This window comes from Parasphingorhabdus flavimaris (genome assembly GCF_013371215.1).
GTDB classification, from domain to species: Bacteria; Pseudomonadota; Alphaproteobacteria; order Sphingomonadales; family Sphingomonadaceae; genus Parasphingorhabdus; species Parasphingorhabdus flavimaris.
The window spans coordinates 283,972-340,671 of record NZ_JABWMH010000004.1 but is presented as its reverse complement, the minus strand read 5'-3'; the positions used below and the strand labels follow the sequence as shown (position 1 = coordinate 340,671).

General features: G+C 58.6%; 57 protein-coding genes (2 of these 57 cut by a window edge). 30 read left to right on the top strand and 27 right to left on the bottom strand.

The window, feature by feature from the left end:
- Positions 1-1,496 carry the 5' portion of a YifB family Mg chelatase-like AAA ATPase gene (locus HUO14_RS14405; RefSeq protein ID WP_176280578.1) on the bottom strand. It extends 13 nt beyond the left edge of the window, so 1,496 of the gene's 1,509 nt are visible here — the first part of the coding sequence; its start codon is at positions 1,494-1,496; its stop codon lies beyond the left edge, outside the window.
- A 207-nt stretch (positions 1,497-1,703) separates the two neighbouring features.
- Here HUO14_RS14405 and HUO14_RS14400 point away from each other — a divergent pair, with 207 nt between their 5' ends.
- The 9 genes from HUO14_RS14400 (at position 1,704) to dapE (ending at position 8,311) form a co-directional block, all read left to right on the top strand.
- Entirely contained in the window at positions 1,704-2,408 is a 705-nt protein-coding gene (locus HUO14_RS14400) for a hypothetical protein (protein ID WP_176280517.1), read from the top strand.
- Between the two features lie 118 nt (positions 2,409-2,526).
- Positions 2,527-2,865: a PGPGW domain-containing protein gene (locus HUO14_RS14395; RefSeq protein ID WP_246255677.1), complete on the top strand. Its 339-nt coding sequence runs from the start codon at positions 2,527-2,529 to the stop codon at positions 2,863-2,865.
- Positions 2,866-2,973: 108 nt separating this feature from the next.
- Complete coding sequence (gene rpmH / locus HUO14_RS14390; RefSeq protein WP_176280516.1) at positions 2,974-3,108, top strand: 50S ribosomal protein L34; 135 nt, start codon at positions 2,974-2,976, stop codon at positions 3,106-3,108.
- A gap of 115 nt (positions 3,109-3,223) precedes the next feature.
- Positions 3,224-3,565: a ribonuclease P protein component gene (rnpA, locus tag HUO14_RS14385; protein WP_176280229.1), complete on the top strand. Its 342-nt coding sequence runs from the start codon at positions 3,224-3,226 to the stop codon at positions 3,563-3,565.
- 2 nt (positions 3,566-3,567) lie between these two features.
- On the top strand, positions 3,568-3,780 hold the full coding sequence (gene yidD, locus HUO14_RS14380; protein WP_176280515.1) for a membrane protein insertion efficiency factor YidD: 213 nt from the start codon (positions 3,568-3,570) through the stop codon (positions 3,778-3,780).
- 54 nt (positions 3,781-3,834) lie between these two features.
- On the top strand, positions 3,835-5,694 hold the full coding sequence (gene yidC / locus HUO14_RS14375; protein ID WP_176280514.1) for a membrane protein insertase YidC: 1,860 nt from the start codon (positions 3,835-3,837) through the stop codon (positions 5,692-5,694).
- Positions 5,695-5,804: 110 nt separating this feature from the next.
- Positions 5,805-6,428, top strand: coding sequence for a ribosome biogenesis GTP-binding protein YihA/YsxC (gene yihA, locus HUO14_RS14370; RefSeq protein WP_176280513.1), 624 nt, complete (start codon positions 5,805-5,807; stop codon positions 6,426-6,428).
- 58 nt (positions 6,429-6,486) lie between these two features.
- Entirely contained in the window at positions 6,487-7,158 is a 672-nt protein-coding gene (locus tag HUO14_RS14365) for a glutathione S-transferase family protein (protein WP_176280512.1), read from the top strand.
- Between the two features lie 10 nt (positions 7,159-7,168).
- Complete coding sequence (dapE, locus tag HUO14_RS14360) at positions 7,169-8,311, top strand: succinyl-diaminopimelate desuccinylase (RefSeq protein WP_176280511.1); 1,143 nt, start codon at positions 7,169-7,171, stop codon at positions 8,309-8,311.
- A 32-nt stretch (positions 8,312-8,343) separates the two neighbouring features.
- On the opposite strand, the gene HUO14_RS14355 is transcribed toward dapE, so the two are convergent.
- From HUO14_RS14355 to HUO14_RS14345, 3 genes are read right to left on the bottom strand one after another with little or no spacing between them, the layout of a single operon-like run.
- A complete protein-coding gene (locus tag HUO14_RS14355) occupies positions 8,344-8,904 on the bottom strand; it encodes a Smr/MutS family protein (RefSeq protein ID WP_176280510.1) in 561 nt (186 codons plus the stop codon).
- Between the two features lie 3 nt (positions 8,905-8,907).
- Positions 8,908-10,209 (bottom strand): murein transglycosylase A, encoded by a 1,302-nt coding sequence (mltA, locus tag HUO14_RS14350; RefSeq protein ID WP_246255672.1) that lies wholly within the window; start codon positions 10,207-10,209, stop codon positions 8,908-8,910.
- A gap of 25 nt (positions 10,210-10,234) precedes the next feature.
- Complete coding sequence (locus HUO14_RS14345) at positions 10,235-10,900, bottom strand: Tim44/TimA family putative adaptor protein (RefSeq protein ID WP_176280509.1); 666 nt, start codon at positions 10,898-10,900, stop codon at positions 10,235-10,237.
- A gap of 279 nt (positions 10,901-11,179) precedes the next feature.
- Here HUO14_RS14345 and secB point away from each other — a divergent pair, with 279 nt between their 5' ends.
- From secB to murA, 4 genes are all read left to right on the top strand, one after another.
- On the top strand, positions 11,180-11,722 hold the full coding sequence (gene secB / locus HUO14_RS14340; protein WP_176280508.1) for a protein-export chaperone SecB: 543 nt from the start codon (positions 11,180-11,182) through the stop codon (positions 11,720-11,722).
- Positions 11,723-11,746: 24 nt separating this feature from the next.
- On the top strand, positions 11,747-13,339 hold the full coding sequence (gene murJ / locus HUO14_RS14335; RefSeq protein WP_176280507.1) for a murein biosynthesis integral membrane protein MurJ: 1,593 nt from the start codon (positions 11,747-11,749) through the stop codon (positions 13,337-13,339).
- Position 13,340: 1 nt separating this feature from the next.
- The gene (gene trpS, locus HUO14_RS14330) at positions 13,341-14,336 is read left to right on the top strand and encodes a tryptophan--tRNA ligase (protein WP_176280506.1); all 996 of its coding nucleotides are present in this window, start codon (positions 13,341-13,343) and stop codon (positions 14,334-14,336) included.
- Positions 14,337-14,413: 77 nt separating this feature from the next.
- Positions 14,414-15,697, top strand: coding sequence for a UDP-N-acetylglucosamine 1-carboxyvinyltransferase (murA, locus tag HUO14_RS14325; RefSeq protein WP_176280505.1), 1,284 nt, complete (start codon positions 14,414-14,416; stop codon positions 15,695-15,697).
- 127 nt (positions 15,698-15,824) lie between these two features.
- Here the strand turns inward: murA and HUO14_RS14320 are convergent, their stop codons facing one another.
- The 3 genes from HUO14_RS14320 to HUO14_RS14310 form a co-directional block, all read right to left on the bottom strand.
- Positions 15,825-16,607: a hypothetical protein gene (locus HUO14_RS14320; protein ID WP_176280504.1), complete on the bottom strand. Its 783-nt coding sequence runs from the start codon at positions 16,605-16,607 to the stop codon at positions 15,825-15,827.
- 113 nt (positions 16,608-16,720) lie between these two features.
- Positions 16,721-17,158, bottom strand: coding sequence for a DUF1330 domain-containing protein (locus HUO14_RS14315; RefSeq protein WP_176280503.1), 438 nt, complete (start codon positions 17,156-17,158; stop codon positions 16,721-16,723).
- An 11-nt stretch (positions 17,159-17,169) separates the two neighbouring features.
- A complete protein-coding gene (locus tag HUO14_RS14310; protein WP_176280502.1) occupies positions 17,170-17,721 on the bottom strand; it encodes a GNAT family N-acetyltransferase in 552 nt (183 codons plus the stop codon).
- Between the two features lie 59 nt (positions 17,722-17,780).
- Between HUO14_RS14310 and HUO14_RS14305 the strand changes: the two genes are divergently transcribed.
- Both HUO14_RS14305 and rarD read left to right on the top strand, forming a co-directional pair.
- Positions 17,781-18,032 (top strand): hypothetical protein, encoded by a 252-nt coding sequence (locus HUO14_RS14305; RefSeq protein ID WP_246255671.1) that lies wholly within the window; start codon positions 17,781-17,783, stop codon positions 18,030-18,032.
- A gap of 73 nt (positions 18,033-18,105) precedes the next feature.
- Complete coding sequence (rarD, locus tag HUO14_RS14300; protein WP_176280501.1) at positions 18,106-19,032, top strand: EamA family transporter RarD; 927 nt, start codon at positions 18,106-18,108, stop codon at positions 19,030-19,032.
- On the opposite strand, the gene pyrC is transcribed toward rarD, so the two are convergent.
- Complete coding sequence (pyrC, locus tag HUO14_RS14295) at positions 19,023-20,063, bottom strand: dihydroorotase (protein ID WP_176280500.1); 1,041 nt, start codon at positions 20,061-20,063, stop codon at positions 19,023-19,025. The two genes, rarD and pyrC, sit on opposite strands and share 10 nt — an antisense overlap.
- Before the next feature lie 52 nt (positions 20,064-20,115).
- Here pyrC and ygfZ point away from each other — a divergent pair, with 52 nt between their 5' ends.
- On the top strand, positions 20,116-20,850 hold the full coding sequence (gene ygfZ, locus HUO14_RS14290) for a CAF17-like 4Fe-4S cluster assembly/insertion protein YgfZ (RefSeq protein ID WP_176280499.1): 735 nt from the start codon (positions 20,116-20,118) through the stop codon (positions 20,848-20,850).
- Between the two features lie 106 nt (positions 20,851-20,956).
- Here the strand turns inward: ygfZ and HUO14_RS14285 are convergent, their stop codons facing one another.
- The 4 genes from HUO14_RS14285 to hisS all read right to left on the bottom strand — a co-directional run bounded on the left by HUO14_RS14285 (position 20,957) and on the right by hisS (position 25,098).
- Positions 20,957-21,631 carry a DUF4167 domain-containing protein gene (locus tag HUO14_RS14285; RefSeq protein ID WP_425500491.1) on the bottom strand — a complete coding sequence of 225 codons (675 nt, stop codon included), beginning with the start codon at positions 21,629-21,631 and terminating at the stop codon, positions 20,957-20,959.
- A gap of 233 nt (positions 21,632-21,864) precedes the next feature.
- A complete protein-coding gene (prmC, locus tag HUO14_RS14280; protein WP_176280497.1) occupies positions 21,865-22,701 on the bottom strand; it encodes a peptide chain release factor N(5)-glutamine methyltransferase in 837 nt (278 codons plus the stop codon).
- The gene (gene prfA / locus HUO14_RS14275) at positions 22,694-23,770 is read right to left on the bottom strand and encodes a peptide chain release factor 1 (protein ID WP_176280496.1); all 1,077 of its coding nucleotides are present in this window, start codon (positions 23,768-23,770) and stop codon (positions 22,694-22,696) included. Before prfA ends, prmC begins: the two co-directional genes overlap by 8 nt.
- The gene (hisS, locus tag HUO14_RS14270; RefSeq protein ID WP_176280495.1) at positions 23,767-25,098 is read right to left on the bottom strand and encodes a histidine--tRNA ligase; all 1,332 of its coding nucleotides are present in this window, start codon (positions 25,096-25,098) and stop codon (positions 23,767-23,769) included. Before hisS ends, prfA begins: the two co-directional genes overlap by 4 nt.
- Positions 25,099-25,218: 120 nt before the next feature.
- Between hisS and HUO14_RS14265 the strand changes: the two genes are divergently transcribed.
- From HUO14_RS14265 to HUO14_RS14240, 6 genes are all read left to right on the top strand, one after another.
- Positions 25,219-27,171 (top strand): M61 family metallopeptidase, encoded by a 1,953-nt coding sequence (locus HUO14_RS14265; RefSeq protein WP_176280494.1) that lies wholly within the window; start codon positions 25,219-25,221, stop codon positions 27,169-27,171.
- Positions 27,172-27,185: 14 nt separating this feature from the next.
- Positions 27,186-27,719 (top strand): inorganic diphosphatase, encoded by a 534-nt coding sequence (gene ppa / locus HUO14_RS14260; RefSeq protein WP_176280493.1) that lies wholly within the window; start codon positions 27,186-27,188, stop codon positions 27,717-27,719.
- Entirely contained in the window at positions 27,716-28,030 is a 315-nt protein-coding gene (locus tag HUO14_RS14255; protein WP_176280492.1) for a hypothetical protein, read from the top strand. Before ppa ends, HUO14_RS14255 begins: the two co-directional genes overlap by 4 nt.
- 131 nt (positions 28,031-28,161) lie before the next feature.
- Positions 28,162-29,361 (top strand): ADP-forming succinate--CoA ligase subunit beta, encoded by a 1,200-nt coding sequence (gene sucC / locus HUO14_RS14250; RefSeq protein WP_176280491.1) that lies wholly within the window; start codon positions 28,162-28,164, stop codon positions 29,359-29,361.
- 198 nt (positions 29,362-29,559) lie between these two features.
- Positions 29,560-30,306, top strand: a complete 747-nt coding sequence (locus HUO14_RS14245; protein ID WP_176280490.1) for an electron transfer flavoprotein subunit beta/FixA family protein — start codon at positions 29,560-29,562, stop codon at positions 30,304-30,306.
- Positions 30,307-30,420: 114 nt separating this feature from the next.
- Entirely contained in the window at positions 30,421-31,350 is a 930-nt protein-coding gene (locus HUO14_RS14240; protein WP_176280489.1) for an electron transfer flavoprotein subunit alpha/FixB family protein, read from the top strand.
- An 85-nt stretch (positions 31,351-31,435) separates the two neighbouring features.
- Here the strand turns inward: HUO14_RS14240 and HUO14_RS14235 are convergent, their stop codons facing one another.
- From HUO14_RS14235 to HUO14_RS14195, 9 genes are all read right to left on the bottom strand, one after another.
- On the bottom strand, positions 31,436-31,798 hold the full coding sequence (locus HUO14_RS14235) for a HesB/IscA family protein (RefSeq protein WP_176280488.1): 363 nt from the start codon (positions 31,796-31,798) through the stop codon (positions 31,436-31,438).
- 116 nt (positions 31,799-31,914) lie between these two features.
- Positions 31,915-32,526 (bottom strand): SUF system Fe-S cluster assembly protein, encoded by a 612-nt coding sequence (locus tag HUO14_RS14230; protein WP_425500490.1) that lies wholly within the window; start codon positions 32,524-32,526, stop codon positions 31,915-31,917.
- A 9-nt stretch (positions 32,527-32,535) separates the two neighbouring features.
- Complete coding sequence (locus tag HUO14_RS14225; RefSeq protein WP_176280573.1) at positions 32,536-33,771, bottom strand: cysteine desulfurase; 1,236 nt, start codon at positions 33,769-33,771, stop codon at positions 32,536-32,538.
- 50 nt (positions 33,772-33,821) lie between these two features.
- The gene (locus HUO14_RS14220; protein WP_176280487.1) at positions 33,822-34,574 is read right to left on the bottom strand and encodes a SufD family Fe-S cluster assembly protein; all 753 of its coding nucleotides are present in this window, start codon (positions 34,572-34,574) and stop codon (positions 33,822-33,824) included.
- A gap of 148 nt (positions 34,575-34,722) precedes the next feature.
- Positions 34,723-35,472: a Fe-S cluster assembly ATPase SufC gene (sufC, locus tag HUO14_RS14215; RefSeq protein WP_176280486.1), complete on the bottom strand. Its 750-nt coding sequence runs from the start codon at positions 35,470-35,472 to the stop codon at positions 34,723-34,725.
- Between the two features lie 162 nt (positions 35,473-35,634).
- A complete protein-coding gene (sufB, locus tag HUO14_RS14210; protein WP_176280572.1) occupies positions 35,635-37,095 on the bottom strand; it encodes a Fe-S cluster assembly protein SufB in 1,461 nt (486 codons plus the stop codon).
- A 44-nt stretch (positions 37,096-37,139) separates the two neighbouring features.
- The gene (locus HUO14_RS14205) at positions 37,140-37,661 is read right to left on the bottom strand and encodes an SUF system Fe-S cluster assembly regulator (RefSeq protein WP_176280485.1); all 522 of its coding nucleotides are present in this window, start codon (positions 37,659-37,661) and stop codon (positions 37,140-37,142) included.
- 126 nt (positions 37,662-37,787) lie between these two features.
- Positions 37,788-38,630, bottom strand: coding sequence for a DUF6597 domain-containing transcriptional factor (locus HUO14_RS14200; RefSeq protein ID WP_176280484.1), 843 nt, complete (start codon positions 38,628-38,630; stop codon positions 37,788-37,790).
- Between the two features lie 274 nt (positions 38,631-38,904).
- Positions 38,905-40,722 (bottom strand): DUF885 domain-containing protein, encoded by a 1,818-nt coding sequence (locus HUO14_RS14195; RefSeq protein ID WP_176280483.1) that lies wholly within the window; start codon positions 40,720-40,722, stop codon positions 38,905-38,907.
- Positions 40,723-40,926: 204 nt separating this feature from the next.
- On the opposite strand from HUO14_RS14195, the gene HUO14_RS14190 reads away from it, so the two are divergent.
- The 3 genes from HUO14_RS14190 to HUO14_RS14180 all read left to right on the top strand — a co-directional run bounded on the left by HUO14_RS14190 (position 40,927) and on the right by HUO14_RS14180 (position 44,709).
- A complete protein-coding gene (locus tag HUO14_RS14190; protein WP_176280482.1) occupies positions 40,927-42,816 on the top strand; it encodes a DUF3604 domain-containing protein in 1,890 nt (629 codons plus the stop codon).
- 91 nt (positions 42,817-42,907) lie between these two features.
- Positions 42,908-43,723 carry a peptidyl-prolyl cis-trans isomerase gene (locus HUO14_RS14185; protein WP_176280481.1) on the top strand — a complete coding sequence of 272 codons (816 nt, stop codon included), beginning with the start codon at positions 42,908-42,910 and terminating at the stop codon, positions 43,721-43,723.
- Positions 43,720-44,709, top strand: coding sequence for a HupE/UreJ family protein (locus HUO14_RS14180; protein WP_176280480.1), 990 nt, complete (start codon positions 43,720-43,722; stop codon positions 44,707-44,709). The genes HUO14_RS14185 and HUO14_RS14180 overlap by 4 nt, the downstream gene beginning before the upstream one ends.
- Before the next feature lie 5 nt (positions 44,710-44,714).
- Here HUO14_RS14180 and HUO14_RS14175 read toward each other — a convergent pair whose 3' ends face one another.
- Positions 44,715-45,488: an SDR family oxidoreductase gene (locus HUO14_RS14175; RefSeq protein ID WP_176280479.1), complete on the bottom strand. Its 774-nt coding sequence runs from the start codon at positions 45,486-45,488 to the stop codon at positions 44,715-44,717.
- 203 nt (positions 45,489-45,691) lie between these two features.
- Here HUO14_RS14175 and HUO14_RS14170 point away from each other — a divergent pair, with 203 nt between their 5' ends.
- From HUO14_RS14170 to HUO14_RS14155, 4 genes are read left to right on the top strand one after another with little or no spacing between them, the layout of a single operon-like run.
- Positions 45,692-46,072, top strand: coding sequence for a VOC family protein (locus HUO14_RS14170; protein WP_176280478.1), 381 nt, complete (start codon positions 45,692-45,694; stop codon positions 46,070-46,072).
- Positions 46,073-46,077: 5 nt separating this feature from the next.
- A complete protein-coding gene (locus HUO14_RS14165) occupies positions 46,078-47,904 on the top strand; it encodes an acyclic terpene utilization AtuA family protein (protein ID WP_176280477.1) in 1,827 nt (608 codons plus the stop codon).
- On the top strand, positions 47,901-48,719 hold the full coding sequence (locus tag HUO14_RS14160; RefSeq protein WP_246255667.1) for a TIGR03084 family metal-binding protein: 819 nt from the start codon (positions 47,901-47,903) through the stop codon (positions 48,717-48,719). Before HUO14_RS14165 ends, HUO14_RS14160 begins: the two co-directional genes overlap by 4 nt.
- Before the next feature lie 13 nt (positions 48,720-48,732).
- Positions 48,733-49,386, top strand: coding sequence for a Crp/Fnr family transcriptional regulator (locus tag HUO14_RS14155; RefSeq protein ID WP_176280476.1), 654 nt, complete (start codon positions 48,733-48,735; stop codon positions 49,384-49,386).
- Between the two features lie 9 nt (positions 49,387-49,395).
- Here HUO14_RS14155 and HUO14_RS14150 read toward each other — a convergent pair whose 3' ends face one another.
- From HUO14_RS14150 to HUO14_RS14140, 3 genes are read right to left on the bottom strand one after another with little or no spacing between them, the layout of a single operon-like run.
- A complete protein-coding gene (locus HUO14_RS14150) occupies positions 49,396-50,883 on the bottom strand; it encodes a tetratricopeptide repeat-containing protein (RefSeq protein ID WP_176280475.1) in 1,488 nt (495 codons plus the stop codon).
- Between the two features lie 7 nt (positions 50,884-50,890).
- Positions 50,891-51,502 carry a hypothetical protein gene (locus tag HUO14_RS14145; RefSeq protein ID WP_176280474.1) on the bottom strand — a complete coding sequence of 204 codons (612 nt, stop codon included), beginning with the start codon at positions 51,500-51,502 and terminating at the stop codon, positions 50,891-50,893.
- A 10-nt stretch (positions 51,503-51,512) separates the two neighbouring features.
- Positions 51,513-53,051 carry a toll/interleukin-1 receptor domain-containing protein gene (locus HUO14_RS14140; RefSeq protein WP_176280473.1) on the bottom strand — a complete coding sequence of 513 codons (1,539 nt, stop codon included), beginning with the start codon at positions 53,049-53,051 and terminating at the stop codon, positions 51,513-51,515.
- A gap of 634 nt (positions 53,052-53,685) precedes the next feature.
- On the opposite strand from HUO14_RS14140, the gene HUO14_RS14135 reads away from it, so the two are divergent.
- Positions 53,686-53,886, top strand: coding sequence for an acyclic terpene utilization AtuA family protein (locus tag HUO14_RS14135; protein ID WP_246255665.1), 201 nt, complete (start codon positions 53,686-53,688; stop codon positions 53,884-53,886).
- Positions 53,887-54,297: 411 nt separating this feature from the next.
- Here HUO14_RS14135 and HUO14_RS14130 read toward each other — a convergent pair whose 3' ends face one another.
- Complete coding sequence (locus HUO14_RS14130; protein ID WP_176280471.1) at positions 54,298-56,115, bottom strand: heparinase II/III family protein; 1,818 nt, start codon at positions 56,113-56,115, stop codon at positions 54,298-54,300.
- Positions 56,112-56,700: the 3' end of a bi-domain-containing oxidoreductase gene (locus HUO14_RS14125; RefSeq protein ID WP_176280470.1), read on the bottom strand. The gene runs 1,556 nt beyond the window's last position; only the last 589 of its 2,145 coding nucleotides appear in the window; its start codon lies beyond the right edge, outside the window — the gene reads right to left on this strand; the stop codon is at positions 56,112-56,114. Before HUO14_RS14125 ends, HUO14_RS14130 begins: the two co-directional genes overlap by 4 nt.

Below are 56,700 nucleotides of genomic sequence, written 5' to 3'. Positions count from 1 at the left end.
GCCTGTCTCCTGTAGCTGAGCGCTTCCGCGACATGGATGCGGCCGATTTTCTCAACGCCTGCGAGATCCGCGATCGTGCGGGAAACCCTGAGCACCCGCGTATAGCCGCGCGCCGACAATCGAATCGCCTGCGCCGCCTGCGTCAACAGAGCCCGGCCCGGTTCGTCGGGCGTGGCATGTTTTTCTAGTTCATCACCGTCGATTTCACTATTGGTCCGCGCTTCCAGGCCGGCATAGCGCTGACGCTGTGTTGACCGGGCGGCGGCCACCCGCTCGGCCACCGCGCCGGAACCTTCAGCGGGCGGCGGCATGGTAAGATCGGCGGCGGACAAAGCCTCTACCTCTATATGAAGGTCGATGCGGTCGAGCAGCGGCCCCGAAACCTTTGCCTGATAATCCGCCGCACAGCGCGGCGCCCGCGAACAAGCCAGGGCGGCGTCACCCAGATGCCCGCAACGGCATGGATTCATCGCTGCGATCATCTGCACCCGTGCCGGGAAAGTGACGTGCGCATTGGCCCGGGCCACGCTGACCTCCCCGGTTTCCAGCGGCTGGCGCAGCGAATCGAGCACCGCTCGCTGGAACTCGGGCAATTCGTCGAGAAACAACACCCCGAGATGGGCCATGCTGACCTCGCCCGGGCGGACCTTAAGCCCGCCGCCGACCAGCGCGGCCATCGAGGCGCTGTGATGCGGTGCGCGAAATGGTCTCTGGCGCGACATCTGGCCGCCCTCGAGCGTGCCGGCGACCGAAGCGACCATCGACACTTCCAGCGCTTCGGATGGCGATAGCGGCGGCAATATTCCTGGCAAACAGGAAGCCAACAGCGATTTCCCCGATCCCGGAGGACCATTCATCAGCAGATTATGGCCGCCAGCCGCAGCGATCTCCAGGGCTCGTTTCGCGGTTTCCTGGCCCTTTACATCTTTCAGGTCCGGCCCGTAATCCGGTTCCGGTGCAGGTCCCGTATCCGGCGGCGTCAATATCGACTGTCCCTTGAAATGATTGAGCAGTGCCAGCAGGTTGGCCGGTGCCAATACCTCTACATCGCCCGCCCAGGCGGCCTCCGATCCCTGCAAGGCGGGACAGATCAGACCGAGATTTTCGGCCGATGCATGGAGCGCGGCCAGCAGAACGCCGGGTGTGACGGCCAGCCTGCCATCCAGCGACAGCTCTCCCACCACGATGTAACTCGCCAAGGTCTCCGCGTCGACGATGCCCATTGCGCCCAGCAACGCGAGCGCGATCGGCAAATCATAATGGGAGCCGGCCTTGGGCAGGTCGGCGGGCGAGAGATTTACCGTAATCCGCTTGGGCGGAAGCGAAAGCCCCATCGCGGCAATCGCGGCGCGCACTCTCTCGCGGCTCTCGGCGACGGCCTTGTCGGGCAGGCCGACAACATTGAACGCAGGCAATCCCGGCGCGACCTGGCATTGCACTTCGACGCCGCGTGCTTCCAGTCCGAGAAAGGCCACCGTCTGAACCAGGGCCACCATCATTGCCATCCCGATATCATGCAGCAAACACTGGCCGCGACCGGTAATGGAGTCGAGCATCAACAGCCACTTGGCCGCAACCGTCAAAACCGGCAGAAATCCGGCGAGGGAACGGGTTAATTTTCTTGCAACCACACGCCCTTACGCTTTGGCAAGCGCTTTGCCCGCAAATGCAGCCTTATGGCATCGGGCAATGATTCAGATATCGTGGACGACGGGAACGCTTCGGGTAGCATGAGCGGCGGCTTCTTTGTCGCCGCCTTCGTTCTGGCCACGCTTCTGTTCAGCCCCGTCCAGCCAGCCAACAGCGCCAGCAGCTATGTGGTTACCGAGACGGTCGAGACGCTGGAATATGACATATTCGAGCCAGCAGCGCCGACCGAATCGGTTCAAAGTTCCTTTGGCCAATATGGTCCGTTTCGAGTGATTACGCCGGACGTGGCCGTGATGACCGGCACAGTGGACAGCTATACACCCGCTATTTTTCGCCAGATGCTGGACCGGTATCCCGGCATTCGCCAGATTGAAATGCGCGACTGCGACGGTTCGGTCGACGAAGAAGCCAATCTCGCCCTAGCCCGGATGATTCGCCACGCGGGGATCAGCACACATGTGCCGGCCCGTGGTTCGGTTCGCTCCGGCGCTGTCGAGCTTTTTCTGGCCGGCGTGCGCCGGACCGCCCATCCCGATGCCGAATTTATCGTGCACAGTTGGATGGACGAAGACGGACGGGAAGCCAGTGACTATCCCGACAGCGATCCGGTCCATGCAGAATATCTCGATTATTACCAGGAGATGGGCGTGTCAGCGCCCACGGCAAAGGCGTTTTACGCCTTGACCAACAGCGTGCCTTTCTCCGGGCAATTGCGACTGTCGCGCAACGACATGGCCCGTTTCCAACTCGTCCACTAGTCACACTCCCGCGAGTCCCGTTCACGCCTCATCCATCTTCAGGAACCATAATCCGGTCTGTGCGCTATAACTGTAGCGGCCTTACTTGCGTGTTGGGCTTCGAAGCACCAATTGGAATATGATGAACGAGAAAAAGAACAGGAAGCGGTGGAAATATACCTCGGGATCGCGATTCGCGCTCGCGGTACTCGGTTTCACGCTGATTCTTATTTCACCGATCATCGGCGCAATCCCCGGCCCCGGCTTCATCATCGTGTTTCCGATCGGACTTGCTCTGGTTCTGCAAAACTCGCGCTGGGCCAAGAAACGCTATGTCGATTTCAAGCGGCGATTCCCCAATTATGGCAGATGGACCGACTGGGCGATGCGCAGGAGGCATCACAAGTCCCTTCCTGACGATTTTGAACTACCGCTTTTCGGCAAGGTAAAAACCGGCAATCGGGACAAGAAAGTATAGCGCAAACGCTTGACTTTCCGCGCCTGCCTGCCTAATCGCAGCCACAACGTACCGGCCGCAGCTTTTGGCGGCCCTTTTTTATCGAAATTTTGACGTAGGATAATCGCGATGAAGCGCACATTTCAACCAAGCCGACTGGTCCGCAAACGGCGCCATGGTTTCCGCGCCCGCAAAGCCACCGTTGGAGGCCGCAAAGTGCTGTCTGCCCGCCGTGCCCGTGGCCGCAAAAAGCTCTCTGCCTAATTCCAGCGCGACTGTCAGTGCTGCGCCCGCCGCTGCACCTTCATCGCTAGACAATCTGGATTCGGAGCATCCTGCTACCGATTCGGCCTCTGCCGATTCTAGTCGGACAGTCGAGGTGATTCGCAAACGCGCGGATTTTCTCGCTGCCAATCGCGGCAAGCGATTCGTCACCCCCAATTTTGTTCTGCTCGCGCACCGCCGCCGCAGCGACCACCCGATTCCGGCAGAGACGATCCGCCGGGGCATCACGGTCACCAAGAAAATCGGTAATGCCGTTGCCCGCAACCGGATGAAACGCCGCTTTCGGGCCTTGCTCGCAGCGACCCTTCCACGCGACGGCATAGCCGGCGTCGATCACGTCATGATTGGCCGCAAAGCCAATACCGAGGCGGATTTTGAGACGATGAAGGCAGAGCTCGAAAAGGGCCTGAAATATCTGGCGAAAAAGCTCGGCTAGAGATGTTCAGGGCGATCCTCATCTTCTTCGTGCGCTGCTGGCAATGGGGCCCGTCGCGGATATTGCCTCCGACTTGCCGCTACCAGCCGACCTGCAGCAGTTACGCGATTGAAGCGATCGAGAAACATGGTGCAATTAGGGGTGGCTGGTTAGGGGCTAAACGGCTATTGCGCTGCCATCCTTGGGGAAGCTCGGGTTACGACCCGGTGCCTTGATAGCCTCATACACCAGATCTATTTGCAACAAATGGCCGAAAGCAGGACGACATAGTGGACGATAAACGCAATATAATCATGGCGGTGCTGCTCACCGGAATCATCCTTTTTGGCTGGCCGATGCTGATGGAACAGTTTTTCCCGGACATGGCCAACAAGAACGAGATCGTGGAACAGGCTGACGTTCCGGCGACCGATCAGGTCCCGGGCGAGTCAATGACCCCTGTGGTCGGCTCTGACACTGGCAGCAGCGACATTAGCACCGGCGCTGTTTCGGACAAGATCCGGCCTCTGGCTACAATATTGCGGGAAAATCCGCGCGTCCTGATAGATACTCCGCGGCTCCAGGGCTCTATCAACCTCAAAGGCGGGCGGATCGATGATCTCACGCTGACCGATCACACGGTGGATATGAGCAAGGATAGCGCATCGGTCCGGCTCTTTTCGCCTTCCGGGACCCAGGACGCCTATTTCAGCCGCTTCGGCTGGGCGGGCGGCGGCGTTGCTGTCCCCGACGACAATACAATCTGGTCGACCGACCAGAGCAAATTGACTCCCGAAACGCCGGTAACCCTGAGCTGGTCCAACGAGACCGGTCAGACCTATGCGATCAAGCTTTCAATCGACACGGATTATCTGATCACCGCAGAACAGAACGTCACCAATCGCGGCGAAAATGCAATTGCGCTCAAGCCCTATGGCCTGATCAACCGCAAACGGGATCTCAATAATATTCCTGCCAACGAAGCCAGTACATGGACCATCCACTCCGGTCCGGTCGGCGTCTATGAAGGCGCGGCCAATTACGACGTGGACTATGAAAATCTCGCCGGTGAAGAGCCTGGCTTCTTCTCGCGGATGTTCGGTACATCTGCGGTTGCCGGAACCAATGCCTATGACACAGAGGTCAGCTGGCTGGGCTTTACCGACAAATATTGGCTGGGCGCCCTGATCCCCGACAATATTTCGCAAGTCGACGCAAAATTCCGCTCTGGCGGCGGTGACATTTTCCAGGCCGAGATTGCGAAGAAAAGCGCGCAGATCATCGAGCCTGGCAAACAGTTGAGCACCACCACCCGTCTGTTCGCCGGTGCCAAGGAAAACGCGATTCTCGAAAGATACGAATCAGAATATAATATCAAGAATCTCGACCGGGCGATTGACTGGGGCTGGTTCTACTGGTTCGAAAAGCCGCTTTTCTACCTGCTCAACTGGCTGTTCCAGCTGGTCGGCAACTTCGGCGTGGCGATCATCCTGATGACCTTTGTCGTCCGCGGGATCATGTTCCCGATCGCGCAGAAGCAATTCAAATCGATGGCCCAGATGCGCGCTGTCCAGCCGAAGATGAAGGCGCTCCAGGAAAAATTCAAGGACGACAAGCAACAGCAGCAGCAGGAAATCATGAAGCTGTACAAGGACGAGAAGGTCAATCCGCTCGCGGGCTGCCTTCCCATATTCCTGCAGATTCCGATCTTCTTCGCGCTCTACAAGGTGCTGATGCTGTCGATCGAAATGCGTCACCAGCCGTTCATCCTGTGGATCAAGGATCTGAGCGCGCCCGATCCGTTGACCCCGGTCAATCTGTTCGGTCTGTTGCCGTTCGATCCGCCGACCTTCCTGGCCGTCGGCATATTGCCGATCCTGATGGGCATCACCATGCACTTCCAGTTCAAGCTGAACCCGGCACCAATGGATCCTATGCAGAAACAGATATTCAGCATCATGCCGTGGATATTGGTATTCATCATGGCACCATTTGCCGCCGGTCTGCAGCTCTACTGGACCGTGTCCAATATTCTCACCATCGCCCAGCAAAGCTGGCTCTATTCCCGTCATCCCCAGATGAAGGAGATGATGGCGAAGGAAGCCGAAGAAAAAGCCAAAAAGGCCGCCGCCGACAAGGCCGGGGCATGAATCTGGCCGCGGCCCTTCCAGCGGAAGCGAGAAGCGCTCGCTGCAGTATTTCGCATGCTGTTGCGATGGCGGCTGCCGTGCAGCCTTCTGATCGTCAGGATGACAAATAAATGACTGCCCCACTCCACCCGAAGCTGTTCTCCGGCCCGATCAGCTTCCTGAAAAGCGCGCCGCAACTGCAATTTCTGCCGGACCCGAAGGTCCCGGAGATCGCATTTGCCGGCCGGTCCAATGTCGGCAAGTCGTCGCTGATCAATGCGATGACCAATCGCAACGGTCTCGCGCGCACGTCCAATACGCCGGGACGGACCCAGGAGCTGAATTTCTTCGATATCGGCGATCCGCTGATCTTTCGCATCTGCGACATGCCGGGCTATGGCTATGCCAAGGCACCGCCCAAGGTCGTCCAGAAATGGCGATTCCTGATCAACGACTATCTGCGCGGTCGCGCGGTGCTGAAACGCACATTCGTGCTCATCGATTCGCGGCACGGCATCAAGCCGGTCGACGAGGAAGTGATGGAGATGCTCGACAAGGCTGCGGTCAGCTATCGTGTGGTGCTGACCAAGGCCGACAAGGTAAAGCAGGAAGAACTGGATGTCACAGCGGCGAAAGTCGCGGAGATTTCCAAGAAACATCCTGCCGCGCATCCCGACCTGCTGCTGACCTCTTCGGAAAAGAAACAGGGTATCGACGAGCTGCGGCTTGCCGTGCTTGAGGCTGTGCAGAGCTAGACCCGCCCGACGACGCTTTTCTATACACAGCGCACCATATTTGGTTATGGGATAGAATATGAAACTGATAATCGGAAACAAAGCCTATTCCAGCTGGTCGATGCGCGGCTGGCTCGCCTGCAAACAGTCGGGCCTGTCCTTCGAAGAGCTCATCGTGCCATTATTCGGAGACGACTGGGACCATGTCCGCGAGAGCGAGAATTTCGCGCCGTCCGGTGGTAAGGTTCCGATATTGTGGGATGGCGAGACCGTCGTCTGGGACAGTCTGGCGATTATCGACTGGCTGGCAGACAAAACTCACCGCGACCGTTTCTGGCCCAAGGACGAGACCGCACGCGGCATGGCGCGCTCAATGGCCGCCGAGATGCATTCCAGTTTCATGGCGCTGCGCCGCCAATGTCCGATGAACACGCGCAAGATTTACGAAGGCCTGTCTTTCGGTGACGACGTCAAGGCAGACGCCGCCCGGATCATCGAACTCTGGGCGCAGGCCCGCGCGCGGTTCGGCAGCGGCGGACCGTTTCTTTTCGGCACTTATGGCGCGGCAGATATCATGTACGCTCCGATCGTTTCCCGATTCCAGACCTATGGGTTCCGCCTGCCGGGCTTTGCCACCAGCTATATGCAGACCATTCTCGACCATGAATGGACCGCCCAGTGGATGGAAGCAGCCGAGGACGAGCCATGGGTGATCGAACGCCTCGAACAACCGGAAACCGCAAAAAACTGATCGGCCGCCAATGACCCGTGCTACGATACTCGACTATGCCAAGAGACTGATCGCCCAGCCCAGTATCACTCCGGCTACCGGAAGCGTGTTTGACGAGATGGAAGCGATGCTCGCACCGCTCGGCTTCGAGATTTCGCGGTTCATTGCTGGCGATTCGCCCGAAGATGCCGAGCTTGGCGGACCGGTAGAGAATCTCTTTGCCATTCGCCACGGTGCCCCCGGTTCGCGACACTTTTCCTATGCCGGTCATCTCGACGTCGTCCCGCCCGGCCAGGGCTGGCAGACCGATCCGTTCGTTCCTGAACAGCGTGGTGACCTGCTCTACGGTCGCGGCGCCGTCGATATGAAGGGCAGCATCGCGGCCTTTGTCGGCGCGCTCCATCACCTGCCCGACGATCTCGGCACGATCAGCCTGATCATAACCGGTGATGAAGAGGGGCCCGCGCGTTTCGGCACGGTCGCGATCATGGATCTGATGGCCGAGCGCGGCATCACGCCCGATCTCTGCCTGGTCGGCGAGCCTACATCGGTCAACCGGCTGGGCGACATGATGAAAATCGGCCGACGCGGTTCGGTCAATATGTGGATCACGGTGAACGGCATGCAGGGTCATGTCGCCTATCCGCACAATGCCGACAATCCGATCACCAAGCTCGGCAAGATACTCAGCGAGATTGATTCGCTTCAGCTCGACGAGGGGACCGACTGGTTCCAGCCGAGCAATATCGAATTTACCGACCTGCATGTCGGCAATCCGGCGCATAATGTCATCCCGGCCAGGGCCGAGGGACGCCTTTCGATCCGGTTCAACGACCGCCACAGCGGCGAAAGCCTGAGCGCGATGGTCAAGGAAATCGTCGAGCGGCACGGTGGCGAACTGAAGCCGATCATCTCCGGCGAACCGTTCCTGACCCCGCCAGGCGAATTTTCCGACATCGTCGCCGGCGCGATTCGCGAAGTCACCGGCGTCGACCCCGAATTGTCCACGTCGGGCGGGACCTCCGACGCGCGTTTTCTCGCCAAGATCATGCCGGTGGTGGAATTTGGTCTGTGCAATGCGACCATGCACAAGCTCGACGAAGCGGTGGCGATTGATGATCTGGAAAAGCTGGGCGAGATCTTTGCGCTGATCGTCGAGCGAGCGCTACGCTGATCCGGCGCTGACCGACCCGGTCGCCGCGATCTTCAGCGCGGCCGTCGCAAAATTATATAAAGCGCGCCGGCGCCACCGTGGCGAGGATGGGCACGGCGGACGGCGGCTATGCGCGATGCATGGCGGGAGGCTGCAAGCCAGTCCGATATCGCTGCACGGATCGCTCCGCGGCCGCCTTCGCGATGCCGCTCATCCGCGCTCCGCGCCTTTCCGGTGATCAGCAATATCGCGCGATGACCTGCGGCAATACTGAGTTCCAGCGCGCTATCGAGCCGCCCGTGGGCCGATGACAGAGTATAGCCATGGAGATCGATCGTGACATCCGGCTGCACGACGCCCTTCGCCAGGCGCCGGTCCCATTGCCCGTCGAGCCCGTGCTTCTGGGGAACCGCTGTCTGCTCTCTCAGCGGGATCGCCTTGCCCGGAGGCCCGCCAAAACTCTGCGCGGTGATCGGACCGTTTCGCTCGGGCAGCCGCTTGGCGACAGGCAGTGCGTCCACCCGGCTGACCCGCTTGTGATCCAGCGGTTTGACCGTCTCGATAAATTTCTGCCAGAGCGCCTTTTCACCAGCAGTAAGCGGTCGATCGGACATTTTCTATTCGCTGGGGCTGGTCCGGCGCGCGCGCAATCTGCTGACGCTGCCTTTCGGGAGGAAGACCAACGCCTGCCCCCGTGAAGACATGCCGCCGGCTATCTGCGCCGCCTCTTCGCCCGCACCCCAGAATGTATCAAAGCGGTTGGGACCCTTGATGGCCCCGCCACTGTCCTGCGCTACCCACAGGCCATCGGCAATATTATGTTCCATGTCGAGAAAGACGGGGGCTCCCAGAGGCACGAACATCCGGTCTGCAGCCACCGATGTCCGCGCCACCACAGGATGGCCCATCGCGCCGAGCGGGCCGGGGCCAGTCAGTTCGGTGAAGAAGACATAGCTTTTATTCTCGCGCATGATCCGCATGCCTTCTGCAGGATTGGCGCGCAGCCATTCGACAATCCCCTGCATATTGGTCTTGCCGTCGGCCAGCAGTCCGCGTTCGCGCATCACCCGCCCGATACCGGTATAGTCATGACCATTTTGACCGGCATAGCCGATCCGCATCACCGATCCGTCCGGCAGGGCCAGTCGGCCGCTACCCTGAATCTGGAGAAAGAAGAATTCGATATAGTCCCGCGCCCAGGCGATCTCGAGCCCCTGTCCGGCAAGGGCACCGTCATCAATCGCCGCCCGGTCTTCAAACGGCACCAATTTGGTCCCGTCTATCTTGCCACGAACCCGTTTGTCTTTCAGTTCTTCCGAGAACAGGCCAAGGTCGACGTCGATCAGATTGGCGGGGCGCCGGTAGACCGGAACCTGATAGTCCCTGCCGCTGACTTTGGAGCCAAGAATTTGCGGTTCGAAATAGCCGGTGGCAAAGGCCGAACCGTCGGCGACCTGAACGGTCTCGAAATAGCTGGTGAAAAATCGCAAGGCGTCGTTCGCCGGCCAGTTTTTGGCGGCATCGCAGGACAATTTCCAGTCCGCGCCCTGGGTCAGTCCGCTATTATCCTCGCGGCGGACAAGGGAGGAACAGCTGGTCCGATAGGATTGCAGGGCGGCGACCGCTTTGGCCCCCGGGATGTTGAGCATGGCGATGTCGGGGCCTGCCGCAACACCGACGCCCAGCGCGCGCGTCGTGTCGGTGCCGACCTTGATCAACTGGGCAGGGTCGACCGGTTGTAGCGTACGGGCCGGATATTGCGAACCGGCGGGCTGCGCAACCGGGACATCAGCACTTCCGCCTGCTACCCACTCACCCTCCTGCTGGGTCGCATTGCCCCTGGCAGCGCCTTGCGGAATGATCGACATGGAACAGGCGCCGAGCAGCGCCACTGCGCCGAAAAGCGTCCCGGTTTTCATGATTTTTTTCCCAAACGGCCGGGGTTCAGGCCTCATCGGTTTCGTCGAGCAGCCAGTTGGGGTTGGCGCTGGAAAGATCCCGGCTAAAGGTCCAGACATCGTGGGTTTCCGCTGCGTCGGATAGCGATCCGCCGATCAGCTCTCCCTTTTTGTCCCTGACCACCGAGGCGATATCCGCGTCGAACTGCACGGTAATGCGTGCGACAGGCCGACGATATTCCGCTTCGGAGATACGCGCATTGTCGATCCGCACCAGCTGGTTCTCGAGCACTTCGCCACGCTTTTCGCGCGCGTCGATGACTTCGACGAAACTCTCGTACACATCATCGTCGCACAGAAGCTTCAATTCTTCCTTGTCGCCTTTCCAGAAGGCTTCGAGGATCATGCCATAGGCTGCTTGCGCGCCTTCGACGAACCGGCCGACATCGAAATTGCGGTCGGCGCTGAGAATTTCGCGCATTCCGGCTTCGGCGCTGCTGTCATACACCATCGCAGGCGTAGCGGCTTGCGCGGGCACGATGTCGGGAATATGCGGCTTGGCATCTTCCAGCGGCCGCCGTTCGTTCGCGCGCGGCTCGATGCTCCTTGGCGTATGTTCCTGCTCGTGACCGGTACGTTTACCGAGCACAGAGTAAAGGCGCAGGCCGAGAAAGGCTGCTACCATTGCCAATATTACGATTTCGATGGTCACTTTAAAATCCAATCTTTCCGAATGCCCTATACATAGGCAGAAAAAGGGCCGGTTTCAAACGGCATTAAAGAAAAAGCGGCGGTACCGCAATCGGCCAATGGGTTATACCGGCCATATTGTGAACCAACACTGACAAAAGTCATCGGGTAATCGAGCGCCGCAGCTCTGCATTACTCTTTATATTGCCCTCGGTTCCGTCCCCTGCTAGGCGCGCTGCGAACGGCGCGGCAATATGCGCCTATGGACATGTTTGACTGATTTTCCGAAAGGACAGGCCCGATGGCTGACGAGAATGACACGAGTGAATCCGAAGCAAATCCTGCCGGAAATGTGACGACGCCCGATCCGCTGGCCAATGGCGCGGATACCCAGCCACAAATCGGTGTTATCTCGCAATATATAAAGGACCTGTCGGTCGAGAATCCGAATGCGCCGGACGTCTACCAATGGAACGCCCAGCCACAGATCGACGTCCAGTTCAATATCGGCTCGTCACAAGTATCTGACGAAGTCCACGAAGTCGAATTGAAGATCGAAGTCACCGCAAAGGCCGACGAAGGCGTCGCCTTCGCCGTGGAACTGCTCTATTGCGGCCTCCTCGGGCTGCGCAATGTGTCCGAAGAACAGGCTCATCCGTTTCTCTTCGCGGAAGCGCCGCGGCTGCTGTTCCCCTTCGCCCGCGCCATCATTGCCGACGCCGTGCGCGATGCCGGATTCCAGCCGCTTTTGCTCGAGCCAATCGATTTCACCGCGCTCTATATCCAGCAGCGCGAGCAAATGGCGGCAGGGCAGGCTGGTGAACAACCGGTTGGGAATGCTTAGGCCCCCTTTGCTAGGATAGCAGGAATGAACCTGCTGAAATCGACCGGAACAATCGCCGGGCTGACGCTGGTGAGCCGTGTATTCGGCTTCGTCCGCGACATTCTTCTCGCCCGGATTCTCGGCGCCGGCGCAGCTGCTGACGCTTGGCAACTGGCGTTCCAGCTCCCCAATATATTCCGGCGCCTGTTTGCAGAAGGCGCGTTTTCTGCGGCCTTCGTTCCTCTGTTCAACCGCAAGATGGAGGCCGATGAACAGCGCACGGCAGCGCAGAATTTCGTGATTGACGTGCTGTCGGTTTTCGTACCGATCCTGCTGGTTTTCACCGCCGTGATGATGATAGCCATGCCCGGCCTGCTCTGGCTGATCGATGATTTCGGACGCGGTGGGCGGTCGGATAGCTTTGCCCTGACGCTCGCGCGGCTGACCTTCCCCTACCTCGGCCTGATCAGTATCACGACGCTATTCGCTGCGATACTCAACTCGCTCAGCCGCTTTGCAGCAGCAGCAGCAGCGCCGATCATGCTCAATCTCTGCATGATCACTGCATTGCTCGCGGCCCAACTGGTGAACGGCGGAGACGACCCGCGCCAGACCGCCTATTTTCTGGCGATTGCCGTTTCGACGGCCGGACTGGTGCAAATGCTCTGGCTCTATTACTGGGCGCGGAAGACCGGATTTCGCTTTCCGATCAGAATGCCCAAATTCAATGCCGATGTAAAAGAATTGGGTGTGCTGATCCTCCCGGCAGTATTCGGTGCCGGCATCTATCAGATCAGCCGTTTCCTTGACCTCTTCTTCCTCGGACGACTGCCGGAAGGCTCTTTCGTCTATCTGGCCATGGCCGACCGCCTGAATCAATTGCCCCTCGGCATTATCGGTATCGCGCTCGGGACCGCGATATTGCCCGCCCTGTCCCGCTTCATCGCCAAGGATGATCTCGGCGGCGCCCAGAGGCTGCAAAGCAATGCGGTGGAACTGGCCATGCTGATCACCATCCCGGCCGCCATAGCCTTGTTCTTCGCCGCCGGCCCCCTGGTCACTTCCTTCTATGTCGGCGGCAAATTTACCGCTGGCGACGGCGAGACCACCTCCGCTGTCGTATCGGCTCTTGTCGTCGGCCTGCCCGCTTATGTGCTGGTGAAGGTCCTGATCCCTGGTTTCTTTGCGCGGAGAGATACCAAGACACCGGTCTATACCGCGGGACTTTCCCTGCTCATCAACGTCGTGCTCAACCTGGTTTTGATACCTATATATGGTATCAAGGGGCTCGCTTTTGCAGGCGCCATGGCTGCCTGGTGCAATTGCGCGATGCTCTATTTCATGCTCCACCGGCGCGGCCATTTCCATCTCGAATGGTCGCTCTTGCTCCGGATCGGGCGGATTACATTGTCGGCCGCGGGCATGGCCGCAGTGCTGATCTATGCCGCCCCGATCGGCGAAGCTCTCTATATTGGCTCGATCTGGGAGCGGGCCGGGTCGATCACTGCTCTGGTCAGCGTCGGCGGCCTGGTTTATGCGGCACTGGCGTGGTTGACCGGAGCGGTAGACCGTAACAAGATAACCATGTTGACCAGGAAGAAAGCGGCGGAAGACGCTGCAAGCGAAGGAAGCTTATAATATGCGGACGGTATCGGGCATCCAGCCAACGGGAAATCTCCATCTCGGCAATTATCTGGGCGCGATCAAGAACTGGGTGAAGATGCAGGATGAAGGCGAATGCCTGTTTTTTCTGGCCGATCTCCACGCCATCACCGTCCACAATGATCCCGTTGAACTCGCCACGAACTGTCGCGAAATGGTCGCGGCGCTGGTTGCTGCCGGGGTCGATCCGGAAAAATCGATCCTGTTCAATCAGGCACGCGTACCCGCCCATCCTGAACTGGCATGGATGCTGATCTGCAACACTCCGATGGGCTGGCTGGACCGGATGACCCAGTTCAAGGAAAAATCCGGCAAGCACAAGCAGCGCTCCTCTTTGGGCCTGCTGGGCTATCCCGTGCTGCAGGCAGCAGACGTACTTCTCTATCAGACTACCCACGTTCCGGTGGGGGACGACCAGAAGCAGCATCTCGAACTGGCCCGCGACATCGCGACGAAATTCAACAGCGATACCGGTACCGAAACATTCGTCCTGCCCGAACCGTTTATCGGCAAGACCGCTGCCCGGATCATGAGTCTGCGCGACGGCAATGCGAAAATGAGCAAGTCCGACCCGTCCGATCTCAGCCGGATCAATATGACCGACGACGATGAGACGATCGCACGAAAGCTGAAGAAAGCCAAAACCGATCCAGAGCCATTGCCCGACAATCTGGATGAGCTCGCCGAACGGCCGGAAGCGAAGAACCTGATTGGCATATATGCTGCCCTGGCAGATCAGTCGCAGGACGCCGTGCTCGCCGAATATGCGGGTCAAGGTTTTGGTGCCTTCAAACCGGCGCTGGCCGATCTGGCGGTAAGCAAATTGTCACCGATCCGCCAGCGGTTCGAGGAATTGCGCAAGGACGAGACCGCGATCGACACGATTTTACGCGACGGTTCGGAAAAGGCCTCGGCAATGGCACGTCCAACGGTGGAAGCTGCCTATGCCGCGCTCGGGCTGTTGCGAAACTAGCGCGTTTTGCTGCAATGTCGAGGTGCGAGCGGCGCAATAGACTTGCCTGCATCACCATTTCCGGTAAATGCTAGAACATGGATATTATCTCGATACGCGGCGGCAATCGGCTGTCTGGCACCATTCCCATCTCCGGCGCAAAAAACAGCGCATTGACCCTGCTGCCTTGCGCGCTGCTGACCGATGAACCGGTCACGCTGCGCAACCTGCCGCGATTGGCCGATGTCGACAGTTTTGGCCATTTGCTGAACCAGCTCGGCGTTTCGACCACGATCGAAGGGGCACGGCCGGAAGATTTCGGCCGGGTCATGACGCTCAAGGCGGGCCGGATCACCTCGACCGAGGCGCCTTATGATATCGTCCGCAAGATGCGGGCCTCGATACTGGTTCTCGGCCCCTTGCTGGCGCGCGCCGGCGAATGCCGCGTCTCGCTGCCCGGCGGCTGCGCCATTGGCAACCGCCCGATCGACCTTCATCTCAAGGCGATCGAAGCGCTCGGTGCCACGATCGAGACAACCAGCGGCTATGTGATCGCCCGCGTGCCCGACGGCGGCCTGCCCGGCGGAGATTTCACCTTCCCGGTCGTCTCGGTCGGCGCCACGGAAAATGCCTTGATGGCAGCCGTGCTGGCAAACGGCACCAGCACCCTCAAAAACGCTGCACGCGAACCGGAGATTGTCGACCTGTGCAACATGCTGATCGCGATGGGCGCAGAGATTGAAGGGATCGGCTCTTCGACTCTGACGATTACCGGCGTCGACCGGCTGCACGGCTGCACCTATCGAGTGATGTCGGACCGGATCGAAGCGGGAAGCTACGCCTGCGCTGTCGGTATCGCCGGTGGCGAGGTCGATCTGCTGGCAGCCAAGGCCGACGAAATGGAAGCGACGCTGGACGCGCTGCGCCTCGCGGGGCTGCAAATCGATATCCATGCCAAGGGAATCAGGGTCTCGTCCGACGGCAAGCTCAAGCCACTCACCCTGTCCACCGCCCCCTATCCAGGCCTGGCCACGGACATGCAGGCCCAGCTGATGGCGATGCTATGTCTCGCCGATGGTGCCAGCGTGCTCACCGAGACGATTTTCGAGAACCGCTACATGCATGTTCCCGAACTCAACCGGATGGGCGCGGATATCGAAACCAAGGGTCGCACGGCCGTTGTGCGGGGCGTCACAAAACTCACCGGCGCCCCGGTGATGGCGACCGACCTGCGCGCCTCGATGAGTCTGGCGATTGCCGGACTGGCAGCGGAAGGTGAAACCCGGCTCCAGCGCATATACCATCTTGATCGCGGCTATGAACGTCTCGAGGAAAAGCTGGCTGCGGTTGGCGCAGATATCGAACGGATCGGCGGCGACTAGCCACACGTCACCCGCTCTCACGGGTGGGCGAGGATTGTCGCCAGTCTTGCAAAAAAAAGGTGACCCGATGGGCCACCTCTCGATGCCGGACAGTTTGAAATGCGAAATCCGGCGTTATTTTTGGAACCTAGCGACCGTTGCTGGCGACAATGTCGACAGCCGTCCCGCCACCGCTACGTTTGTTCAGCGTGATCACATAGGCGCCGTCATCGCTGCCCCTGGTACCGCCAAGAACATGTTCACCGCCGCGCAGCAAATATTCGGCGCTAAACCCGCCGCGCTTGGCCTGGGTATAATAATAATCGACAACGCTCTTCATCGGCGTTGCGGTGGTGAAGCTGACCACGCGAATATCGCAGAGGCCGCCTTCAACGCCAGCCGCTTCCTGGACATTGGCTTTCGGATAGACCGGAAATTCCGGTGGCATCCGGTTGGCCCAGCCCATGTCGTAGCTTAGCTTCTGGTCGCAAGTGCCTTTGCCGCGCTTCGCACTCTGCTGTTCTGCTTTTGCGCCCAGCGTCATGCCTTCGCTGCCGGCGCAGCTTGTACATTCATCATCCGATGTCATCTGCCGGGGCTTGGGGGCGCGCAGCATTTTTCCACCCAGCGCCGCAGTCGCTGCGGCCTTGCCACCTTCGCCCGCTCCGGCATAAGTGGCACCGGGAGGGACTGATCCGTCCGCCGGACCATTGGCTCCGCGAATGGCATTGCGGTTCGCCTGATCGGTGAGATCCGGATCGACGAGGATCGCATCCTCCAGCGCGTCATTCATTGCCGGATCGGATGTCAGATTGGCATCAAGATTGGCCAGCTCTTCTTCGCTGGCTTCGTTGCTACCACAAGCGGCAAGCGACAACGGCAGCGCAAAAGCTGCGGCCGACAGCAGAAGAGAACGGGAAAGATAAGACATGCGATTTGCTCCTGAATTTGGCAAAATACATGCATCGAAAAGCGTTAATTTTCCGTTAGGGAATCTGGTTAATCCGGTGACTATTCGTTAACCCCTTGTCCCATTTCGGGATTTCAGCCGAACGTGTCGGGCCCATCAATTTCACCGAATCGGATCAGGCGGGACGTCAGGACGGCAGCCTGGCGATTGAACACCGCCTTCTTATATTCGGGATCGGTGACCATCTCCATGAACGCACCGCTGTTGGGGTAACGCGCGATGAAGGCCGAATCCCAGTGCTTGTCATCGGGCCCGATCACCATCGCTTCCATCTTCCCGCGCCAGATAACCGTCCCGCCAACACGCTTGAAAATCGGTCCGCTGGTTTTGCCATATTCCTCATAGGCGCGCAGCCCGCTCCAGCCGAGCGCAGCATTCGGATGGCCTTCTGCATATTGCGCATGTTCGTGAAAACGCAACAGATTGAGCATGTTGATCGGCACATCGCGCGGCAGCGCCTTGAACGCGTCAAAGGCTTCCCTTGTCGGGTCAAGATAGCGATCTTCGGACATGGCTTGCTCTCCTACTGGAACTGTTTTCTGTTCTCTTGCCATTGTTCGCTGGATTGTCCCCAGTCGTCAACCCGCGCATCCTGATATGGCTCCGGCAATTTAGTCGGCCCGCGATTGGTCGAGCCTACCCGTTCGGCCAATTTGATCGAGGCGATATTCTCGGGATCAATTGTGTGGCAGATATCACTCCAGCCGAGCGTATCGACGGCATAGTTCATGCTCGCCACCGCCGCTTCCAGGGCATAGCCCTTGCCGGCATATTCGGGCGCCACGCCCCATCCCACTTCCGTTCCCGGCCAACTGTCAGGATACCAGGGACCGATGCGACCAATCCATTTATCACCGTCTTTCAGGATCAGGGAAAACATCGCATAGCCGCGCACATGCCAGGCGCCGATCATGGAGCATAAATCCCGCCAGCTTTCGGCGCGGCTTTTGACCCCGCCAATGAAAGTCATTGTAGCTTCATCGGATTGAAACTTCGCCCATTCCTCGAAATCATCGCCATTGGGCGGTCGCAGGATCAACCGTTCGGTTTCGATTCTGATATTCTCGATCGCCATGATGTTCCTCCCGCTAGCGAAAAGTCTACTATGCAACCACTGCTTTGGAAATACTTGATATGGCGATGCATCAATCTTACAATATAGCCATGGCAAATCTGATCTCGATCTTCATCGGCGGCATCGCACTCATCCTTTCCTTCATCGGTCTGGTTCCCCTGCTTGGCTGGACCAACTGGCTGATCCTGCCGATCGCCGGAATCGGGGCGTTTTTCGGCCTGATCTCGTCCCGGACCAGCGGCATGTATTTCTGCCTCATTGTCATGTGCATTTGCGCCTTCCGGCTGTGGATCGGCGGCGGGATTATCTGACCTACGCGCGGGTTTCTCCCGCGATAGCATTTCTTGATTGCCCGCGGGAACCGGTCAGCTTAAGCGCTGAACCATGTCCACTGTGCCAGCCACCAGCCGAATCGGCCTCGTTCAGGCGCTGATCGCTTGTGTGTTTTGGGGCCTGATGCCCGTCTATTTCAAGCTGCTGCAAAGCGTCGACGCACTGGAAGTCGTCGCCCACCGGATCATCTGGTCGGTACCGCTGCTGCTTGTCATTCTCTATTTCCGAAAAAATCTAGCCGGTCTGGCCGTAGCCTTTGCGAATCGCAAATTGCGCTGGGCGATGCTGGCCAGTTCCTGCCTGATCGCCGCAAACTGGCTGATCTATGTCTGGGCGGTGCACGGGGATCATATTCTTGCCGCCAGCCTCGGCTATTTCATCAGCCCCTTGCTCAGCGTCTTCCTCGGCCGGATATTCCTCAAGGAGCAGATGTCCCGCAACAAGTGGATTGCCATTGCTATCGCTGCTGCGGGGGTTTCGGTGCTGGCGGTGCAGGCGCTCGACACGCTCTGGATCAGCCTGGCTCTGGCGAGCTCCTGGGGCCTCTACGGACTGGTCCGCAAGGTGGCGGACATCGGACCTATTGTAGGGCTGACGGCCGAGACCGGAATCCTGTTCGTGCCGTTCATCCTGTTTCTGGTCTGGCTGACGGTTGGCGCGTCGCCATCCACCGCGAGCGTGCATTTCACCGACGACCGGATGATCGATCTGCTGCTGGTCGGCGGTTCGATCGTTACCGCAATCCCGCTGCTGCTATTCGCTTCGGCGGTCAAGAAAATGACCCTCGGCGCGATCGGACTGCTGAACTATCTCGCGCCAACGATCCAGTTTCTGGTCGGCGTGTTCATTTACAACGAGACGCTGACGCCGTCGCATCTCATATGCTTCCTGTTGATCTGGACCAGTCTGGCGCTCTATTCGACCGACACCATCCTGACGGGCAGGACCGCCCGGAAAGCGAGTGCCGGTCAGGCCTGAACGACCCGCCAGCCCAGTTCGGAACCGGCATGAAAGGGAACCAGAGCGGACCCGACAGCCTCGAGACTGTTTGGAACCGTCAGGCTGGTCCGCTCCAGGGTCACCCGTTCTTCGTTGAGCGGCAGACCGTAGAAATTCGGACCGTGCACGGACGCAAAAGCCTCCATCCGGTCGAGCGCCGCTTCTTCGTCGAACACTGCCGCATAGCTTTCCAGCGCGTAGGGCGCGTTGAAAATTCCGGCGCAGCCACAGGCGGATTCCTTGGCGTGGACTTCATGCGGGGCGCTGTCGGTACCCAGGAAATATTTCGCAGATCCCGAGGTCGCCGCCTTGCGCAGGGCCAGCCTGTGCAATTCCCGCTTTGCCACCGGCAGACAATAAGCATGGGGGCGAATGCCACCGCTGAACATTGCATTGCGATTGATGTGCAGATGATGCGGCGTGATCGTTGCCCCGACATTGGGACCGCAGCTGTCGACAAACTGGACCGCTTGCTCGGTGGTAATATGCTCGAACACAATCTTCAGGTCAGGCAAGGCGCGGATCAGTCCATCCATGATCCGCTCGATGAACACCGCTTCGCGATCAAATATGTCGATCTCGCTATCGGTCACCTCGCCATGCACCAGCAGCGGCATCCCGATATCCTGCATCCGCTCGAGCACCGGCATGATATGTGCCACGTCCGTAACCCCGTGCGCGCTGTTGGTCGTGGCGTTGGCGGGATAGAGTTTTGCAGCGGTAAAAATGCCGTCCGCATGCCCCTTTGCAATATCGTCCGCATCGGCATCGTCGGTGAGATAACAGGTCATCAGGGGCGTAAATGCGGAACCGCCGGGCAAGGCAGCCATGATGCGCTCCCGATAGACAGCCGCGCTGGCAGCACTGGTCACCGGCGGCGACAGATTGGGCATGATGATGGCCCGGGCAAATTGCCGGGCGGTAAATGGAGCAACCGCTTCCAGCATTGCGCCATCGCGAAGATGTACGTGCCAGTCATCCGGACGGCGAATAGTAATCGTATCGGTCATATAGCTCCGCGCAAGGCTTGGTTTTTCGTTTCGCACACCCTACCTAAATGCCATGACCGAAACCAGACTTAATGAACGCGCCATCATCCGTCTCTCGGCAACGGACGGGTCCGAAGACATCCGGCAGTTTCTGCAAGGGCTGGTAACGCAGGACACCACCGCTGTCGCGACAGGCGCGCCCCAATGGGCTGCGCTGCTCTCCGCCCAGGGAAAACTGCTGTTCGATTTCTTTCTCTGGGCCGACGGCAACGACATATTGATCGACTGCGAGAAGGAGCATGCCGAGGGACTTGTCCGTCGCCTGAAACTCTATCGGTTACGCCGGAAGATCGAGATCGCTCTGGATGGTTCACTGCAAGTACACTGGGCTTTGGCAGCCGAAAACAGGCCCGTCGATCCCCGACTGGCCGCGTTGGGATACCGCTGGCTGGACGACCCAAGCAATGGTGAAAGCGCGGACGAAGAATATCGAAAGCACCGCCTGTCGCTCGGCGTGACCGAGGGAATTAATGAGCTTGGCAGCGACAAGACCCTGTGGCTCGAATGCAATGCAGCGGAACTGAACGGCGTCAGCTTTACGAAGGGCTGCTATGTCGGACAGGAAAATACCGCGCGGATGAATTACCGGCAAAAGGTCAACCGGCGGATGGTGGTAGTGCCGATCGAATCGGCCGATGAAAAGCGGCAGCGTATCGCTTACCCGGCCTATGGCCTGTCGGTCGAACATCGGCGCGTCGACGATCTGCAGGCGCTCGATCTTCCCGATTGGCTAAAAGCAGCTATCTAGAACCGCAATCGCCCGAACCGGAAATCGGTCGGATCATTTCAGAATATGCGACGAGCGCCAGCCTTGGCTGGCATGCCCGCCGCTATTATCCTGGAACCGCCCGGATTTAGGCGATATCGCCTTCTTGAACCGGTTGTGGCTTGGGCACCCGCTTCTTGCGCGCCGGTTTCTTTTCGACTTCGACCTCGGCCGAGCGCGAAATCGCTGGTGGCAAGGCACTGGCATCCAGACCGTTGCTTTCACCGTTCTTTTCCGTTGCGTCGCTGCGGGCTGCTACATTTTCAACCTTACGGGGACGCCGGCTGCGCACCGGTTTTTTCTCTTCAGCCGCTTCACTGGTGACAGCGTCGTCACGATCGGCATGATCGTTGCGATCATCCCGCTGTGGCCGGTTTTGTTGCGATTGCTGTGGCCGACCACGACTATTGTCGCCGTCATTGTCGCCGGAATCGTCCTGATTATTGTTGTTGTTGCGATTGTCGGGGCGCGATTCCTCGCGAGCGATCCGCTGTTCTTCGCGGCGCGCGATCGTATCGGCGTTCACCCGGAAATAATGGTCCGCAAATTGGTGATAATATTCGGCCTGGACGCGATCGCCGTTGACCTGCGCGTCCTGCGCCATTTTCTTGAACTTTTCGAGCATCTGCGCTGCATTGCCACGCGCACGGCTGTCGATCCGGTTATCGCGGTCTGATCCACCGCTGCGATTGCCCTGAGGGCGGTTATTATTATTGGTGTTCCGGCCGCGCCCACGGCGGCCAGGTTGACGATTGTTCATCAAAGTTAAGGTATCCTTATACCGTTAATAAACTTGGTCTTTCTCAAGTTATAGCCACGCTCTGGTGACGATTGCGCTGCAGACAACCCGTTTGCAGCGGCCCATACAAGACAAAACTCGCCGCGAACCAGCAATATTATCAAGTTGGGGGCAGGCCAGCGATTTAGGGAAAAAGCCAGAAATCATCTGGGCCTGAGCGAGTCTTAGCGACTCGTCCCGTCAAAACCAAGCCCTTTTTACCGGCGCAAGATTAACAAACGGTCATTGCCGCCTAAATCCTGCTTTAATTCAACGTGATAGCCATTTGCCGTCGCTATTTCCGAAACCGGATTTGCCTGATCAAATCCAATTTCAAGCAATGCCAATCCCGTCGGGGAAAGCAGCTTTGCGAGCGCAGGCATGATGATCCGGTAGTCTGCCAGCCCGTCTTTGCCGGCGAACAGCGCCTGATGGGGTTCGAACCCGGCGACATCCCTGGACAGAATGGCGTCGGTCGAGACATAAGGCGGGTTGGCGAGGATCAGGTCGAAACCGGACCCGGGGGAATCGGTCCAGTCCGGCGTTTTCCAGTCGATCAACAGGAACCGGGTCCGGTCGGCCAGTCCCAGCGCATCGGCATTATTATGGGCAATTTGCAGTGCAGCAGCACTCGCATCGATACCGACACCGCTGGCCCCGGGAAATTCGCTCAACGCCGCAAGGACCAGCGCACCGCTACCCGTACCGAGATCCAATATCTTTTGTGGCTGCCGCGCTGCAAAGGCACGAACCGCCTCCTCGATCAGCAATTCGCTATCGGGACGGGGGATCAGCACGTCCGGCGTGACCTGAAAGTCGAGTCCCCAGAATTCCTTCTTGCCGATGATATGGGCAACCGGCTCGGATTGCCGGCGCCGCTCGACCAGTGCGGAAAATGCGGCCGGGGCAGTCAATTCGGGCAGTTTGAGCAGCAGGTCAGCCCGCTCGATCTGCAGCGCGTGCGCCAACAGCAATTCTGCATCAAGCCTGGGGCTGTCGGAAGTTTCGCCAAGTGCCTGCGTTGCTTCGCGCAAAGCTGCCGCAGCATCACCCATCCAGATTGGCCAGGCGGCTTGCCTCATCCTCGGCGATCAACGCATCGATCAGCTCGCCCAGCGCGCTGCCCTCGATGATCTCGGGAAGCTTGTGCAGCGTCACGTTGATCCGGTGGTCGGTAACCCGCCCTTGCGGATAGTTATAGGTGCGTATCCGTTCCGAACGGTCGCCCGAACCGACCATCGACTTGCGCGCTTCCGCTTCCTCGCTCTGGACCGCCGCGCGTTCCTGCTCGTAGAGCCGCGCCGCCAGCACCTTCAGCGCCTGCGCCTTGTTCTTGTGCTGCGACTTGCCGTCCTGGCACTGCACGACAAGACCGGTCGGCAAGTGGGTGATGCGGATCGCGCTGTCGGTCTTGTTGACATGCTGTCCGCCGGCGCCGCTCGCCCGATAGGTGTCGATCCGCAGGTCTTCGGTGCGAATCTTGATGTCGACCTCTTCCGGCTCGGGCAGGATCGCCACCGTCGCCGCGGAAGTATGGATCCGCCCGCCGCTTTCGGTTTCCGGCACCCGCTGGACCCGGTGGACACCGGATTCGAACTTCAGCTTGGCGAACACGCCCTTGCCCTGGATATTGGCGACAACTTCCTTGAATCCGCCGACTTCCGAAGCATTGGCGGAGATCAAGTCGACCTTCCAGCCCTGCAGCTCGGCATAGCGGCTATACATGCGGTACAGGTCGCCCGCGAACAAAGCCGCTTCGTCGCCGCCGGTGCCGGCCCGGATCTCGATCATCGCCGGCCGGTCGTCAGCCGAATCCTTTGGCAACAGCTGCAGCGCCAGGGCATGTTCAGCCTTTTCCATTGCCTTCTTGACGCCATCCACCTCGTCGGCGGCCATAGCCCGCATCTCGGCATCGTCCCCCGCGAGCATTTCGGCCAGTTCCTGCTGCTCGTCGCGCAGTGCCTTGACCCGTGCCGCAGCTTCTGCGACCGGCTCGATCTCGGCATATTCCTTGGAGACCGCGACGAACTTTTCGCTGTCGAGATCGCCCGAAGCCATCATCGCCTGCAACTCGGCAAAGCGCGCCTCGATCTGGGCGATCCTCTGGGGAGTGATGGTGGTCAATCGTTCTCTCCCGCTGCCGGCACGTCTTGCTCCAGCGTCAGAAGTTCGGAGTCGAGATCGTCCAGATCGTCGGAAAATCTCAGCTCCCACATTTTTTCGATAATTTCCGGGACATCAAGTGCGGTCTGCTCGCCGCTCGCCAGATTCTTGAACTGCAGCTTGCCGGACGCCAGTTCGTCTTCGCCGATGATGATCGCCGCCAGAGCGCCGACCTGATTGGCCCGCGCCATGCGTTTCTTGAATTTTCCGCTTCCGAAGATATCGGCCGAAAATCCGGTCTTGCGCATCTGGTTGGCCACCGACAGCGCCTTGACCGTGGCCTCGTCCCCCATCGGTACGATCGCTATCTCCATCGAAGCTTCGGGCACTTCGGTGAGCAGCATCCCCAGCCGCTCGATTCCGGCGGCCCAGCCGACCGCAGGGGTCGCCGGACCACCGAGAGTCTCGATCAAGCCATCATAACGTCCGCCAGCCAGCACCGTGCCCTGCGCGCCGAGCCGGTCGGTGACAAATTCAAACGCGGTGTGGCGATAATAATCGAGACCCCGCACCAGACGGCTGTTGCGCGTCCAGGCCACGCCGCAGGCGTCCAGCCCTTCGGTGACCTGCGCGAAAAACTCTTTCGCTTCGCTGGACAGAAAGGCGTCGATATCCGGCGCGCTATCGGCGATCGGCCGGTCCTGCCGTTCCTTGCTGTCGAGAATGCGCAGCGGGTTGCGGTCGAGCCGGTCCTGGCTGTCTTCCGACAGGTCCTTGCGATGCGCCTGGAAATGTTCGACCAGAGCGCCCCGCCACGCATCACGGCTTTCCGCGTCACCCAGGGTATTCAGTTGCAAGGTCACGCCGTCGGCGATGCCCAGTTCCTGCAAAAGCTGGTCGGCAAAGCAAAGCAGTTCGACATCCGCCGTGGCTTCGCTAGCGCCGATAATCTCGGCATCAAGCTGGTGAAACTGGCGATAACGGCCTTTTTGCGGGCGTTCATAACGGAATATCGGACCATGGGCGGAGAGCTTGAGCGGCATGTGCTGCTGCCAGCCGTTGGTCAGGAAAGCGCGCGAGATGCCCGCGGTATATTCCGGCCGCAGGGTCAGACTGTCGCCACCGCGATCCTCGAACGTGTACATTTCCTTCGACACCACGTCAGTGGTCTCGCCGAGCGAGCGGGCAAAGACCGCGGTCGGTTCGAATACCGGCATTTCCACGCCTTTGAAACCATAGAGCCGCCGCACATGTTCAAACGTTTCCACGACATGCTGGAACCGTTCCTGCTCTTCGCCGAATATATCCTGGGTGCCGCGCACCGGCTGGGGTGTCTGTATCTTTGCCATGGGAGCGCTTTAGCCAGAGATAGGGCAAAGCGGAAGTGGCTTATTTCCACCAAAGCCTCTGGACGAGAGATGCAAAAACCGCCATTCAGACCCGCTTATCACTATAGAGGTTTTCTGCGCATGCGTCTGGTTGGCATCTTGGGCCTGATCTTGGCCCTCAACATTTCTACTATGGCGGCCGCGATGCCGGACAGCCTCAGCAAACCAGACTATGTTCCGCCGCAGGAAACCATCCCCGCGCTGCAGGATATTGCCTATCCCGGCACAATGACCTTGGCGGTCGATGCCACCAATCATGAGCAGGGCATATTCCGCGTAACCCAGACCATACCGGTCACTCCGACAGCAGCGGAAACCGGTCGCTTCACCCTGCTCTACCCCGAATGGCTGCCCGGCAATCACGCTCCGCGCGGCGAGATCGAGAAGGTTGCAGGGCTGGAATTCACCGCTGACGGACAGAAATTGTCATGGGTCCGCGACGATGTCGATGTCTTTGCCTTTCACCTGACGATCCCCGAAAATGTCGGCACGGTCACGGCAAGCTTCCAGTTTGTCTCGGCCACCACCAGCAGCCAGGGCCGGATCGTCATGGCGCCATCGATGCTAAACCTGCGCTGGCATCAGGTTTCACTTTACCCCGCGGGCTATTATGTACGCCAGATTCCGGTGGTGGCGACCGCTATCTATCCCGATGGCTGGCAGGCCGCCAGCGCGATGCGTCCGGCATCGCGGACCGGCAGCACGGTGGTCTATCAAGAAACCGATTATGACACGTTGGTCGACAGCCCGGTCTTTGCCGGTCAATATTTTCAGGCCCACCAGCTGACCGGCCGCGTACACCTGAACATCGTGTCGGATGATGCGAAATTTCTGAAGCCGGAAAAGCAACATATCGCTCCGCACATCAAACTGGTGAAAGAGGCAGAAGCCCTGTTCGGCAGCCATCCCTATGACCGATACGATTTTCTTCTCGCGCTGACCGAAGACATGGGCGGCATTGGCCTGGAGCATCATCGTTCGTCCGAAAATGGTGTGGATCGCGAATATTTCACCGGTTGGGATAGCGGACCGGGCCGCCGCAACCTGTTGCCGCATGAACTCACCCATGCCTGGAACGGCAAATATCGTCGCCCGCAAGCCATGTGGACCCCCGACTTCCGGCAACCGATGCGCGACAGCCTGTTGTGGGTCTATGAAGGCCAGACGCAATTCTGGGGCTATGTCCTCGGAGCGCGGTCGGGACTTTATTCAAAACAGGATACGCTCGATGCATTTGCGGCCATTGCCGCCGGCATCGACCAGAGAGTCGGGCGCAGCTGGCGTCCGCTGATTGACACGACTCATGATCCGATCATCGCTGCCCGGGGGGCCAAGCCGTGGTCGAGCTGGCAGCGGGCCGAAGATTATTATAATGAGGGCCTGCTGATCTGGCTCGAGGCCGACCAGATCATCCGGCGCGAATCGGGCGGCAAGAAATCGCTCGAGGATTTTGCCCGTGGCTTTTTCGGCGGCAGGAATGGCGACTGGGGCGTGTCCACCTATGAACAGGCGGATGTCATCGCTGAACTTGCCAAGGTGCAGCCCTATGACTGGGAAGCGTTCATCGAAGAGCGCGTCCATCGTACCACAGCGGAAGCGCCCAAGGATGGACTCGTCCTCGGCGGCTACCGGCTGATCTATGTCGACACGCCAAGCGCTTATATTCTGGCCAACGACAAGCGTCGCAAGCAAATTGACCTCAGCCACAGCGGCGGCCTGATCATGGGCAGCAAGGGGACGATAAAATCGGTGATCTGGGACAGTCCGGCGTTCAGGGCCGGCCTGAAATCGGGACTCACCATCTCGGCCGTCAACGGCAAGGCCTACAGCGATGAGGCGCTAAAGCAGGCGATTGAGGATAATCGCGGCGGTGAAGGCAAGATCGATATTTTCGCGAAAAATGGTGATGCCTATCATAATTTTATGGTCGACCATTCGGATGGCCTGCGCTATCCGGCGCTCGAGAAAATCACCGGAGAGGGTGTTGATCAAGAAGGCGGCATAGACCGGCTGTTGCAGTCGAAAACCAGATAAGGACCTCCTTTTCCATGGATATTAACAAAATTCCGATCGGCGATAATCCGCCGGAAAGCCTGAACGTCGTCATTGAAGTACCCGTTGGCGGCGAACCGGTTAAATATGAATTCGACAAGGAATCTGGCGCGCTTTTCGTCGACCGTATCCTGCACACCCCGATGCGTTATCCGGCCAATTACGGCTTCATCCCGCACACGCTATCGCCCGATGGCGACCCGCTGGACGCGCTGGTTGTGGCCCGCTCGCCGTTCATGCCCGGCTGCGTAGTGCGCTGCCGTCCGATCGCGGTGCTCAATCTCGAAGACGAGCATGGCGGCGATGAGAAATTGCTCTGCGTGCCGATCGATGCGACATTCCCTTATTATCGCAAGATCGACGAAGGCAGCCATCTGCCCGAAATCGTGATGCAGCAGATCGAGCATTTCTTCACCCATTACAAGGATCTGGAACCCGAGAAATGGGTCCGGGTTGGCAAATGGGGCGATGCCGAAGAAGCCAAGCGCGTCGTGCTTGAAGCCATCGAACTGGCGAAATCCAAGAAATGAGCGCGATCCGGCTGATCTTGGGGGTGACGGCACTATCGGCTCTGGCCGGTTGCGCCACCCCCGAGACCCGAGTGCGCAACGGGTTGATGAGCGCGGGACTGTCAGCGCCGATATCTGCCTGTATGGCAGACCGGATGGTCGACCGCCTGTCACTGGTCCAGCTCAACAAGCTCAATGGCCTTGGCAAGCTCAAGAAACAGAAGCCGGGCGATGTGACCTTCAACGAATTTGTGAAGCGGACCCGCTCGCTCCAGGACGCAGAAATAGTAGGTGTTGTAACCAGTTCCGGCGTTGTTTGCGCGGTCAAATAGCCATCTGGCCAAAAATGCCTGCAGGATTCGCACCTGTTATCAAAGCGAGGGCTGGAATTCCCTATCCAACTATGCTTTAGCCCTGCACAAGACTCACTATTTCCACCAACGAAAGGCATAGCCTCTCTCTCATGAACATTCACGAATATCAGGGCAAGGAACTGCTTGCCAAACACGGCATCGCCGTTCCTGCCGGCTATGCCGCGCTCTCCGTTGAAGAAGCGGTCGCCGCAGCCGAAAAACTCCCCGGACCGCTTTATGTGGTCAAGGCTCAGATTCACGCCGGCGGACGCGGCAAGGGCAAATATAAGGAACTGGGTCCCGATGCCAAAGGCGGCGTCCGGCTGTCGAAATCGATCGACGATGTGCGCGCCAATGCCGAGGAAATGCTTGGCAACACTCTGGTGACCATCCAGACCGGTGACGAAGGCAAGCAGGTCAACCGTCTCTATGTCACCGACGGCGTCGATATCGAGAAGGAATTCTATCTCTCGATCCTGGTCGACCGGGCCAGTGGCCGCGTTGCGATGGTTGTCTCCACCGAGGGCGGCATGGATATCGAGGACGTCGCTCACAACACGCCGGAGAAGATCAAGACGATCACCATCGATCCGGCGCAGGGCTTCATGCCGCACCATGGCCGCACTCTGGCCTTTGCACTGGGCCTGGAAGGCGACCTCAACAAGCAGGCGCAGAAGCTCGGCAAGAAACTCTACGAAGCCTTCCTCGCGATGGATTGCGAAATGGTCGAAATCAACCCGCTGGTGGTCACCGAAGACCAGCAGCTGATCGTGCTCGACACCAAGATGAGCTTCGACGGCAACGCGCTGATGCGTCACCCCGACATCGCCGCGCTGCGTGACGAAACCGAAGAAGATCCGGCAGAAGTCGAAGCCAGCAAATCCGATCTCGCCTATATCAAGCTCGACGGCAATATCGGCTGCATGGTCAATGGCGCCGGTCTGGCAATGGCGACGATGGACATCATCAAGCTCAACGGCGCTTTTCCTGCCAACTTCCTCGACGTGGGCGGCGGCGCGACCAAGGAAAAGGTCACATCCGCGTTCAAGATCATCCTCGCCGATCCGGCGGTCGAAGGCATTCTCGTCAACATCTTTGGCGGCATCATGAAATGCGACATCATCGCCGAGGGCATTGTCGCCGCGGCGAAAGAAGTGGAACTGGATGTGCCGCTGGTCGTTAGACTGGAAGGCACCAATGTTGCGAAGGGCAAGGAAATCCTCGCCAATAGCGGTCTGCCTATCGTGTCGGCCGATGATCTGGGCGATGCAGCAAAGAAGATTGTTGCGCAGGTTAAAGCAGCAGCCTGAACGGACGATAAATTAAAGGCCGTTCGTCCTGAGCCTGTCGAAGGATGATGGAGTGCGTAATTCCGTACTTCGACAAGCGCAGTACGAACGGGACCTGCCCTTGTGGCAAAATCGCAAATGCTGCACCGCAGCGCAAAAACTTGACGTTTACGTGAACGTAAGTTAATCGCGTAGTGAAATTAAAAAGAGGAAACAGCAATGAAAATCCTGGTGCCCGTAAAACGGGTCATAGATTATAACGTAAAACCGCGGGTCAAATCCGACGGCAGCGGCGTCGATCTCGCCAATGTAAAAATGTCGATGAACCCGTTTGACGAAATCTCTGTCGAGGAAGCCATCCGCCTGAAAGAGGCCGGCAAGGCAGAAGAAATCGTCGCGGTTTCGGTTGGCCCGCAAAAGGCACAGGAAACCCTCCGCACGGCGCTCGCCATGGGCGCAGACCGCGCGATCCTCGTCGTAACCGACGAAGAAGTCGAGCCACTGGGCGTTGCCAAGATCCTTGCCAAGATCGTCGAGGAAGAACAACCGAAGCTGGTCATCACCGGCAAGCAGGCGATCGATGACGACAGCAACCAGACCGGCCAGATGCTCGCAGCCCTGCTCGGCTGGGGCCAGGGCACCTTTGCCAACACCGTCGAACTCGACAGCGACTCCATCACCGTCAAACGGGAAATCGATGGCGGCCTGCAGACGGTCAAGCTGAACCTGCCCGCCGTGGTCACCACCGACCTGCGGCTCAACGAACCGCGCTATGCTTCGCTGCCGAATATCATGAAGGCAAAGAAGAAGCCGATGGACGAGAAAACCCCCGCCGATTACGGCGTCGACATCAGCCCGCGTCTCACCACCATCACCGTCACCGAACCGCCGGTTCGCCAGGCCGGTGAAAAGGTCGAAGACGTCGATGCGCTGGTCGCGAAGCTGAAAGCCGTCGGCGCGATTTAACCGTTGGAGCCCGATCACCCCCGTTCATCCTGAGCTTGTCGAAGGAGGGTGGGACAAGGTGCTTCGACAGGCTCAGCACGAACGGTTTGGAACAGGAATTTAAGGAGTTAAACCATGAAAACTCTCGTACTCGTAGAACATGATAACGCCAATATGAAAGACGCGACGCTGGCCGTTGTCACCGCCGCGTCGCAACTGGGCGAAGTCCACGCGCTGGTCATCGGCTCGGGCTGCGGCAGCGTTGCCGAACAGGCCGCCAAGGTCGCTGGCGTTGCCACCGTCCATGTCGCCGACGATGCGTCGCTCGCCAACCAGCTCGCGGAAAATGCCGCGCCGCTGATCGCCAGCCTGATGGAAACGCACGACGCGTTCCTCGCGCCCGCCACCACCACTGGCAAGAATATCGCTCCGCGCGTCGCAGCCCTGCTCGACGTGATGCAGATCAGCGACATTCTCTCGGTCGAAAGCGAAGACACGTTCACCCGGCCGATATACGCCGGCAACGCAATTGCTACCGTGAAATCCTCGGATGCCAAGAAAGTCATCACCGTGCGCGGTACGGCGTTCGACAAGGCGGCAACAGAAGGCGGATCCGGCACCATCGAAGCCGTTGGCGGCGCATCCGACGCCGGCCTGTCCAGCTTCGTCAGCGAGGAAATCGCCAAGTCCGAACGTCCCGAACTGACCAGCGCCAAGATCATCGTCTCCGGCGGTCGCGCCCTGGGTTCCGGCGAGAAATTCGAGGAAGTGATCACCCCGCTGGCAGACAAGCTCGGCGCCGGCATCGGTGCCTCGCGCGCTGCGGTCGATGCGGGCTATGTCCCGAACGACTATCAGGTCGGCCAGACCGGCAAGATCGTCGCTCCGGAAGTCTATATCGCCATCGGCATCTCCGGCGCGATCCAGCATCTCGCCGGCATGAAGGACAGCAAGATCATCGTCGCGATCAACAAGGACGAAGACGCGCCGATCTTCCAGGTCGCCGATATCGGGCTTGTGGCTGATTTGTTTGATGCGGTTCCGGAACTGACTTCGAAGGTCTGAAACACTCCCATCAGCAAGACAATAAAAAACCCCGGTGTGAAAACACCGGGGTTTTTTAATTCGCCTGTCCTGTCTGGAAAAGCTCCTAAACCGTAAAGCTCTCCCCGCATCCACAGGCGCCCTTGGCGTTCGGATTTTCGAATACAAAGCCTGCGGTGAAATCATCTTCGACCCAGTCCATCGTGCTGCCGATCAGGTAGAGCACCGATCCGCCGTCAACGTAGAAGGTGCCGCCGGGGGTGACGATTTTCTCGTCAAACGGGACTTCCTCGCTGACATAGTCGACAGAATAGGCAAGCCCCGAACAGCCGCGCCGCGGAGTCGAGAGTTTCACGCCGATCGCGTCATCCGGCGCTTTTGCCATCAGGTCGGCAATGCGCTGCTCGGCCGCCGGGGTCAGGATGATCGCGGCGGGTATTTCGCGGGTTTTGGTTTTTGTCTCGGTCATAGTCTTTCTCCTTCTCCCCTCCCGTTTACGGGAGGGGCCGGGGGTGGGATTGTATAGGGGCTCAGGCCAATCCCGGGCCCACCCCTAACCCCTCCCGCAAGCGGGAGGGGGATATCTTACAACATTCCCAGTTCAAGCTTCGCCTCGTCGCTCATCTTCTGCGGGTCCCAGGGCGGGTCCCAGACGAGATTGACTTCGGCATGGCCGACGCCGGGCACGCTGCCGACCTGCAGCTCGATCTCGCCGGGCATCGATTCGGCGACCGGGCAATGCGGCGTGGTCAATGTCATGGTGACAATCGCGTGATTGTCGGGCGTAATCTCGACGCCGTAGATCAGGCCGAGATCGTAGATATTCACCGGAATTTCCGGATCATAGATGGATTTCAGCGTGTCGACCACGGCTTCATACAGGTCGCCACCCGCTTCTCCAGCCGCAGCCTCGGTCGGTTTCTGCGCGAGAAAGCCCTCGAGATAATCCTTCTTGCGATTGAGCTTTGCCGCATCGCTTTCCGCTTCATAGGGCGAAGGTGCCATCACCGGCGCGGGCTTTTCTTCCGCCGTGCCGTTCGTGTCGAGCGCAGTCGAGACACTTTGCTCGCCATCATCCGGTCTCTCGACTTCGCTCGAGACGAACGGGGTATCGTCCACCGCATCCTCGACCTTCGCTAGCTTCGGCTTCTCGACCGAATCGACTTCCTCGACCAATATTTTGCGTTCTTCGTTCATATCGTCACCTTACCCGAAAATCTTTCTGACCCGATTGATGCCGTCCACCAGCGCGGCAACATCATCGTCATCGCTGTAAATCCCGAAACTCGCGCGCGCTGTCGCCGCCACGCCGAGATAGTCCATCAAGGGCTGCGCGCAATGATGGCCGGCGCGGATCGCCACGCCGCCTTCATCCAATATAGTGGCGACATCATGCGGATGCACGTCGCCGACCGCGAAACTCAATATGCCCATGCTCTTGTCCGGCCCGAAAACCCGCACCGAGTTGATACCCGAAAGCGCTTCGCGCGCCTTGGCCAGCGTGGCATTTTCATGCGCCGAAATCACATCCAGCCCGATGTCCTCGACATATTGGATCGCCGCATCCAGCCCGACCACACCGACAATATGGGGTGTCCCGGCCTCAAAACGACCCGGTGGCGGCGCAAAGGTCGTGCCGTCGAAGGAAACGCGGTCGATCATCGACCCGCCGCCCTTCCATGGTGGCATGGCCTCGAGCACCTCATAAGGCGCCCAGAGCGCGCCGATGCCGGTCGGTCCGTAAATCTTGTGCCCGGAAAAAACATAGAAATCGCAGCCAAGGTCCTGCACATCGACCGGCAGCCGCGGCGCGGCCTGACAGCCGTCGAGCAACAGCTTCGCGCCAACCTTGTGTGCGATTGCCGCCGCCCGTTTGGCGTCGAGCAGAGAGCCGAGCACATTGGAAACATGAGCCAGCGCGACCAGCTTGTGCCGCTCGGTCAGATTTTCCTTGATCCAGTCGAGATCGATCTGGCCATCGCCGGTCAGCGGCGCGACATCGATATGCGCGCCGGTCCGTTCGGCCAGCATCTGCCACGGCACGATATTGCTATGGTGCTCCAGCCGCGACAGCATGATCCGGTCGCCCTCGCCAACAAACTTGTTGCCCCAGCTTTCGGCGACCAGATTGATACTGTCGGTCGCGCCGCTGGTGAAGACGATTTCATTTTCCGAGGCGGCATTGAGGAAGCCTGCCACCCGCTTGCGCGCCGCTTCATAAGCCAGAGTCATATTCGCCGAGCGTTCGTAAACACCGCGATGCACGGTCGCATAGTCGGGACCATAAGCGCGGGCGATGGCGTCGAGCACCGGCTTGGCCTTCTGGGCGGTGGCTGCGGTGTCGAGATAATGCCAGTCGGCGGCGATGCCGGGGAAGTCGGCGCGGTGGGAAGGCACAAGTCCGTTCGTGTCGAGCGCAGTCGAGACACCTCTATCCGCCACAACCGGCTTCTCGACTTCGCTCGAAGCGAACGGGAGAGAGCTGTTCCCGCTCACGACAGTCCCTCCAGCACCTCAAGCGCCTTGCCCTCGATCCCGTCCCGCGCCGCATCATCCTCCAGCGACACAAAGGCATCGGCGATGAAAGCCTGCAGCATCAGTTTCTTCGCCGTCACCGGATCAATCCCGCGCGAGGCCATGTAGAAGAGCGCCTGCTTGTTGAGCTCGCCAACCGTCGCGCCATGGGCGCATTTCACGTCATCGGCGAAAATTTCGAGTTCCGGCTTGGCGTTCGCCGTCGCGCCGCGATCGAGCAGCATCGACTTGACCGACTGCGCAGCATCGGTTTTCTGAGCATGGCGAGCCACGTTGATGCGGCCGAGGAAACTGCCCGTGGCGGTATCCGCCAGCACCGAACGCACCACCTGGTTGGAGGTCGCATTGGGTTCGGCGTGAATGGTCTCGGTAACGATTTCCAGCGTCTGCTTGCCCGATCCCAGGATCGCGCCGCCAAGTTCGAAATGCGAGCCATTGCCGAGGGTAGCCTTGACGTGGATGCGGCCATAGTCGGCATTGTGCGCGAGGACGTGCAGGATGAAGGTTGCCTTGTCACCGATAGTGACATCAAGATCAATCATGCCAACGCCGTCGATCACCGGCAATTCGGCAATCTGCCGCGAAACGGTTTCGCCAGCCGGCACGGTGATCTGCTCGGGGCCGGTCAGTTTCGCCCAGACAGGTTCGAGCGCCTTGAGATCAGCATAGCGCCAGGCCTCATCACGGCGCGTAGGAAGCGGAGCATTCATATTTTCCTCCCTGTGCCAAAGGCACGGGGAGGGGGACCATGCGAAGCATGGTGGAGGGGCAACGTGCACAAAACCCCTCCGTCAGCAGCTTCGCTACTGCCACCTCCCCATCGCTGCGCGACAGGGAGGAAAGAGTTAGCGCACATCATCATGCCGCCTCCGCAATCGCTTCATAGCCTTCTTCTTCAAGTTGCATCGCCAGTTCCGGACCACCCGTCTTCACGATCCGGCCAGCCGCCAGCACGTGGACAAAATCGGGCTTCACTTCGTCGAGCAGCCGTTGATAATGGGTGATCAGCAGCACCGCCTTGTCCGGCTTGCGCATGATCGCGTTGATGCCCGAACCCACGGTGCGAAGCGCATCGATGTCGAGGCCGCTGTCGGTTTCGTCGAGGATCGCCAGTTTGGGATCCAAAATCCCCATCTGCACCATCTCGTTACGCTTCTTCTCGCCGCCCGAAAAACCGACATTGACCGCCCGCTTGAGCATGTCCATGTCCATCTTCAGCAGCGCCGCCTTTTCTTTGGCCAGCTTAATGAATTCCGCGCCGTTCAGCGCCTCTTCGCCACGCACCGCACGCTGCGCATTCAGGCTCTCGCGCAGGAATTGCAGGTTGGACACGCCGGGAATTTCGACCGGATATTGGAAACCGAGGAAAATACCCGCGGCGGCCCGCTCGTGCGGGTCCATATCGAGCAAATCCTGCCCGTCAAAACTGGCACTGCCCTCGGTCGCTTCATAACCGGGCCGTCCGCCCAGCGCATAAGCCAGCGTCGACTTGCCCGCGCCATTGGGCCCCATGATCGCATGGATTTCACCAGCGTTGATTTCGAGCGAAAGCCCCTTGAGGATTTCAGTGTCGCCGACTGTGGCGTGAAGGTTTTCAATTTTTAGCATTTGGTTTCTTTTCAGTTCAAAATTCTTGAGACGGTGCGTGACACCCGTGGAAATCGTCATGCTGAACTCGTTTCAGCATCCATGGTGCCCCGGCCAACTGTGCAGTCGGAGAAGCGGATCCTGAAACAAGTTCAGGATGACGAAGGAGGACAGACAGGCTCATCACCCAACCGATCCTTCCAGCGAAATCGCCAGCAATTTCTGCGCTTCGACCGCAAATTCCATCGGCAGTTCCTTGAGCACTTCCTTGGCAAAGCCGTTGACGATCAGACTCACCGCCGCTTCTTCGTCCAGCCCGCGCTGCTGGGCGTAGAACATCTGGTCGTCGCTGATCTTGCTGGTCGTCGCTTCATGCTCGATCGTCGCGGTCGGGTTTTTGACCTCGATATAGGGCACGGTATGCGCGCCTGACTGGTCGCCGAGCAGCAATGAATCGCACTGGGTAAAGTTACGGACATTCTCCGCATTCGGCCCGACCCGCACCAGACCGCGATAGGTATTGTCGCTGTGGCCGGCGCTGATACCTTTGGAGATGATCGTCGAACGGGTGTTCTTGCCGTTATGGATCATCTTGGTGCCGGTATCGGCCTGCTGGTAATTGTTGGTCAGCGCGACCGAGTAGAATTCGCCCACGCTATTCTCGCCGTTCAGCACGCAGCTCGGATATTTCCAGGTCACCGCGCTGCCGGTCTCGACCTGGGTCCAGCTGATCTTGCTATTCTTGCCCTGGCAGAGCCCGCGCTTGGTGACGAAATTATAGATGCCGCCCTTGCCATTCTCGTCGCCGGGATACCAGTTCTGCACGGTCGAATATTTGATTTCCGCATCATCCATCGCGACCAGTTCGACCACGGCGGCGTGCAGCTGGTTCTCGTCGCGCATCGGCGCGGTGCAGCCCTCAAGATAGGAGACATAGCTGCCTTCGTCGGCGACGATCAAAGTCCGCTCGAACTGCCCGGTATTTTCCGCGTTGATCCGGAAATAGGTGCTCAGCTCCATCGGACATTTCACGCCCTTGGGGATGTAGACGAAGGTCCCGTCGCTGAACACGGCGCAATTGAGCGTCGCGAAATAATTGTCGCGCATCGGCACAACCTTGCCGAGATATTTGCGGACGAGATCGGGATATTCCTTGATCGCCTCGCTGATCGAGCGGAAGATCACGCCCGCGTCTTCCAGTTCCTTGCGGAAGGTCGTCGCCACCGACACGCTGTCAAATACGGCGTCGACCGCAACCTTGCGCGCACCCTCGACGCCCGCGAGAACCTTCTGCTCCTCGATCGGAATGCCGAGCTTTTCATAAACCCGCAGGATTTCCGGATCAACCTCGTCGAGGCTACCCAGCTTTTCCTTCGGCTTCGGCTCGGCGTAATAATAAGCGTCCTGATAGTCGATCATCGGGATGTCGAGCTTGGCCCAGTCCGGCGATTCCATCTTTTCCCACATCCGGAAAGCCTTGAGGCGCCAGTCGAGCATCCATTCCGGCTCGCCCTTCTTGTCGGAAATGAAGCGCACCGTGTCTTCGTTCAGACCCTTGGGCGCAAAATCCTGCTCGATGTCCGACGACCAGCCGAACTCGTATGTGCTCGCCTTGTCGACCGCTTCCTGGGCCTCGGCGTTCATTTCCTTCCGCTCTGCGTCATAGTCAGAGGTTTTGACTGAATCACTCATAACATTATCCCGTTCGTGTCGAGCGAAGTCGAGACACTCCGCTTGCTATCACCGTCGCTCGACTTCGTCCGAGACGGACGGTGATCCATGTTTGTTGAAGGCAGATTCGACAGGCTGGCGAGACTGACCTCGTCCAGCGCCTCCCGGATCGTCCGGTTGATCACACCCCAATGGGGCTTCACGGTACAGCCACTCTCCAGCGCGCAATCATGATTGCCGTCGATGGTGCAGCAGGTAATCGCCAGCGGGCCTTCGACCGCCTCGACAATATCGGCAAGGCTGATCGACGCCGGCGGGCGCGCCAGCCTGATGCCGCCACCGATCCCGCGGGTCGATTCAAACAGGCCCGCAGCGGTCAGGCGGCTGACCAGTTTCTTGGCCGTCGGCAGCGGGACACCGGTTTCCTGCGAGAGCTTTGTCGCGTTGAGCTTGCCTTCCGCGAGCAGCGCAGCACCGCAATGGCGCGCGGCGGCGGACATCAGGACTACGGCATAGTCGGCTAGGTTGGAAAGGCGCATGTTTCTCGAATCGCTGGTGGTGAAAATCTAAACAAGACTGATTTAGTCTCATTTATCCAACATTGCAAGCGTAGCGCGGGTTCAAGCGGCTTAAAAAAAGCAAAAACATGCTTCCAATTCTTCCAATCACGTATCGGAAATCAGTGGTGGAATCTTGCCCTTGAGATCCGCGCGCTGATCGATGAGCCGGGCGGTTTCGCCCTCGCCCACGCGCAGCTGGGTCGGGGTCACGCCGGCAAAGAATTTCACTTCGCGAATCATATGCGACTGGTCGTAAAAGGCATCGACCAGCTCGAGCAGCTCTTCTTCATTATGCTCGGCATAAGCTCTCGCCGCCCGCAAGGCGCGATATTTGCGCGCCAGATATTTGGGCGGCATGCCGTACAGCTTGTTGACCGTGCGCAGCACCTGCCGCGAGCTTTGGCTTGAACGTTCCATCAGGCCACTGACCGGCGGCGACGGTTCCGATGACAGCCATTCGTCGATCATCTTGGTGAACGCGGCCGTTTCCGGCTTCAGGCGCGGTTTCAGCGCCCGGTAAATCTTGTCCGCCCAGGCCACCATCTCTTCCGGAGTCTTGCAACCGCGCAGATATTCCAGATTCTTGTCGATCTCCTGGGTAAATACTTCGGCGGCATTGACCGCACGGTCGGTATATTCGGCAGCCGATTTCTTGGTGGAAATGGCCCAGCCGGCGGGCAATATGCCGACGCCGAACATCCGGAATGGACCGGTCACGTCAAAATGCATCGATCCTGTCGAAGGCCCCTGGAGCATGACATCCTTGGCCGGAAAACTGCTGCCATTGGCAAAGCTGATGACCGCGCTCCCTTCGAGCAGAAATCGCAACTGGGCTATCGCCGCCCGCTCGTTATCGGCAAAGCGCGGCTGGTCCACCTCGAACAGATAATAGACCGAGACAAGATCCCGGACATCTTCGGCAGGCGCAAAATATCTAAGACTAACCAAATTTCGGACCCCTTGATCTGTCCCTCCCCAGGTTCAGATAGAATATGGATGCCCTTTTATAGGCGGAAAACAAAGGAAAAAAAAAGGCCCGACCAAATTAATAGTCGGGCCAATAAGGAAAAGAACTCATATGCCGTCGAAATACGACGGCGAGAGCCCTTCGGGTCGCGCCAACCCTATGCACTCGCCACCGCTCAAATGAATTGGACAAAAACGACGGATTCACCCCGAACGTTTGACTATTCAGGACATCGGCGAGAATTGTCGCTTATTTTCAGCTACTCGAAGCAATCCAGTCGTCGACCCGCTCTTCCATGATGTCGAGCGGCACCGGCCCGCTTTTCAACACCACGTCATGGAACTCGCCCATGGTGAACTTGTCGCCCAGCGCCTCTTGCGCCCGCGACCGCAGCTCCAGTATTTTCAGCTTGCCGATCATATAGGCCGTCGCCTGCCCCGGATAGACGACATAGCGCTCGATCGCCTTGCGGATGTCGCCCTCCGGATTGGGCGTGTTTTCGGTCAGATATTCAATCGCTTCCTCGCGGCTCCAGCGCTTGTGGTGGATGCCGGTATCTACAACCAGCCGGCAGGCACGCCACAATTCCATCCCGAGACGGCCAAAGTCGCTGTAGGGATCCTCATAAAAGCCCATGTCCTTTCCGAGTTCCTCGGAATAGAGGCCCCAGCCTTCGGTATAGGCGGTCCAACCGCCAAAGCGGCGGAACGGCGGCACATCGCCAAGCTCGGTCTGGATCGTCCGCTGCAAATGGTGACCCGGCAGGCCTTCGTGGAAAGCCAAAGCCTCCAGTTCGATTTTCGACATGCTGCGCAGATTGTAGAGATTGACATAATAGGTGCCCGGCCGCGAGCCATCGGGTGCCGGACCATTGTAAAAGGCTTTGCCCGCCGATTTCTCGCGGAATGCCTCGACCGGTTTGATCACCAGCGATGCTTTCGGAAATGTGTTGAAAAACTCCGGGAGCTTCGCTTCCATCGCCGCGAGCTTGAGGTCGACATCGGCCAGATAGGCTTCGCGCGTCTCATAATAAAATTCGTCGCTGGTCCGCAAATGCTGGAAGAAATCCTGCAAATCGCCCTCAAAACCGACATCGGCCATGATCTTGCGCATCAGCCCGTGAATGCGCTCGACATTATCGAGGCCGATCTGGTGAATTTCATCGGCTGTCAGATCGGTGGTCGTATAATTATTCAAACGCTCGGCATAATAAGCCGCACCATCCTTGAGCCGCCAGATGCCATCGCCATCGACCGCAGTCGCCTGCTGGCGCTCCATTTCAGCAATCAGTTTTTCATATGCCGGCTTCAGGCTGTTGTTCAATGCCGCTTCGCCACGGGTTACCAGATCGGCCTTCTCCTCGTCGGAAATATCCAGCGCGGCGACCTTCTTTTTGAGGTCGGCATAGATTGGCGAATCCTCACCCTCGCCAAAAGGCGCGCCGCTGATCACATTTTTGGCGTCGGCGATGACATAGGGGAATACCCAGTCGGGCACGATGATTCCATCCGCCGCCCGCTCTGCGGACTGGACCACGAGCGCCTCGATCAAGGGACCGGCTCCGTCGAGACGGCTGACATAGGCTTCGGCATCAGCCTTGTTCGACACCCGGTGAATGTTGATCAGAAACGCCGGGATCTGGCTTTGCGCACCGTTCATCTGGTCAAAAATATAGCTGTTGCGGCGGAACGGAAAGGCGTTGGCGGAGCGCTGCGCCTGGGCCTGGAACAGGCGATAGCTGAGCTGGCTCGCTTCGCTCATCCGGGCATCACCGAACCGGGCTTCCATATCGGCAAGCGCCTTCTGGCCGAGTTGATATTGTGCGAGTTCAGCCGCTTCGCTGGGGTCATCCCATTTTCCATAATCGGCATCCCTGATCCCGCGATAGGATTTGGATGTCGGGGAATGTGCCAGCTGCTGATCGTCATAATCCTTGAAAAACGCGGACAACTGGGCGTCGACGTCCTGCTTGGTCTGGGCAGCAGCCTCGGTAGCCTGGGCGTGGGCGGTCGGGGCAATGACCGTACCGCTCAGGGCCAGAGCGGAAACAGCGGTCAGCAACAAATATCTCATCCAAAAACTTCCTTCTTCGATATGAATTTTCGTGGTTCTATCACTCCTTTTCCAATTGCACAAACCGGCTAATCGGCCTTCAGGAAGATGATATTTTACATTTTCGGTTCGGCTGACGTTACGACGCAGGGGGCTATTGGCCTGCCTATTGCGCCCAGGTCCGATGAGGGATAGCATCCGCCAAAAGGGATTGGGAGATTCATCATGCGCAAACATTTGATGTGGGCAGCCTGCACAGCTGCTCTGGCTTTTTCGGGCTGTTCGAAAATCAACGGCGATGACAGCGAAAGCGCGAACGTCACCAACACGGAATATCCTGAACAGGTGTTCTGGGGCGACACCCATCTCCACACCGACAACAGCATTGACGCATTCGGTTTTGGCAACAGGCTGGACGCGGAAGCGGCCCTGAGATTTGCCCGCGGCGAAGAGGTCACGGCAACCAAGGGCGCCAAAGCAAAATTGTCCCGGCCGCTCGATTTTCTCGTGATTGCCGATCACAGCGATGCTATGGGCGCCACCAAGGCGATCATGGAAGCGCCGCGTATCGCCCTGCTGACCAATAAGTTCCTGCTCCGCTGGCACGATATGATGAACGAAAGCGAAGAGGGTTCGTTGCGGGTCACGGCAGAGCTGATTGACGGCGCCGCCAAGGGCACTCTGCCGACATCTCTGACCGACCCGGCGGAGACCCGCGAGCGCACAGCCGATCTTTGGGAAAAGCACGGCGAGATCGTCAACCAGTATAATGAACCGGGAAAGTTCACCGCCTTCATGGGCTTTGAATATACACCCATGCCGGAAGGCGACAATCTCCACCGCGTCGTGATGTTTCGCGACGACCCGGAGAAAATGGGCGACACCCTTCCTTATGGCGCTCTGGGATCGCAGGACCCGGAAAGGCTCTGGTCCTATATGGATGCCTACGAGGAAAATACCGGCGGCAAGGTACTGGCCATTCCGCACAACAGTAATGTCTCGAATGGCCGGATGTTCGCGATGAACAAGTTCGACGGCAGTCCGATCGACGCGGCCTATATCAAAACCCGCGCGCTCCGCGAACCGATTGTCGAGGTCACCCAGATCAAGGGCGATAGCGAAACCCACCCGTTTCTGTCTCCCAATGACGAGTTTGCCAGTTTCGGCGTTGCCGGATGGGACAGATGCAATCTGAGCTGCACCAGAGACATGCCGCCCGAAAGCTATGGTGGCAGCTATGTGCGTGAAGCGCTCAAACGCGGCCTGGAACTGACTCTCGCGGTCGGCGCCAATCCGTTCAAGTTCGGGATGATCGGTTCGACCGACAGCCACACGTCGCTGGCGACGGCGGACGAGAATAATTTCTTCGGCAAGCACAGCGCCAACGAGGCAAATATCACGCGTCGCGCCCACGAGCCACAAAATCTCGGTACCCGCGAAGGCCGCTTTGGCTGGCATTATCTGTCGAGCGGCTATGCGGCGGTCTGGGCGACCAGCAACACCCGCGAAGCCATTTTCGATGCGATGATGCGCCGGGAGGTTTATGCAACCACCGGCCCGCGGATGCAGGTCCGTTTCTTTGGCGGCTTTGATTTTTCCTCGGACGACACGGAAAATCTGGTCAAGACCGGCTATGCCAAAGGCGTTCCAATGGGCGGCGATCTGCAGGGCGGTGATGGCGAAGCGCCAAAATTCCTGATCAGCGCGCTGATGGATCCGGAAAGCGCCAGTCTCGACCGTATTCAGGTCATCAAGGGCTGGGTCGATGCAAGCGGACAGAGCCAGGAGAAAGTCTATAATGTCAGCTGGAGCGATGCCGAAACACGAAAGCTCGGTGCCGATGGCAAGCTCCCCGCGGTTCCCAATACCGTCGATCTGACCAAGGGCACCTGGGACAATGCCACGGGCGCACCTGAACTGGTCACCTTCTGGGAGGACCCCGATTTCAGGGCTGACCAGAACGCCTTCTATTATGTCCGCGTGCTGGAAATTCCGACACCGACCTGGCCGGTCTATGATGCACTGAAATTCAGCCTGACCCTGCCCGATGACGTGATCAAGATCCAGCAGGAGCGCGCCTATAGCTCGCCAATCTGGTATACGCCGAAGGCATAGCCGTCTCCGCACAAGCGCGCCGGGGCCTGTCACCTGACCGGCCCCGCGGCCCTTTTTAAAAGCTCAGGCTGAACGAACAGGCTATTCGATAATGGGACGAAAATTGTTGAGAGAACCGCTGATCCATTTTCTTGGTGGGGCGCTGCTCGTCTTTGCCTTTTTCTGGGCCACCGGCAGCAACCGTGATCCGGCAGATTATGCGATCAGCATTGACGAAACCGACATCGAACGGCTCGAGGCCGGCTGGGTCCAGAATTTCCGCCGGGCGCCGACGCAGGCCGAACTGGACAGCCTGATCGATCAGGAGATTGCCGAGGAAATCTACTATCGCGAAGCATTGCGGCTGGGTCTCGACAGGAATGACCCCGTCATCCGGCGGCGGCTGTTCACCAAGATGCGTTTTATCGAGAGCGAAGAGACGGCGGACTCTGAAGCCGATGATGCGGTCCTCCAACAGTGGATGGACGCAAATCCCGACAAATATGCCCTGCCCCCGCTCTATGATTTTGAACAACTCTATCTCGGGCAGATCAGCGCAAGCGAGGCACGCCAGCAGATCGATCAACTGAAATCCGGTGCGGATCCCGCCAGCTTCGCGCGCCCCCTTTCTACGCCGCGGACATTCTCACGGGCTGAAACGGCGGACATATCCCGCCAATTTGGCGACCGCTTTGTGGCACAGCTCGAAAAGCTGGAACCCGGCGTCTGGAGCGGCCCCATTGTCTCCGGCTTCGGCAGCCATGCCGTCAGGATTTCGGCGAAAACCGCCGGTCAGACAGCGACGCTTGCGGACGTCCGGCAACGGGTTGTCAATGACTGGTCCGCCGCCCGCCAGACCGAACAGAGAGACAAAAGCCTGGCCCGCTTGCAGGCGGAATATGAGATCACGGTAGCAGGACGCCCATGATTCGCTGGCTGGCTGTCCTATGGGTTTGCTTCGCGCTCGCGCTCGTTCCGGACAGCGCCCGCGCCGACGAGCTCCGCCCAGCCTATATCGAGATGACAGAACAGTCACCGGGCCAATGGTCGGTGCTGTGGAAAGCCTCGACCAATTCCCGGCTGGGCCAGAGCGGCCAGGTCATCATCCCCGCCAATTGCAATATCGAAGGCGAGCGCGAGCGCGAATTTGCCGGCAGCAATATTCTGTCCCGCCTCGCTTTGCGCTGTGACGGATCGCTCCAGGGCCAGTCCATCGGCCTGAAAGGACTCGAGCTATCGACCACCGATGCGCTGGTCCGCATTGCCCCGATCGACGGCGCCATGCAGACCTTGCGCCTGACGCCCGACCAGCCGGTCGCCGCCCTACCCAAGCCTTCGATCATTTCCAATGTCGCGGCGACCTATACGATCATCGGGATCGAGCATATCGTGCTCGGCTTCGACCATCTGTTCTTCGTGCTGGCGCTCGTGCTGCTCCTCAAGGGCGGCTGGCTGGTCGCCAAGACCGTCACCGCCTTCACGGTCGCGCATAGCATCACCTTGGTCGGGACAACGCTCGGCTGGCTGTCGCTTCCCTCGCAGCCGGTTGAAGCGGTCATTGCCCTTTCGATCATCTTTCTCGCGGTCGAGGTGATCAAAGCCAGACCCGATGACCTACGACTTTCTGAACGCTTCCCGTGGATCGTCGCCTTTCTTTTCGGCCTGCTCCACGGTTTTGGCTTTGCCGGTGCGCTCGCGGAAATCGGCCTTCCGGAAGGCGATGTCCCGCTCGCCTTGCTGACCTTCAATCTCGGCGTCGAAATCGGCCAGCTGGCCATTGTCGCCGTGGCTATGGCGCTGCTGTACGGCTTAGGGAAATTCCGGATCGAGTGGCTGCAGCCGACAAAGACCGCCTTGGCCTATGGCATCGGAATCATTTCGACCTACTGGTTCGTCGAGCGGATGATCGCCTGATCCTGTCAGGAAGCCTGTTCGGTCAGCATCGCCTGCCAGCGCTGCATACCCGAAATCCAGCGCTCGGGATCGGCGCCCTTCTGCTTGACATAATCGCCGACGACCGGATGGGGCAGAATCAGGAACCGCTCGTCGCCGATCGCCTCGACACAGATATCCGCGACATGTTCCGGCGTCACGATCCCGTCCTTGGCCACCGTGGATGTATCAATCCCGGCAATCATCGGCGTATCAACGCCTTGCGGACAGAGAACCGAAACTTTCAGTCCTTCTGCACCATGGGTAATCGCCAGCCACTCCGCGAAACTCACCGCTGCATGTTTGGTGACGGAATATGGCGCGGATCCGATCTGAGCCAACAGGCCGGCGGCCGATGCGGTGTTGAGCAGATAACCGCCGCCACGCGCCAGCATTTTCGGCACCAGTATCCGCGCTACCCGGATATGGGCCAGGACATTGATGTCCCAGATATTCTGCCAGTCAGCGTCACCCACTTCGACGCCACCGCCGGTGATGATCCCGGCATTGGAGACGAACAGATCAATCGGACCGATATCGGATTCGACGGTTTCGATCAGCTGGCTGATATCCTCGGCCAGTGACACGTCGGTCCGGATCGCGACGCCGCCAATCTCGTCGGCTACCGCTTGCGCGCCGGCCAGATCACGATCCGCACAGACGACTTTCTTTGCGCCCTCGGCTGCAAAACGCCGGGCCATTGCCGCGCCGATACCGCTGGCGCCACCGGTGATGACGACGATCTTGTCTCTGATTTCCATATTAGCTTACCGCTCCTGCTTGAATAAATTAATCACTCGCTTAAAGATGCAAAGCGGCTAGAACAAGTGCAAGATTGGCTTCGCGTCGATGCCCAGCCTAAAGCCTGGTCCTGAATGAAGTCTCGGGACCGTGAAACCGGTGGGAACGTTGATTGCGCGACAATATGTTGCGGTTTGCCGGGAATGAAAAAAAGGAGAATGATATGTTTAGTCACATGATGGTCGGGTCGGACGATATGGACCGCTCGAAGAAATTCTATGATGCCCTGTTCCAGAGCATCGGTGGCAAGGAGGGCATCGTCGATCCGAAGGGCCGGCTGATGTATCTGCACAATGACAGCATTTTCCTCGTCACACCGCCGATCAATGGTGAAAAGGCGAGCTGTGGCAACGGCATGACCATCGGATTCGCAATGGAAAGCCCCGCCCAGGCGGATGCCTGGCACAAGGCTGGCCTCGAAGCGGGCGGCACCGCGATCGAAGACCCTCCAGGGGTTCGCGACAATCCGGGCATGAAACTCTATCTCGCCTATCTGCGCGATCCTGACGGCAACAAGCTCTGCGCCTTGCACCGCATGGGTTGAGGCAAGTGCCGGACAAAATAATACGCATCGGCGGCGCGAGTGGCTTTTGGGGCGAAAGCGCAATAGCCACTCCGCAGCTGCTCGGTGCGGGCGTCGACTATCTGGTTTACGATTATCTCGCCGAGATCACCATGTCGATCATGGCGCGCGCCCATGCCCGGGATCCGGCGGCAGGCTTTGCCGGTGATTTCATCAGCGCGGTTCTGAAACCGCATGCCAAGGCCATTGCCGCGCAAGGGGTGAAGGTGATTGCCAACGCAGGCGGGGTCAATCCTGCATCCTGCGGCAAAGCGGCCCGGGCTCTGATCAAGGAACAAGGCCTTGATCTCAAGGTTGCGGTCATCACCGGCGACAATCTGCTGGCCGATGTGGACGCCATCGCTGCCGATGCACCGGCCGAAATGTTCACCGGCGCGGCCTTTCCGGACAAGGATAAAATCGCCAGTATCAACGCCTATCTCGGCGCTTTCCCGATTGCGCGGGCGCTGGCCGAGGGTGCCGACATTGTCATCACCGGCCGCTGCGTCGATAGCGCAGTGACACTCGGTGCCTGCATCCACGAATTCGGCTGGTCGGAAAGCGACTATGATCTGCTCGCCAGCGGGAGCCTCGCGGGACACTTGCTCGAATGCGGGCCGCAAGCCACCGGCGGCAATTACACCGACTGGGAAGACGCCGGCGACATCGCCAATATCGGCTATCCGATCGGGAGTGTTTCCGCCGACGGGTCATTCACCGTCACCAAGCCCGATGGCACCGCAGGCTGCGTGACCGTCGGCACGGTATCGGAGCAGATGCTTTACGAAATCGGCGATCCGCAGGCCTATTTCCTGCCCGACGTGGTCTGTGATTTTTCCAGTGTCGAGATCGCCCAGACCGGCCCCGACATGGTCCGGGTCTCTCCCGCCAAAGGCTATCCGGCGCCCGATCATTACAAGACCTGCCTTACCTATGGCGAAGGTTTTCGTGGCGGGACCTCGGTCAGCTTCTATGGGTTTGACGCTGCCCGCAAGGCACAGAAATTCTGCGACAATGTCCTGGTCCGCGCGAACAACATCCTGCGCGGCCACAATCTTGGCGACTATAGCGAAACCAGCGTCGAGATCATCGGAGCGGGTAGCCAGTTTGGCGATTTTGCACCCAGTCACGAACCCCGCGAAGTCGTTGCCAAGATCGCGGCCAAGCATAGCGAGGCGGCGGCAATCGGGATATTGCTCCGCGAGCTGACCGGCCTCGGCCTCTCAACCCCGCCCGGCCTCAGCGGCTTTTCCGGCGCACGTGCGAAACCTTCTCCCGTGGTGCGGCTGTTTTCCTACCTCACCCCGAAAGGCGCACTGCCCGTCGAGATAGATGTCGACGGCAGGAAGATCGCGTTTCAGGACGCCGACGCTGTGGCTTTTGATCCGGCTGCCATCCAGAGGCCACCGGCTCCGCAAACGCCCGACGGACAGGATGCCGCGACCGAAGTGCCGCTGATCCGGCTGGCCTGGGCTCGCTCCGGCGACAAGGGCAACAAGGCCAATATCGGCGTGATAGCGCGCGACCCGGACTATCTTCCCTATATCTGGGCGGCTTTGACCCCGGCCTCCGTGGCCGACCGCTTTGCCCATTTCATTGAAGGTGGCGCCGATCCTGCGAAGGTCGATAAATATAGCCTGCCGGGCTCCCACGCGATCAATTTCCTGATCGACTCGATACTCGGCGGCGGCGGTATGGCGAGCATAAGAAACGACGCCCAGGGCAAAGGCTATGGCCAGATATTGCTCGCCCATCCGGTTGCCATACCGGCGGCGCTGGCGGATAAGCTGGACGACCAACAAGGAATGATATGATGATGCAGGAAGCCCGGGATTTCAAAGACGAAAGCGATACGCTCGCGGCCGTGCTCGGCGATGCCGGTGATGACCTGCTGTCCACGGTAACCCAGTTCAAGAGCTGGACCATCGAAGACGTAATCGGCCATCTGCATATCTGGAACGTAGCCGCCCTGATGACCCTGCAGGATCCGGATGGTTTCAAGCAGTTCCTCCGCGATATCATGGCCGCCTTCCAGACCGGCAAGGGCCATGTCGAGGCGCAATATGAATGGCTGGACGCAAATGCCGGCGGAATTCGCGGCAGGGCTTTGCTCGATGCCTATTGCGACTATTATCCGAAACTCGCGGCGGCCTATGGCGAAGCCGATCCCGAGGCCCGCGTGGCCTGGGCCGGGCCCGACATGACCACGCGCTCGAAGATCATCGCCCGCCAGATGGAAACATGGTCGCACGGTCAGGAGATATTCGACATCCTCGGCAAGGAACGCCCCGATGGCGACCGCATCCGCAATATCGCGCATCTCGGTATCACCACTTACGGCTGGACCTTCCGCAACCGTCGTCAGGAACCGCCGGCGCCCAAGCCCTTTGTCCAGCTGACCGCGCCGTCGGGTGCCGTCTGGGAATGGAATGACCCGCAGGAAGACAATCTCGTCCGCGGCAGCGCGGTGGAATTTTCGCAGGTCGTGACCCAGACCCGCAATATCGACGACACCGCACTGGAAACCGTCGGCACGACCGCTCGTCAATGGATGGAGATCGCCCAGTGTTTTGCCGGCGCTCCCGAAACGCCGCCGGCCAAGGGAACGAGGGCCATCGCGACCGGCTGATATGGAGGAGATGATGACAGCCAGCGACCGCATCGCCGCTCTCGCCTCGTTTTTTTCCTGCTCGCCGGAAGAAGCGGCCAAGGTCGACGCTGCAACCCGGCTGGCGCATTACGGCCACAGGGATATTCTCGCGCATCAGGGCGATCTCGGGGCAAAGCTGTGGATCGTTCTCGAGGGCCGGGCCCAGTTGCAAATCATCGGCGTGGACGGCCAGACCAAATTGCTCGCCTCCCATGGACCCGGGGAATTATTCGGCGCCTTCCCGCACGAGCGGGTGGTGATTTCCGATGTCGTGGCCCAGAACCGGCTGTCAGTGCTCGAAATACCGACCGCGAAAATGGCGACACTGCTGGAGGAAGAGGCACGGATAGGCAGCGGCCTGTCGAGAATATTGGGTCGGCAGTATAACGCCGTACTCGACCGGATGGCGGCGCGGATCACCCTGACCGCCAATGGCCGGGTCTATGCGGAATTGCTGCGCGAAGCCGGGGAGAAAGGCCGCATATCACCGCCGCCAGTGATAGCTGCGCTGGCGTTATCCGCCCAAACCACACGGGAAACCGGTTCGCGAGCGATCAGCGCGCTGGAACGGCGCGGGATCATCCGGCGCGACGAAGAACGACTGGAAATCATCTCGTACGGCTTGCTGGAAGAACTGATCGTCTGAACCCGCTGCTCAGGGCAGCGACCACAAGGGCAACGGTCCGGAAGCGGTCTGCAATTCGCCAATTTCCTCAACCCGCTGCTTGCCGGGATCGATCGTCAGCACCATTGCCGATTTGCCGTCGGTCAGAATCGCGCCCCCGCGCGACGCACGCGCGATGTCACCCGCTTTCTCGAGCAAGGATGCCGCAGGTCGTTGCGGTTCGATGATATCGACGAGCAGACTGATCCGGCAATCCGGGTCATGCTGCAATAGCAAGAGGCCGGTCTGAAGCAGCTCGCTTGGACTGGGAGATATCCGGTAACAAGCATCGCCGAACGAGGAAAAATCGTCCGCGGCATTCACCAAAGCGGGCAGCATATCCCGGCCGACACCCTCCACCCACAGGATCGCGGCAATTTCTCTGGTCTCCGCACGCGATGACGTGACGATCGATCGATGTCCCCCCTTGCGCGCGACCGCGATCATATTTTGATCATGTCCGCTATTGGCCCAGACCAGATGCTGGGGTCGTGGTTCATCGCCAAGACCGGTGATGGTGAGCGCCTTGGGCTTGCTGCTCAGCACCGCGGCGTTGCGGACGCACTGCCCCATGGCAACCAGATCGGCCAGTTCCACGGCAACCGCGATCGACGGCTCTGCCTCGTCGGGCAATTCGGTCAGCACGTCCAGCCGGGCTGCGGCCTCGATAAGGGCATCGAAGCGGGCGCCCCAGTGATCGCCATAGGGCGCGACTGAAAGCTCGCGAAACCGGTCCACCGGATAGGGCAATATGACATGCAGTTCCGCACCCGCCTTGTGCAAAGCTTCGGCAATCAGTATATCCGCGCCTGCCGCGAGCGCCCCAAAGCCGAACCCCGGCTTTTCCCGCACGATGATCGCGTCAATATCCTGCAGGAGAGTCGCGTCCGTGTCGTCGAGCCCGATGATCCCGCTGAAATAGAGGCTGGGTGGCGGCCGGTGCCGGTCGAGCCAGGCTGCGTCCTTGCCCTGTTCGGCAAGGATCAGCTCGAACTGGCCGATAGTCGCGGCATGGTCTTCCCAGGCCCGGGGCAGTTTCGATATTCCGTCGGCCAAAGCGGCGCGGGCACCGGTTTCATCACCAAGCAGCAGCAAAGCCTCCGCCCGGGTCGCGGCGCGCCAATAGACGTTTTCGCCTTGCGCAGGGTCGCTCTCCAGCAGCGCCAGCGTTTGCCGCGCCAGCAAATGCGCCCGTTCCGGCCTGCCCCCCAGCAGCGCTAGCGCTGCAGCATTGATCAACGGATAGCTGTCCCGCTCCAGCTCTGCCGCCGCCGCATAAGCCTCCGCCGCTTCGCCATAAAGCCGGACGCGGTCTGCGCCGCTCGCAGCCTTCGCCTGATCCTTGAGCAGACGGCCTTTGAGGGTAAATGCCTTGGGATCATCGTTCCGTTCGTTCCATCCCGAAGACTGAAACAAGGCCCAGGCCCGCGCCGGATTCCCGGCGCGGGCGATGGCAAGGATTTGGGTGAGAGGGGTCACGCCTCCATCAATACAGGTCTGGCGGATGCGGCGGCCAATAGGGCGGGTGTGCAATTCCTCCGGCAACCGCCAACTTGTGTTTGTCGGCAACATGGATGTCGAAAGCGATGCGCATCCCTTTATCTTTGAGCTCTCGGGCCTTTTTGCCATCAAATACGAAACCGGCCCACTGCTTATCACCGGCAATCAGACAGGGATCAGAAAACAAGCCCTTCAGCTCCGAAATCTCGTCCGCCCCATATTCCTTCGGCAACCTGATGCCGAACAAATGCTCGGCATTGTCAAAGGCCAGATTGCTGTCGTCGCTCAATTTGAAAACATAGAAACATCTCTCCTCTTCAAATTTTATCGAGAGGCATGAACTGTCCTTATATGGCAAGTCCGTTGATGAAGATGCCGCCGTTGAACCCGGAAAACATCCCTTCTCTTGAGCAGCGCGGGCCAGTTTTATAGCCTCCGAGATATCACCGTTGCATTCCTCCGTCCCGATAATGGAATATCGGCCGTCATCACCGTCTTCGATAATTTCCCGATATTCTATTCGCTCGATACTGTGACCTATCCTGCCTCCGATGGGCAAGTGATCATGATCATCGTGTTTTGGTTCAGACTCTGACATATGCTGCCTCCTAATGTTGCATCTTGCTAAGGCTTTTCAGCCATTTGGACCATTCTTCGTTGGTAGGATCGTGCGCCTCCAGCTCTTCCGCCAGAGTTGTCGCAAGCTCAACATATTCGCCCGAGGCAACCATTTCTTCATGCTCGGCAAGACGCATTGCATATCCTGCGTAGGAGCGCATCTGTTGCTCCTGCCAATGCCGGTTTGCCGGCTCCGAGGCCACGATTTCGTCGATTATCCTGATATGGCTTGCAAGCATTTTCAACCCTTCCTCAACATTGTCCAGCGCGATATCCGCATCGGCAAGCCAGGCATATCGGATCGCAAGATCAAGTCTCGCAGTATGGCTTTCGGGCCGAAGCTTCGTCAGTTGTTCCGCCTGGTCCAGTGCTTTTTGACAATGCATCTTTGCCCGTTGCACATCTCGACCTTGCAACAAATAGGAAGAGCATAAATTGGCATTCGAATAGGACGATTCCTGAAGCAATTTCGCGGCATCAGCCGATCCCTTATCGATTGCTTGAACGAGTTTCAGACTTTCATTGTAATGCGCCAGCGCTTTGGTGAATTGACCCTGGTGCTCGTACCAGCCGCCAATCGCATTCCTGCTTTGCGCGTGATCGAGCTGACGTTTGGAATTTTCTGGTTCTGCCAGCAAAAGCGTTTCAGTGATTCTCAGCCCTTTCCGATATTTTGTCAGCGCCGATTCTGAATCGCCCCGCCGTTCGTCATCTTCAGCCATCAAACGCAGAATCGACGCCTGCAGTGGCGAGAGCTCATCCTGTTGGGAATAATGATCCATGGCGCGCTTGTTCACGCTGTCCATGATTTCGAGCCGGCCGACATCATCCATTTTTTCCCGCAAATCGGTCAGCATATATTCGACCAGTCCCTCGGCTTCGGCCTGCTGGCGCTGCGCTTCGTTGCGCGACTGGATTGCGAATATTGTCATCCCGATCATGACTAGCAGCGCCACCAGCGCGCCGCCCGTGACCGCCATCACGCGGCGGATGCGGCGGCTCGCATCGCGCTGGACCAGCGCGTCGAGCGGGACTTCGGCGATGCCGGCAACAATCTTCAGAAAACCCAGCCGCCAGCCATCACCCTCCTTGCGCAGGTCAGCGGCGAGCGGCTCGGCTCCCTCCAGCAGCGATTCAGGGAACGCCTCCTCCGGCTCACCGCGCACCAGCGCTGCCAGCACCGGCCGACCGGGATGCAGCGCCCGGAACAGCGCGATTTCCCGCGCCACCCAGATCGACGCCCTGGCATCGGGAGAGCAGATCACGATCAACGCCTGCGACCCCGCCAGCGCCCGTTTCACCGATTCAGAGAGATCCGCCGCCGCAGGCAGGTCCTCGCGATCGCGAAAAATCCGGCCCAGACGACCGTCGTCCGGAGCGGACGCTTTCCGATCCCGGAGATGGGCCGGCAGCCGATAGGTCTCGATTTTCCTGTGCAGCTTTTGCGCGACGGCGGCATCGGCATGGCTGTAACTGACAAATGCGCGAAAATGCGCCGCATGCGGATCAGATTTCTCCGTGTCTGCCAATTTTGCCCCGCGATCGAATGTTCAGACGACATTTGCCCGATTGCCTGATGTAAAATACTATCGTCTTTCGGGAATGCTGTCACGGAGTAAAGTTTTTTCGAGGCGCCGAGCGGCAGGTGACTGCGGCTTGGGGCCGAGTGTGCCCGTGCTCGTCGTGATCCGCCAAATTTCGCTCGACTAACGGCGCTTCCGGCTCAAATATCGAGCCCCGGCGATGATACAAATCCTAAGAAATGTAGATTGCGTTTCGAGGCCCAGGTGGGGTCAAAGCATCTGAGTTTTGTGAACGGATGACGGCCACGGAGGGATTCGAACTAAAATGTCAGCGCATTGAAATAATGAATTAATTTATTCGACAAAGTCAAAATTAACCCCGCTACATACCCCCACTTCCAATTGACTGCGCGTTCGTCCGCTTTGTGCTCATATCACCGAACCGCTTAGCGGTATTAAATATCGGTTCGTTGGAACACTATATATAAATACGTTTTTAGCATTGCGTAGGCGTTTTGGGAACATGTGAGATCAATCAAACATCGTTGCCAATCATTTACATGATTTCCAACGAGGCAATAAATATGTCTGCTCCAAGATGGGCGGGCAGACATTGTCTTTTGCTGTAGAAGAATTTTGCATGTTCACGGGCGCGGCCTTTCCGGATGAGGAAAGGATCGCCAGCATAAATGCTTATCTCGGTGCTTTCTCTATCGCCTGGGCACTGGCGGAAGGTGAGGATATCGTCATCACCGGCCGCTGCGGCCTGAGTGCCGTGACCCCGGGTGCCTGCATACAGCGATTTGGCCGGTCGACGAACGATTCGCCAGCGGCAGTCTAGCAGGCCACCGGCGGGAATGGCGGACAGGCCCTGTTCGATGCCTATTGCGACTATTATCCGAAGCCGGTCGTTGCCTATGGCGCCGCCGCCCCCTAGGATGCCGTCTGGGAATGGAATGGTCCGCAGGCGGGCAATCTAGTTCGTGGCAGGGCCGTGAAGTTCGCTTAGGTCGTGACCCAGACGCGTAATATCGATGATACTGGACTGGAGACGGTTGGAACGACGGCTCGGCAACAGATGAAGTTTCTCAGTGTTTGCTGGCAGGCGGAGATGCCATCAGCGAAGGGGGAGAGTGGAAGGATGATGGGGAGGGGGCAATGACTGTTGGGGATCAAGTTGTAGGTTTTGTTTCGCTTTGGCTGGAAGACTAAGCTAGGAATGATAGCTCATGCAAATTTTGTCGAACAGACGTCACGCGGATTTGCCAATGTCGACCGTCACCTTCGTCACGATAGTACCATTGCGCGAGAGTGTTCCGACAAGAATCAAAATATATTTTTTTGACATATAGTATAGTGACGATGGGCCACTTTCTTTAACATAGTCCACGGCGTCCGAGGCAGTGGATATTCGAACGGAAGAATGGTTTTTTCTCCATCGTATTTTGGCCGTTCTAAATCGCCCTTTCACCGTATCCGTAATTGTAATGCTGTCACCTACAACCGCCACTTTGCGAATATGCCTGACGCCTTGGAAGTCCGTGTAACTAGATACAATCGAAGGCTGATCAGCCTGGCCATCAATATGCACTTCCTCGCGCCGTAGCCATTCACCATAAAGAAAGCGTCCAACTCGGGGCATTTGATCACGACCGTCAAATTCGATTGTATTGTGTGCGGCAGTAGATGAAAAATACTCCCAACCGGTTTCGGCGTAGCTGTAGGTGCCAGCGTCACACAACAGATTTGAACCACCGCGCCAGACATCGAGGTGCAGCGCATCAGCTTGATGAGGGCGAAATTTTGTGCCTGGAAGTCGCATGTAAATGCGCCAATCACCGCTGCTGATCGCAGCAATGGCACTTTCGGCAAATAAGCGGACCGGTGGCGCGACTTCCACTCCTATCGGCGTTCCGGACCGGATGCTTAGCCATTGCAGCAAGGCGCTCGCACTAGCCGTTTCAGAAAATGCGGTCTTACCTTCGAAAAGCGTCGAAGCTAGCGCACAGCTCGGTCGAAAATCACGCGACCGGCCAGGGCCAATAGGCAAGAGCCACGCCCCGTCGTTGGATCCCATATTCGGAACTTCCCCGTTTACGGGCTCCGTAAAGAAACGCAGCCATTCGCTTGCACTAGCAGCTTTGCGGACGAATTCCGCGCTGAAGTCAGGCGCGCCAAATGCGCGCCGAACTAGCTCCATTACGGAAAGGCTGTCGAGCATGAGCCGATGGTAAACATGAGAATATTGCGCAAAACCACCATCGTTAAGTATCAAAGCTCTGACCCGGTTTTCAGCAAGGGCTTGTCCTGCTTGCATATATTTTAACGCTTCCGCTCTTCGATCGTTGTCGGCGCAACAGCGCGATATCCAGAGGCCTCCCGCGTATAGCGCCATAGCTTCCGAGGTCGCGTGATTATTGTCCTGACCACGGGCATATGCAATGGTAGGCGCGATGCGCCGCAGATGCTGCAGCAGCAAAGATTCAAGCGGTGCAGACAATGTATCCTCATTCCCAAGCAAGATCGCTGCGAGAACCAGATGAGCGGTGCGGATACTTGCTTCCTGCCCGCAAATCCAGTTGGGCCCATTGTAGGCGGGATTATGTTCAGTCCAATCAGTCAGCCAACGATTTAGCTTGTCCATCGCTCCCGACTTGCCGAGAGCTGCATTTTGCGCGAAAGCTATCACCCAGTCAAAGCGGGATGGTTCCCAAACGGCCTTGATATCACCGATATCCGCGGAAAATACACTAACTTTGTCCCAGCGCTTCTTTACATCCTTTACTCGTGAGCCAGTCAGGATATTGGCATGCCAGTCGGGTGGATCATCACTCGGCGCACCGCACGCCTTCCCAAACGCCCATGGCTGGTCCTGCCACACGGGAGTGGGCGCGGGCAGCGGGCCAGATCTGTTGGAAGCAATAAAAAAATCGCCCTTAACCAAAACTACCGGTACGATTTTGAGCACAGGGTGCAGGCCGGTTTTCAAGCCCGCCCGATAAAGCCCGACATCCAGTAAACTCCGCCAGCCGAGGCGTATATAGGCTCGGGCTTTGGTGGCTAGATTCATCGCTGCTCCCGAAGTATCTCGGCAGCTTTGATGGTCGCCTCCGCTACCTCGAATATTTCTTCAGGCGGAATGGGGCTGGACATACCATTGCAAATCGCCTGATAGAATTGGTTGATGCAAGCTTCTTGCCCTTTATCCTGTTTCAGGCCGCCTTTTTTGCGAAAGCCGGGCCAGCCAAAGCCGCGCAAGTTTTTGAAATTGTCAATCTGGAGGATCCCGCCGTTCGCAAAAACCTCTATCCGCTCTTTCGGAAAACTTGGGGCGCCATTGGCGAGATAATGAATAGAACCGTGCGATCCATCCGCAAATCGGAGCAGAATAATTGCCTTGTCTTCGGTTATTAACTCGAACTTGCTTTCTCCCATTTTCTGGCTTTTGATCTCGACAATTTCATTGCCTGCAAGAAAGCGCATCAAGTCAATAAGATGGCAAGCCTCTCCTATGATCCTTCCGCCTCCGATGTCTCGATCCTGTATCCAGACATCCGCGGGGATTGCGCCGGCGTTCATGGTCATTATGAAAGATTTAGGGCCATTCACCTTATCAAGTAATGATTTCATTTTGATGGTATAGGGTGAATAACGT

Coding starts and splice junctions, on each gene's coding strand:
- HUO14_RS14365 (WP_176280512.1), top strand. CDS start 6,487: ATGAAACTGATAATCGGAAACAAAGCCTATTCCAGCTGGTCGATGCGC.
- yihA (WP_176280513.1), top strand. CDS start 5,805: ATGACTGCCCCACTCCACCCGAAGCTGTTCTCCGGCCCGATCAGCTTC.
- sufB (WP_176280572.1), bottom strand. CDS start 37,095: ATGAACGCCGAGGCCCAGGAAGCGGTCGACAAGGCGAGCACATACGAG.
- HUO14_RS14255 (WP_176280492.1), top strand. CDS start 27,716: ATGAGCGCGATCCGGCTGATCTTGGGGGTGACGGCACTATCGGCTCTG.
- trpS (WP_176280506.1), top strand. CDS start 13,341: ATGCGGACGGTATCGGGCATCCAGCCAACGGGAAATCTCCATCTCGGC.
- HUO14_RS14155 (WP_176280476.1), top strand. CDS start 48,733: ATGACAGCCAGCGACCGCATCGCCGCTCTCGCCTCGTTTTTTTCCTGC.
- HUO14_RS14145 (WP_176280474.1), bottom strand. CDS start 51,502: ATGTCAGAGTCTGAACCAAAACACGATGATCATGATCACTTGCCCATC.
- HUO14_RS14305 (WP_246255671.1), top strand. CDS start 17,781: ATGGCGATGCATCAATCTTACAATATAGCCATGGCAAATCTGATCTCG.
- rpmH (WP_176280516.1), top strand. CDS start 2,974: ATGAAGCGCACATTTCAACCAAGCCGACTGGTCCGCAAACGGCGCCAT.
- HUO14_RS14195 (WP_176280483.1), bottom strand. CDS start 40,722: ATGAGATATTTGTTGCTGACCGCTGTTTCCGCTCTGGCCCTGAGCGGT.
- secB (WP_176280508.1), top strand. CDS start 11,180: ATGGCTGACGAGAATGACACGAGTGAATCCGAAGCAAATCCTGCCGGA.
- HUO14_RS14175 (WP_176280479.1), bottom strand. CDS start 45,488: ATGGAAATCAGAGACAAGATCGTCGTCATCACCGGTGGCGCCAGCGGT.
- sufC (WP_176280486.1), bottom strand. CDS start 35,472: ATGCTAAAAATTGAAAACCTTCACGCCACAGTCGGCGACACTGAAATC.
- HUO14_RS14315 (WP_176280503.1), bottom strand. CDS start 17,158: ATGTCCGAAGATCGCTATCTTGACCCGACAAGGGAAGCCTTTGACGCG.
- mltA (WP_246255672.1), bottom strand. CDS start 10,209: ATGAAAACCGGGACGCTTTTCGGCGCAGTGGCGCTGCTCGGCGCCTGT.
- dapE (WP_176280511.1), top strand. CDS start 7,169: ATGACCCGTGCTACGATACTCGACTATGCCAAGAGACTGATCGCCCAG.
- HUO14_RS14240 (WP_176280489.1), top strand. CDS start 30,421: ATGAAAACTCTCGTACTCGTAGAACATGATAACGCCAATATGAAAGAC.
- yidD (WP_176280515.1), top strand. CDS start 3,568: ATGTTCAGGGCGATCCTCATCTTCTTCGTGCGCTGCTGGCAATGGGGC.
- pyrC (WP_176280500.1), bottom strand. CDS start 20,063: ATGACCGATACGATTACTATTCGCCGTCCGGATGACTGGCACGTACAT.
- prmC (WP_176280497.1), bottom strand. CDS start 22,701: ATGGGTGATGCTGCGGCAGCTTTGCGCGAAGCAACGCAGGCACTTGGC.
- HUO14_RS14230 (WP_425500490.1), bottom strand. CDS start 32,526: ATGAACGAAGAACGCAAAATATTGGTCGAGGAAGTCGATTCGGTCGAG.
- HUO14_RS14160 (WP_246255667.1), top strand. CDS start 47,901: ATGATGATGCAGGAAGCCCGGGATTTCAAAGACGAAAGCGATACGCTC.
- murJ (WP_176280507.1), top strand. CDS start 11,747: ATGAACCTGCTGAAATCGACCGGAACAATCGCCGGGCTGACGCTGGTG.
- HUO14_RS14190 (WP_176280482.1), top strand. CDS start 40,927: ATGCGCAAACATTTGATGTGGGCAGCCTGCACAGCTGCTCTGGCTTTT.
- hisS (WP_176280495.1), bottom strand. CDS start 25,098: ATGGCAAAGATACAGACACCCCAGCCGGTGCGCGGCACCCAGGATATA.
- HUO14_RS14320 (WP_176280504.1), bottom strand. CDS start 16,607: ATGTCTTATCTTTCCCGTTCTCTTCTGCTGTCGGCCGCAGCTTTTGCG.
- HUO14_RS14135 (WP_246255665.1), top strand. CDS start 53,686: ATGTTCACGGGCGCGGCCTTTCCGGATGAGGAAAGGATCGCCAGCATA.
- sucC (WP_176280491.1), top strand. CDS start 28,162: ATGAACATTCACGAATATCAGGGCAAGGAACTGCTTGCCAAACACGGC.
- HUO14_RS14205 (WP_176280485.1), bottom strand. CDS start 37,661: ATGCGCCTTTCCAACCTAGCCGACTATGCCGTAGTCCTGATGTCCGCC.
- HUO14_RS14355 (WP_176280510.1), bottom strand. CDS start 8,904: ATGTCCGATCGACCGCTTACTGCTGGTGAAAAGGCGCTCTGGCAGAAA.
- ygfZ (WP_176280499.1), top strand. CDS start 20,116: ATGACCGAAACCAGACTTAATGAACGCGCCATCATCCGTCTCTCGGCA.
- HUO14_RS14170 (WP_176280478.1), top strand. CDS start 45,692: ATGTTTAGTCACATGATGGTCGGGTCGGACGATATGGACCGCTCGAAG.
- murA (WP_176280505.1), top strand. CDS start 14,414: ATGGATATTATCTCGATACGCGGCGGCAATCGGCTGTCTGGCACCATT.
- HUO14_RS14245 (WP_176280490.1), top strand. CDS start 29,560: ATGAAAATCCTGGTGCCCGTAAAACGGGTCATAGATTATAACGTAAAA.
- HUO14_RS14265 (WP_176280494.1), top strand. CDS start 25,219: ATGCGTCTGGTTGGCATCTTGGGCCTGATCTTGGCCCTCAACATTTCT.
- HUO14_RS14130 (WP_176280471.1), bottom strand. CDS start 56,115: ATGAATCTAGCCACCAAAGCCCGAGCCTATATACGCCTCGGCTGGCGG.
- HUO14_RS14310 (WP_176280502.1), bottom strand. CDS start 17,721: ATGGCGATCGAGAATATCAGAATCGAAACCGAACGGTTGATCCTGCGA.
- HUO14_RS14180 (WP_176280480.1), top strand. CDS start 43,720: ATGATTCGCTGGCTGGCTGTCCTATGGGTTTGCTTCGCGCTCGCGCTC.
- HUO14_RS14235 (WP_176280488.1), bottom strand. CDS start 31,798: ATGACCGAGACAAAAACCAAAACCCGCGAAATACCCGCCGCGATCATC.
- ppa (WP_176280493.1), top strand. CDS start 27,186: ATGGATATTAACAAAATTCCGATCGGCGATAATCCGCCGGAAAGCCTG.
- rarD (WP_176280501.1), top strand. CDS start 18,106: ATGTCCACTGTGCCAGCCACCAGCCGAATCGGCCTCGTTCAGGCGCTG.
- HUO14_RS14220 (WP_176280487.1), bottom strand. CDS start 34,574: ATGAATGCTCCGCTTCCTACGCGCCGTGATGAGGCCTGGCGCTATGCT.
- HUO14_RS14395 (WP_246255677.1), top strand. CDS start 2,527: ATGATGAACGAGAAAAAGAACAGGAAGCGGTGGAAATATACCTCGGGA.
- HUO14_RS14185 (WP_176280481.1), top strand. CDS start 42,908: ATGGGACGAAAATTGTTGAGAGAACCGCTGATCCATTTTCTTGGTGGG.